The 56,753-nt window shown below is 60.1% G+C and carries 50 protein-coding genes, 3 pseudogenes and 1 riboswitch (2 of these 54 only partly in view); of the genes and pseudogenes, 19 read left to right on the plus strand and 34 right to left on the minus strand.

The features are described from left to right. The 3 genes from meaB to rpmB form a co-directional block, all read left to right on the plus strand. Positions 1-811, plus strand: the 3' portion of a protein-coding gene (gene meaB / locus JWJ88_RS09475; protein ID WP_205293850.1) for a methylmalonyl Co-A mutase-associated GTPase MeaB. Its footprint begins 191 nt before the window's first position; only the last 811 of its 1,002 coding nucleotides appear in the window; its start codon lies off the left edge, out of view; the stop codon is at positions 809-811. Then, positions 808-1,401, plus strand: a complete 594-nt coding sequence (locus JWJ88_RS09480; RefSeq protein WP_205293851.1) for a methylated-DNA--[protein]-cysteine S-methyltransferase — start codon at positions 808-810, stop codon at positions 1,399-1,401. Before meaB ends, JWJ88_RS09480 begins: the two co-directional genes overlap by 4 nt. Positions 1,402-1,556: 155 nt before the next feature. Next, positions 1,557-1,832: a 50S ribosomal protein L28 gene (gene rpmB, locus JWJ88_RS09485; RefSeq protein ID WP_205293852.1), complete on the plus strand. Its 276-nt coding sequence runs from the start codon at positions 1,557-1,559 to the stop codon at positions 1,830-1,832. A 664-nt stretch (positions 1,833-2,496) separates the two neighbouring features. On the opposite strand, the gene JWJ88_RS09490 is transcribed toward rpmB, so the two are convergent. Both JWJ88_RS09490 and JWJ88_RS22265 read right to left on the minus strand, forming a co-directional pair. After that, positions 2,497-4,290, minus strand: a complete 1,794-nt coding sequence (locus tag JWJ88_RS09490) for a helix-turn-helix domain-containing protein (protein ID WP_205293853.1) — start codon at positions 4,288-4,290, stop codon at positions 2,497-2,499. 160 nt (positions 4,291-4,450) lie between these two features. Next, positions 4,451-4,561 (minus strand): annotated as a pseudogene (locus JWJ88_RS22265) (ATP-binding protein); the annotation flags it as partial. 438 nt (positions 4,562-4,999) lie between these two features. On the opposite strand from JWJ88_RS22265, the gene JWJ88_RS09500 reads away from it, so the two are divergent. The 5 genes from JWJ88_RS09500 to JWJ88_RS09520 all read left to right on the plus strand — a co-directional run bounded on the left by JWJ88_RS09500 (position 5,000) and on the right by JWJ88_RS09520 (position 10,012). After that, positions 5,000-6,127 carry an ABC transporter ATP-binding protein gene (locus tag JWJ88_RS09500; RefSeq protein ID WP_035746430.1) on the plus strand — a complete coding sequence of 376 codons (1,128 nt, stop codon included), beginning with the start codon at positions 5,000-5,002 and terminating at the stop codon, positions 6,125-6,127. Further along, positions 6,124-7,026: a carbohydrate ABC transporter permease gene (locus tag JWJ88_RS09505; protein WP_035746485.1), complete on the plus strand. Its 903-nt coding sequence runs from the start codon at positions 6,124-6,126 to the stop codon at positions 7,024-7,026. Before JWJ88_RS09500 ends, JWJ88_RS09505 begins: the two co-directional genes overlap by 4 nt. Then, the gene (locus JWJ88_RS09510) at positions 7,026-7,838 is read left to right on the plus strand and encodes a carbohydrate ABC transporter permease (protein WP_035746429.1); all 813 of its coding nucleotides are present in this window, start codon (positions 7,026-7,028) and stop codon (positions 7,836-7,838) included. Before JWJ88_RS09505 ends, JWJ88_RS09510 begins: the two co-directional genes overlap by 1 nt. Positions 7,839-7,861: 23 nt before the next feature. Continuing rightward, positions 7,862-9,145: an ABC transporter substrate-binding protein gene (locus tag JWJ88_RS09515; protein ID WP_035746428.1), complete on the plus strand. Its 1,284-nt coding sequence runs from the start codon at positions 7,862-7,864 to the stop codon at positions 9,143-9,145. A gap of 66 nt (positions 9,146-9,211) precedes the next feature. Then, positions 9,212-10,012, plus strand: a complete 801-nt coding sequence (locus JWJ88_RS09520) for a phosphodiesterase (RefSeq protein ID WP_035746484.1) — start codon at positions 9,212-9,214, stop codon at positions 10,010-10,012. Between the two features lie 535 nt (positions 10,013-10,547). Here JWJ88_RS09520 and thiC read toward each other — a convergent pair. Beyond that, a complete protein-coding gene (gene thiC, locus JWJ88_RS09525) occupies positions 10,548-12,365 on the minus strand; it encodes a phosphomethylpyrimidine synthase ThiC (RefSeq protein WP_062561262.1) in 1,818 nt (605 codons plus the stop codon). Positions 12,366-12,453: 88 nt separating this feature from the next. After that, a riboswitch (TPP riboswitch) is annotated at positions 12,454-12,573 on the minus strand. A 402-nt stretch (positions 12,574-12,975) separates the two neighbouring features. Continuing rightward, the gene (locus JWJ88_RS09530; protein WP_062561263.1) at positions 12,976-13,839 is read right to left on the minus strand and encodes a LysR family transcriptional regulator; all 864 of its coding nucleotides are present in this window, start codon (positions 13,837-13,839) and stop codon (positions 12,976-12,978) included. Positions 13,840-13,929: 90 nt separating this feature from the next. On the opposite strand from JWJ88_RS09530, the gene ampC reads away from it, so the two are divergent. Then, on the plus strand, positions 13,930-15,078 hold the full coding sequence (ampC, locus tag JWJ88_RS09535; RefSeq protein WP_205293854.1) for a class C beta-lactamase: 1,149 nt from the start codon (positions 13,930-13,932) through the stop codon (positions 15,076-15,078). Between the two features lie 694 nt (positions 15,079-15,772). Here ampC and JWJ88_RS09540 read toward each other — a convergent pair. After that, the gene (locus JWJ88_RS09540; RefSeq protein WP_205293855.1) at positions 15,773-16,198 is read right to left on the minus strand and encodes a hypothetical protein; all 426 of its coding nucleotides are present in this window, start codon (positions 16,196-16,198) and stop codon (positions 15,773-15,775) included. A gap of 173 nt (positions 16,199-16,371) precedes the next feature. On the opposite strand from JWJ88_RS09540, the gene JWJ88_RS09545 reads away from it, so the two are divergent. The 3 genes from JWJ88_RS09545 to JWJ88_RS09555 are packed head-to-tail and all read left to right on the plus strand — an operon-like array spanning position 16,372 to position 19,690. After that, complete coding sequence (locus JWJ88_RS09545; protein WP_240200225.1) at positions 16,372-17,865, plus strand: recombinase family protein; 1,494 nt, start codon at positions 16,372-16,374, stop codon at positions 17,863-17,865. Next, on the plus strand, positions 17,865-18,773 hold the full coding sequence (locus JWJ88_RS09550) for a plasmid partitioning protein RepB C-terminal domain-containing protein (protein ID WP_205293856.1): 909 nt from the start codon (positions 17,865-17,867) through the stop codon (positions 18,771-18,773). Before JWJ88_RS09545 ends, JWJ88_RS09550 begins: the two co-directional genes overlap by 1 nt. Beyond that, positions 18,770-19,690, plus strand: a complete 921-nt coding sequence (locus JWJ88_RS09555; protein WP_205293857.1) for a plasmid partitioning protein RepB C-terminal domain-containing protein — start codon at positions 18,770-18,772, stop codon at positions 19,688-19,690. The genes JWJ88_RS09550 and JWJ88_RS09555 overlap by 4 nt, the downstream gene beginning before the upstream one ends. Before the next feature lie 304 nt (positions 19,691-19,994). Here JWJ88_RS09555 and JWJ88_RS09560 read toward each other — a convergent pair whose 3' ends face one another. Both JWJ88_RS09560 and JWJ88_RS09565 read right to left on the minus strand, forming a co-directional pair. Next, a complete protein-coding gene (locus tag JWJ88_RS09560) occupies positions 19,995-20,702 on the minus strand; it encodes a hypothetical protein (protein ID WP_205293858.1) in 708 nt (235 codons plus the stop codon). A gap of 94 nt (positions 20,703-20,796) precedes the next feature. Then, positions 20,797-21,729, minus strand: a complete 933-nt coding sequence (locus tag JWJ88_RS09565) for an IS5 family transposase (protein WP_205293859.1) — start codon at positions 21,727-21,729, stop codon at positions 20,797-20,799. Positions 21,730-22,034: 305 nt separating this feature from the next. Between JWJ88_RS09565 and JWJ88_RS09570 the strand changes: the two are divergent. Beyond that, positions 22,035-23,385: pseudogene (locus JWJ88_RS09570) on the plus strand (transposase). 473 nt (positions 23,386-23,858) lie between these two features. On the opposite strand, the gene JWJ88_RS09575 reads toward JWJ88_RS09570, so the two are convergent. From JWJ88_RS09575 to JWJ88_RS09635, 13 genes are all read right to left on the minus strand, one after another. Further along, complete coding sequence (locus JWJ88_RS09575; RefSeq protein ID WP_090613873.1) at positions 23,859-24,782, minus strand: MurR/RpiR family transcriptional regulator; 924 nt, start codon at positions 24,780-24,782, stop codon at positions 23,859-23,861. Beyond that, the gene (locus JWJ88_RS09580) at positions 24,730-25,758 is read right to left on the minus strand and encodes a C45 family autoproteolytic acyltransferase/hydolase (protein ID WP_205293860.1); all 1,029 of its coding nucleotides are present in this window, start codon (positions 25,756-25,758) and stop codon (positions 24,730-24,732) included. The genes JWJ88_RS09575 and JWJ88_RS09580 overlap by 53 nt, the downstream gene beginning before the upstream one ends. Beyond that, positions 25,748-26,476 (minus strand): glutamine ABC transporter ATP-binding protein GlnQ, encoded by a 729-nt coding sequence (gene glnQ, locus JWJ88_RS09585; RefSeq protein ID WP_090613879.1) that lies wholly within the window; start codon positions 26,474-26,476, stop codon positions 25,748-25,750. Before glnQ ends, JWJ88_RS09580 begins: the two co-directional genes overlap by 11 nt. Beyond that, complete coding sequence (gene glnP, locus JWJ88_RS09590; RefSeq protein ID WP_090613882.1) at positions 26,473-27,129, minus strand: glutamine ABC transporter permease GlnP; 657 nt, start codon at positions 27,127-27,129, stop codon at positions 26,473-26,475. The genes glnQ and glnP overlap by 4 nt, the downstream gene beginning before the upstream one ends. 75 nt (positions 27,130-27,204) lie before the next feature. Further along, a complete protein-coding gene (gene glnH, locus JWJ88_RS09595; protein ID WP_090613980.1) occupies positions 27,205-27,942 on the minus strand; it encodes a glutamine ABC transporter substrate-binding protein GlnH in 738 nt (245 codons plus the stop codon). A gap of 184 nt (positions 27,943-28,126) precedes the next feature. Next, on the minus strand, positions 28,127-28,660 hold the full coding sequence (locus JWJ88_RS09600) for a carboxymuconolactone decarboxylase family protein (RefSeq protein WP_090613885.1): 534 nt from the start codon (positions 28,658-28,660) through the stop codon (positions 28,127-28,129). Positions 28,661-28,672: 12 nt separating this feature from the next. Further along, on the minus strand, positions 28,673-29,530 hold the full coding sequence (locus tag JWJ88_RS09605; protein WP_090613888.1) for a carbon-nitrogen hydrolase family protein: 858 nt from the start codon (positions 29,528-29,530) through the stop codon (positions 28,673-28,675). After that, a complete protein-coding gene (locus JWJ88_RS09610; protein ID WP_090613891.1) occupies positions 29,527-31,182 on the minus strand; it encodes an ABC transporter ATP-binding protein in 1,656 nt (551 codons plus the stop codon). Before JWJ88_RS09610 ends, JWJ88_RS09605 begins: the two co-directional genes overlap by 4 nt. Continuing rightward, on the minus strand, positions 31,179-32,042 hold the full coding sequence (locus tag JWJ88_RS09615) for an ABC transporter permease (RefSeq protein WP_090613893.1): 864 nt from the start codon (positions 32,040-32,042) through the stop codon (positions 31,179-31,181). The genes JWJ88_RS09610 and JWJ88_RS09615 overlap by 4 nt, the downstream gene beginning before the upstream one ends. Further along, positions 32,039-32,983, minus strand: coding sequence for an ABC transporter permease (locus tag JWJ88_RS09620; protein WP_090613896.1), 945 nt, complete (start codon positions 32,981-32,983; stop codon positions 32,039-32,041). Before JWJ88_RS09620 ends, JWJ88_RS09615 begins: the two co-directional genes overlap by 4 nt. 53 nt (positions 32,984-33,036) lie before the next feature. Next, complete coding sequence (locus JWJ88_RS09625) at positions 33,037-34,626, minus strand: ABC transporter substrate-binding protein (RefSeq protein WP_205293861.1); 1,590 nt, start codon at positions 34,624-34,626, stop codon at positions 33,037-33,039. Beyond that, entirely contained in the window at positions 34,623-36,116 is a 1,494-nt protein-coding gene (locus JWJ88_RS09630; protein ID WP_090613900.1) for a M81 family metallopeptidase, read from the minus strand. The genes JWJ88_RS09625 and JWJ88_RS09630 overlap by 4 nt, the downstream gene beginning before the upstream one ends. A gap of 6 nt (positions 36,117-36,122) precedes the next feature. Continuing rightward, entirely contained in the window at positions 36,123-37,448 is a 1,326-nt protein-coding gene (locus JWJ88_RS09635; RefSeq protein WP_205293862.1) for an aspartate aminotransferase family protein, read from the minus strand. A 191-nt stretch (positions 37,449-37,639) separates the two neighbouring features. Between JWJ88_RS09635 and JWJ88_RS09640 the strand changes: the two genes are divergently transcribed. Further along, positions 37,640-38,527: a MurR/RpiR family transcriptional regulator gene (locus JWJ88_RS09640; RefSeq protein ID WP_090613905.1), complete on the plus strand. Its 888-nt coding sequence runs from the start codon at positions 37,640-37,642 to the stop codon at positions 38,525-38,527. 261 nt (positions 38,528-38,788) lie between these two features. Here JWJ88_RS09640 and JWJ88_RS09645 read toward each other — a convergent pair whose 3' ends face one another. The 9 genes from JWJ88_RS09645 to JWJ88_RS09685 form a co-directional block, all read right to left on the minus strand. Continuing rightward, positions 38,789-39,496: a hypothetical protein gene (locus tag JWJ88_RS09645; protein WP_090613908.1), complete on the minus strand. Its 708-nt coding sequence runs from the start codon at positions 39,494-39,496 to the stop codon at positions 38,789-38,791. Next, positions 39,480-41,003, minus strand: a complete 1,524-nt coding sequence (locus JWJ88_RS09650; RefSeq protein ID WP_205293863.1) for a TniQ family protein — start codon at positions 41,001-41,003, stop codon at positions 39,480-39,482. Before JWJ88_RS09650 ends, JWJ88_RS09645 begins: the two co-directional genes overlap by 17 nt. Before the next feature lies 1 nt (position 41,004). After that, the gene (locus JWJ88_RS09655) at positions 41,005-42,003 is read right to left on the minus strand and encodes an ATP-binding protein (protein ID WP_205293864.1); all 999 of its coding nucleotides are present in this window, start codon (positions 42,001-42,003) and stop codon (positions 41,005-41,007) included. Further along, the gene (locus tag JWJ88_RS09660; RefSeq protein WP_205293865.1) at positions 41,993-44,125 is read right to left on the minus strand and encodes a Mu transposase C-terminal domain-containing protein; all 2,133 of its coding nucleotides are present in this window, start codon (positions 44,123-44,125) and stop codon (positions 41,993-41,995) included. The genes JWJ88_RS09655 and JWJ88_RS09660 overlap by 11 nt, the downstream gene beginning before the upstream one ends. Before the next feature lie 10 nt (positions 44,126-44,135). After that, a complete protein-coding gene (locus JWJ88_RS09665; protein WP_205293866.1) occupies positions 44,136-44,663 on the minus strand; it encodes a hypothetical protein in 528 nt (175 codons plus the stop codon). A gap of 206 nt (positions 44,664-44,869) precedes the next feature. After that, on the minus strand, positions 44,870-45,097 hold the full coding sequence (locus JWJ88_RS22165) for a helix-turn-helix domain-containing protein (RefSeq protein ID WP_205293867.1): 228 nt from the start codon (positions 45,095-45,097) through the stop codon (positions 44,870-44,872). Positions 45,098-45,256: 159 nt separating this feature from the next. Then, positions 45,257-45,766 carry a hypothetical protein gene (locus JWJ88_RS09675; protein ID WP_205293868.1) on the minus strand — a complete coding sequence of 170 codons (510 nt, stop codon included), beginning with the start codon at positions 45,764-45,766 and terminating at the stop codon, positions 45,257-45,259. Then, positions 45,763-45,948, minus strand: a complete 186-nt coding sequence (locus JWJ88_RS09680) for a hypothetical protein (protein WP_205293869.1) — start codon at positions 45,946-45,948, stop codon at positions 45,763-45,765. Before JWJ88_RS09680 ends, JWJ88_RS09675 begins: the two co-directional genes overlap by 4 nt. After that, entirely contained in the window at positions 45,945-46,250 is a 306-nt protein-coding gene (locus JWJ88_RS09685) for a zinc ribbon domain-containing protein (protein ID WP_240200149.1), read from the minus strand. Before JWJ88_RS09685 ends, JWJ88_RS09680 begins: the two co-directional genes overlap by 4 nt. 145 nt (positions 46,251-46,395) lie before the next feature. On the opposite strand from JWJ88_RS09685, the gene JWJ88_RS09690 reads away from it, so the two are divergent. Then, positions 46,396-46,575: a helix-turn-helix domain-containing protein gene (locus tag JWJ88_RS09690; protein ID WP_240200150.1), complete on the plus strand. Its 180-nt coding sequence runs from the start codon at positions 46,396-46,398 to the stop codon at positions 46,573-46,575. A gap of 55 nt (positions 46,576-46,630) precedes the next feature. Continuing rightward, a complete protein-coding gene (locus JWJ88_RS09695; RefSeq protein ID WP_205293872.1) occupies positions 46,631-46,993 on the plus strand; it encodes a DUF4145 domain-containing protein in 363 nt (120 codons plus the stop codon). On the opposite strand, the gene JWJ88_RS09700 is transcribed toward JWJ88_RS09695, so the two are convergent. The 5 genes from JWJ88_RS09700 to JWJ88_RS09720 form a co-directional block, all read right to left on the minus strand. Continuing rightward, positions 46,978-47,765 (minus strand): IS5 family transposase gene (locus JWJ88_RS09700; RefSeq protein ID WP_143795259.1). Its coding sequence is split into 2 segments (ribosomal slippage): positions 46,978-47,426 and positions 47,426-47,765, totalling 789 coding nucleotides; the frame shifts between segments, so codons are not numbered across the junction. The genes JWJ88_RS09695 and JWJ88_RS09700 overlap by 16 nt on opposite strands. A gap of 114 nt (positions 47,766-47,879) precedes the next feature. Further along, positions 47,880-50,234: an arylsulfatase gene (locus JWJ88_RS09705; RefSeq protein ID WP_240200151.1), complete on the minus strand. Its 2,355-nt coding sequence runs from the start codon at positions 50,232-50,234 to the stop codon at positions 47,880-47,882. A 113-nt stretch (positions 50,235-50,347) separates the two neighbouring features. Beyond that, positions 50,348-51,331: a formylglycine-generating enzyme family protein gene (locus JWJ88_RS09710; protein ID WP_240200152.1), complete on the minus strand. Its 984-nt coding sequence runs from the start codon at positions 51,329-51,331 to the stop codon at positions 50,348-50,350. Positions 51,332-51,403: 72 nt separating this feature from the next. Further along, complete coding sequence (locus JWJ88_RS22170; RefSeq protein WP_407673847.1) at positions 51,404-51,634, minus strand: hypothetical protein; 231 nt, start codon at positions 51,632-51,634, stop codon at positions 51,404-51,406. Positions 51,635-51,737: 103 nt separating this feature from the next. Continuing rightward, positions 51,738-54,422, minus strand: a complete 2,685-nt coding sequence (locus JWJ88_RS09720; protein WP_205293873.1) for an autotransporter family protein — start codon at positions 54,420-54,422, stop codon at positions 51,738-51,740. 665 nt (positions 54,423-55,087) lie between these two features. Here JWJ88_RS09720 and JWJ88_RS21750 point away from each other — a divergent pair. The 3 genes and pseudogenes from JWJ88_RS21750 to JWJ88_RS09730 all read left to right on the plus strand — a co-directional run. Continuing rightward, a pseudogene (locus JWJ88_RS21750) lies at positions 55,088-55,395 on the plus strand (IS481 family transposase); the annotation flags it as partial. Positions 55,396-55,618: 223 nt separating this feature from the next. After that, positions 55,619-56,374, plus strand: coding sequence for a hypothetical protein (locus JWJ88_RS09725; RefSeq protein WP_205293874.1), 756 nt, complete (start codon positions 55,619-55,621; stop codon positions 56,372-56,374). Between the two features lie 54 nt (positions 56,375-56,428). Then, on the plus strand, positions 56,429-56,753 hold the 5' portion of the coding sequence (locus tag JWJ88_RS09730) for a DUF1254 domain-containing protein (protein ID WP_205293875.1). 695 nt of this gene lie beyond the right edge of the window; the window shows 325 of its 1,020 coding nt (coding positions 1-325); it begins with the start codon at positions 56,429-56,431; the stop codon falls past the right edge of the window.

Below are 56,753 nucleotides of genomic sequence, written 5' to 3' on the forward strand. Positions count from 1 at the left end.
GGCTTTCGGCAAGCTGCTGACCGCGCAGGGGCTCAAGGTCGCCGTCCTTGCGGTCGATCCCAGTTCGGCGCGCTCAGGCGGATCGATCCTCGGCGACAAGACCCGGATGGATACCCTGTCCCGCGATCCCAACGCCTTCATCCGCCCCTCGCCCTCGCGCGCCGAGCTGGGCGGCGTCGCACGACGCACCCGCGAAACGGTGCGGCTGTGCGAAGCGGCCGGCTTCGATGTGGTCCTGATCGAGACGGTGGGTGTCGGCCAATCCGAAACGCTGGTCGCCGATATGTCGGACCTGTTCATCCTGCTGCTCGCCCCGGCGGGCGGGGATGAGCTTCAGGGCGTCAAGCGCGGTATCATGGAAATCGCCGACATCATCTTGGTCAACAAGGCCGATGGCGAATTGCGCCAGACCGCCATGCGTACCGTTGCCGATTACGCCGGGGCGCTGCGGCTGTTGCGCAAGCGCCCCTATGATCCCGAGGGGTTTCCCAAGGCCCTGCCCGTCTCGGCCTATACTGGCGAGGGGCTGGAGAAAGCTTGGACCAACATGACCTGGCTGGCCGACTGGCGGCGGCAACACAGCCATTTCGACAGCCGCCGCGCCGAACAGGCCCGGCACTGGTTCCTGTCCGAACTGCGCGCCGGTCTGTTGGCGCAACTCGACCGACCCGAGGTGCGCACCCGGCTGACCGAGATCGGCGATATGGTGGCGCAGGGCAAAAGCGACCCCGATTCGGCGGCGGCGCAAGTGCTCGACTGGCTGGGTGGGGGCCAGGCCCAATCGCCCCCGAAATCGTTGCAAGGCACATGACTGCGGCAAGTTACAAAAACGAACGGGATTTCCGCGAAGCCCTTCCCGCGCTGCTCGGGGCTGTCCCGAAGGATGGGGCTCAGTTCGGGGCGGCATGGATCGACACACCGCTTGGCGGCATGGTCGCACTGGTCGACGCCACGCAACTGCACCTGCTGGAATTCGCCGATCGTTTCCGGCTCGAAACAGGACTGCGGCAAGCAGCCCGCCGCGCGCCAGGGCGGATCGGATTTGGCCGCACCGCTGTTACAGACCGGGTCGAGGCGCAGCTTTCCGCCTATTTTACAGGTGGTTGTTCCAAATTCGATCTGCCGCTCGCACTTAACGGAACGCCTTTCCAGCGTCAGGTTTGGCAAGAGTTGCAGCAGATCCCCTCTGGCCACACCCTCAGCTATGGGGAACTCGCACGGCGCATCGGCCACCCCCAGGCGGTTCGGGCGGCGGCACGGGCCAATGGCGCGAACCGCATCGCCGTGGTGATTCCCTGCCATCGGGTCCGGGGTGCGGATGGCGCGCTGACCGGTTATGGTGGTGGGCTGTGGCGCAAACAGGCGCTGCTGGACCACGAGCCCCGGCATTTTCCGGCATGATGGAACATGGCGGAACCGGGAAAACCGGCAAAAAGGCTTGACGCGCCGCCCGTCCCGCTTTATCCCGCGCAAACAGATTTCCGGGCGCTGCCACGCGGCGCCCTTACATATTGCGGGCAAACGCCCGCGCAGGATCGAATCGAAGGAACAAGATCATGTCGCGCGTTTGCGAACTGACCGGCAAGGGCCCGATGAGCGGCAACAACGTCTCCCACGCCAACAACAAGACCCGCCGCCGGTTTCTACCGAACCTGAACGACGTGTCGCTGCTGTCGGAAAAGCTGGGCCGCAGCTATCAGCTGCGCATCTCGGCCGCCGCGCTGCGCTCGGTCGATCACCGTGGCGGGCTGGATGCCTTTCTGGTGAAAGCCAAGGACGCGGAACTGTCCGACCGCGCGCTGAAGATCAAGCGCGAACTGGCAAAAGCCTGATTTCCTCTTCCCATCGGGCCTGTCGATTCCAAGCCCGGTGATATGTGATGCGCCCTGCCGTCAGCGGCGGGGCCTTTTTCGTTCTGACGCGCCATAGCCGGACCGCCCGTCCAGGCGCCTCGTATTGCGCCCACCCGTCAGGGAATCTGTTCAACGCCCGGCTTCTGTCCAACCGTGCGCAAAGCGCCACAGCGCGCACCCTGATCACGTCCAAATAACTGCGACTAGCTGGCAACTTGGGTAAAACTCATGATTGCGGCATATCCAGGTTATCTGATACCGGTTCGCGCAGTTCTGGTTATAGCGGAATATTGCATCTCGTGCGGTACTGCTTGAACGCATTTTTACGTTCTCTCATCTAGCGTCTGCTCTGGAAGAGCAATGGTACCAGAATCAACTATGGGCGCGAAATTATATGGGAGGAGCGCGAGTTCAGAAAGGCAGCCCCATGAAACAAAAGGCAAGACTTTCTGAAACGCCACACTCTTATCAACATCTGGCAATAATCACAAAAGTCTGCCACTGGCGCGGAAAATTCTCAAACAATATCAATGATATGCTGAGCAGACCGACAGTTCGTCCTGCCCTATTTCTCAGATAGCGTTGCCTCACCGTGCCCATGAAAAAGCCGGCGCGTGGCCGGCTGCTTTGTCAGATCATGGGTTTACGCGACGTCGGCGCGTCGAAAGATCATTGTGCTACGTAATCCCAACGGAAGTGGCAGCGCGCCATTGGATATCTGATGGTTGAACTCGTCGTCAGCGGATCGACCCGACCGTTCGACCAGCTCGTTCAGGGAGACATGTGCTGCCTGAAATTCCTCAAGCGATTTTCTGCAGCTGTACTTACCGCCTCTGATGCTGACACTTTTACGCTTCGTAGGGGCCGCAAGAAAGCCAGCCTGCCGCAGGCGATAAACTGTTGGCCTGCTGATCTTTAGAAGCCGAGCAACGCTCCATGAGGATGCAACGGGCTCTTGGGGTCGGCGGTAGATACCGTTCAGGGAGCCTGGATGAACCCGAAATGCTCGGAAATCGTCTGCGTAAGCACCTTCGAAATATAGCGGAATGCGACGGTCAAGGATGATCTCCGCAAGTGATGCGATAGTCACGCCACGCCGACGCGCGGCAGTGGAGATATCAATGAGGTCTTTGGTGGCTTCGGCTGGCTTCGCAAAAGCCCTGAACCGTTCAAGAAACTCGTCCAGATCCTCCGGCCGGTAGATGGTTGACCTTTTTCCATATTCCGATTGCTTTGGGATGAGCCCGTGGCTTGCCAGTCGCGCAAGCACCACCGTTTCAACGCCAAGCAACTCCGCGGCTTCCTTCGCGCTCAGACGCATGCCGACCTCGGCGACGATGTCGTTGAGCAGAGCTGTCGAGATATAGCGCGTCAGCGTGTAATACCTGTTCTGAGCATCCGCCTTGGCCATCCCCATAGTGGCGAGTTTCTGACCAAGCCTGTTGTGAGGAATGCCGAACACCTGCTTTGCCGTCGAGAAGGAGTGAACCTGCTGCTCCGGACAAGGCTTGCCGAGAACAATTGACCCCGTCGTGACGGGAAAGTGTTCGAAAATAAACTCCCGAACAATGTCGCGCACAACGTCAAAGTCCGGGTCATCATCACGAGAGCGCAACCAGTCGAAGAATACGCCGTAGTGTGACCGGTAGAGTTTTTCTCCCACCGGATGGGAGTCCTGGATTTCTTTGAGCTTTTGGCGCAATGCCTCCGGACCTCCGCGAAGGATGCTCAAGCCAGCGGTGCCGGCCGCTGCCCATTGCGCATCCGTAAGTTCCGCTCGCTTTACTCTTGGTCCCAAAGTCAGAAGCGCGCCAAGCATCTCGCAAGTCTGCACTGCAATATGAAACGGCAAGCAGTCCAGCCAGCTTTGTCCGGGTCCGTTCTGGATTCGATCGGTCAAATACCGCTCCAGCTCCAGATCCTGGGACACAGCCAAATCACCGGCTGTTGGTTTAAAGCCGTCGAGCATGGGGATGTGATCAAAGCAATCATTGCCGTTTTTTGGCTTGGGAACGGCAACGAGGTGGCACCCATGTTTCACACAGGTGCGGATCGCTGCAAGTTGCCAGATCCCATGATGGATGATTTCTGTCGTGTTGCGCACCTCGCTGCTACACATCGGGCAAATCCGAAGCGTTGTCCGGATAAATCCGGTGAACTTTATGCGTTCGTTCCCGAGCCGAAACCAACCCGGCTCAATCAGGGAAGGTGTTGCCGCTTGCAGCGGGACGGGATCGATATCGCCCAGAACTGCCAACCTCTGGATTTCGACCGGATCGCCGTTCACAAGCGAGAAGTAGTCGATCCCAACGTCCGAGCAGAAGGTGATCATCCGGGGCACGCCGTTCCGCCGAGCCCGCCGCGAGGCGAAGGATGTCGCGGATTCTCCCACAATCGCGGGGACCGTCAATGGTAGCGGTTTTGTCGCCGTGAACATCAGCGTTTCTCCCGTGAAAAGACCTGCCGCGCATCGACCCGGTAAAAATCGGGAATGATGAAGGGGTTGTGCGCCATGGCGCGTGCGCTTTCCACATAGCCGGCGCGTGCCATGGCGCACTTGCCGTGAGGCCAACCGCCGGCAAATGCGTGGATGGTGATCAGCGCTGTTTGCGGGCTGTGCTATTGGCGAGGCGGTAGCTTTCGCCGTCCATCTCGAGGATGCCGACATGGTGGAACAGTCGGCCGAGCAGCGCGCCGGAGTGTTTGTCTGGCTGGGCGATCCTCTGTTGGGGCCAACCTCGGCTCTATGGGCCGTTCTATGCATGGAGTAGCGCAAAGGTGCGCTCGGCGCTATTGTAACTCTAATCGGGGTGGGGCAAGTTCTCTTCCGCCTTCGCCGCTCCCACAGCAAAAGCCGGTGCAGCAATTGCTGCCAGATGTTCCTCTGCTCACAGATAACAGGTCCTCTCGTTTTGCGCGTGGAAGGCTGGTTACTCAAGATTGTCACATAGGAAAATCACCTCGCTTTGGCCGGCTGGCAGCGGACACAACGACTAACAGAGCTTGGGTGCCTTGCTGAAACACTTGTGATCCTGCGCCACCGACTGTGGGAGTAGACCCAGGAGCACTTGTCAAAAAACTTTAACCGACTTGTAGCCGATCTGACATCTCTACGTGGAACACGCTCCTTCGAAAAAGGAGCGCGCATGTCGCAACAATCCATCGACCTCCGAGGCATACGCAAAAGCTTCGGAGCCACGCAGGTTCTGACGGATATCGACCTTTCGGTGAAGGAGGGTGAGTTCCTCTCTCTGGTCGGAATGTCCGGCTGCGGGAAATCGACGCTGCTGCGCGTCATTGCCGGTCTTGAAGCGCCCGACCATGGCTTGGTCTTCATTGGCGCCGAGGATGTGACCTCACGCGATCCGTCCGACCGAAACCTTGCGATGGTGTTCCAGTCCTACGCGCTCTATCCGCATATGAGCGTCCGTCAGAACATTGCGACGCCCTTGCGGATGCGGCTTCTGACATTGCCCGCCCGGCTGCCGCTGTTGGGCCGGCTGCTGGCGCCGAAGGCGGTGATGGCCCAGATCGACGCGGCCGTCGCAAAGGCTGCCGAGACGCTTCAGATCACCCATCTTCTGGACCGCAAACCGGGGCAGCTGTCGGGCGGGCAGCGGCAACGGGTCGCGCTGGCGCGGGCGCTGGTCCGCCAGCCGGCGGCATTTCTGATGGACGAGCCGCTGTCGAACCTCGACGCGAAGCTGCGGGCGCATATGCGGGATGAGCTGGCGGCCCTGCATCGCCGCCTTGGGGCGACCTTCGTCTATGTCACCCACGACCAGACCGAGGCCATGACGATGTCGGACCGCATCGCGCTGATGATCGACGGAAGGATCGAGCAGCTAGGCACTCCCGACGATCTTTACCAGCGACCGGCGACCCTGGCGGTGGCGCGGTTCATCGGCTCGCCCGGCATCAACCTGCTGCCGGCCGAGGCAGATGCCGAGGGCCGCGTTAACATCGCGGGACAGGCGACGGGCATCCGAGCGCGGCCGGGCCCCCTGACCGTCGGCATCCGCCCCGAGGACCTGCAGGCCGGGGACGAGGGACTGGCCGCCGAGGTCCTCCGCGTCGAGACGCACGGCCCCGACCGTTTCCTGACCTGTGCGCTGCAGTTTGATCACGCAACCCTCGTGTTGCGACAGGGCGCCAGCGCCCGGCCGGCGCGGGGCGACATGCTGCGGCTGAGCATCCCGCCCGAGCGGGCGCATCTGTTCGCGGCGGACGGGCAGCGGCTGTCCGCATGGGCTGCCGGCCAGGTGGCCGCATGACCGACGCCGTCCTGCCCGCCGCCGCACCCGCCCACCGTGCCATCGCCCTGCCGCGGGGTCTGTTCTTTGTCGCGCCCGCGGTGCTTCTGATGCTGGCGATCTATATCCTGCCGGTCCTCGTGCTGACCGGATTTTCCATCACCGATTACCGGCTTGGCGCACTGGAGTGGCGGTTCGTGGGTCTCGGTAATTTCCGGGCCGCCTTTCAGGACCCGGTGTTTACCCGCGCGCTGGCGAACACCGCCCTTTATGCCGTCTTGGTGATCCCCGCCGGAGTCTTCCTCGCCTTGGGCATCGCGCTGCTGGTGCATGGGCGCCGGCGGTCCCGCGCGCTGTGGGAGACGGCATATTTCCTGCCCGTCACCGCGACGCTGGTCGCGATGGCCACGGTCTGGCAGTTCCTGCTGCACCCGACCCTGGGGCCCGTCAACGCGGCGATCACCTGGGCGGGTTTCGATCCGGTGTCTTTCCTCGGCAATCCGGCGCTGCTGATCCCGACGCTGGCGCTGATCGGCATCTGGCAAGTGCTTGGCTTCAACATGGTGCTGTTCCTCGCGGGGCTGACCGCTATCCCGAACGACCTGATCGACGCTGCGCGCATGGACGGGGCCCGCAGCCCCATCGACCGATTTCTGACAGTCACCTGGCCGATGCTGGGCCCGACGACGATGTTCGTGATCGTCACAACATCGATCTCGGCCTTCAAAGTTTTCGAGACCGTGGCCGTGTTGACCAAGGGCCGCTCGGGGTCTGAAACGCTGCTCTATGCGCTTTATCTTGAGGGGTTTGAGTATTCGAACACGGGCTACGCTGCCGCGCTGACGCTGATCTTTCTGGCAATCGTGCTGGTCCTGTCGATCGGCCAGACCATGCGCATGGACCGGAAGGTGCATTACTGATGCGGCGGTTTTTTCCCCACCTGGTCTTGGGACTTGGCGCGGCGCTGATGCTGCTGCCCTTCTACTGGATGATCCTGACTTCGATCCGCGCGCCGGCCGAAATCTTTGATGTCTCTCTCTGGCCAATCCCGCGCGAGTTCAGCGCAGTGCAGAACTACAGTCAGGCCGCCAGCACGGTGCCAATGGCGCGGTTCATGCTGAATGGCTTGATCGTCTGCGGTGGCATTTTGATCGTGCAGGTCCTGACGGCGGTGCCGGCTGCCTATGCCCTGGCCAAGCTGCGCTTTCCTGGCCGGCGTCTTCTGATGGCGCTGGTCATCGGCGCGCTGTGCATCCCGATGCAGGCCCTAGCGCTGCCACTGTTCGTCGGCCTCGCCCGCACCAATCTTCTGAACACCTACTTCGCGCAGATGATGCCGTTCTTCCTGTCGGTCTTTGCGATCTTCCTGTTCCGCCAATCGTTCCGTTCCTACCCCGACGAGATCATCGAGGCTGCCCGCATGGACGGCTTTTCCGAGATGGAGATCTGCTGGTGCCTTGTGCTGCGTGGCTCGCTGCCCTCGTTGGCGGCCTTCTCGGTCTTCTCGGTCGTGGCGCATTGGAACGACCTCTACTGGCCGCTGATCGTCGTCTCGGACATGGCGATCGCCCCGCCGCCCCTGGGAATGCTGTTCTTCTCGGATGTCGAATCCGGCGCGAATTACGGCGCCTTGATGGCGGGCGCGGCCATGATCACCGCCCCGATGATCGTCTGCTTCCTGCTGGCTAGGCGCAGCTTCATCGCGGGCATCACCATGACCGGGGTCAAATAGGGCCCCCGACCCGGAGAGCAAAGATGACTTTATCCCGCCGTTTCACCCTGGGCGCCGCCGTCTGCGCGCTGGCGCTGCCAAGCCTCGCCCAGGCCCAGCAGGTCACGCTGGACGTGCTTTACAACCTGCCCGGCTTCACGCGCTTCCACCAGCCGCTGGCCGATGCGTTCATGGAAAACAACCCTGACGTGACCATCAACTTCCTGGCCCCCGCCGTCGGCTATAACGAGGGCCAGCAGCAGATCCTGCGCTCGGCCGTGACCGGCAACCTGCCGGATGTCTACTTCTCGGGTTACAACCTGACGGCGGAGCTGGTCGAGGCGCTGGCCCCGCGCGATCAGATCGTCGATCTGGCCCCCTTCATCGAGGCCGAGGGCGGGCAGACCTTCCTCGACGAGAACTTCGCACCCAGTATGCTGGCGCTTGGCGTGGTGGACGGCAAGCAATACGGGCTGCCGGTCAACGCCTCTTCGCCCATCATGTATGTGAACGCCGATCTGGTGCGCGCCGCGGGCGGCGATCCCGAAAACATGCCGACCACCTTCCCCGAGCTGATCGAGTTGGCCAAGACCATCCACGAGGCCGATCCCCGCGTCGCCGGCATGTCCTATGACATTGCGGGCTGGCCCGATGACTGGCTGTGGCAGGCGATGGTCTACCAGCAGGGCGGCAAGCTGATCGACACCGAGACGAATCAGGTCGCCTTTGACAACGAGATCGGCCTGAACGGGCTGACGATGATCCGCCAGATGGCGGCCGAGGCCGGCGCGCCGACCTTTGACTGGGATCAGGCCCGCCAGCAGTTCGGCGCCGGCATGACGGGCTTCCTGTTCTCGACCCCCGCCCATGTCCAGACCATCGAGGGTCTGGTCGGCGACCGCTTCGAGCTGATCACGACCACCTTCCCGCTGGACGATCCCGAAAACGGCGGCGTGCCGACCGGCGGCAACTCGGCCGTGATGCTGACGCAGGACGAGGCCAAGCAGCAGGCGGCGTGGGACTACATCAAATGGGTGACCGGCCCCGAGGCGCAGGACATCATCGTGCGCATCACCGGCTATCTGCCCACCAACAAACGCGCCACGGGCGAGGATTACCTCGCGCCCTATTACGCCGAGCATCCGAATGTCGCGACAGCCGCGCGCCAGGCCGACCGCTCGCTGCCCTGGGCTGGCTATCCGGGCGGCGACTCGGTCCGCGTCTGGCGCACGCAGCGAGACATCATCGGCACCGTCATGCGCGGCGAGGTCTCGCCCGAGGACGGGCTGGCCCAGATGGTCGAGCAGACGAATGCGCTGATGCAGTAAGGCGCGTTCGCGCCGTCACGGATGCGGGGCGCGCTGCCCCGCATCTTTTCTTTCGCAGGGACCACCATGAAGATCATCCAGCTGACTGACACGCATCTGATGCCGCCGGGCATCCCCGCCAATGGCGTCGATCCCGAGGCGCGGCTGCGCGCGGCGATGGCCGACATCCTGGGGCGGCACGCCGACGCGGACCTTCTGGTGATCACCGGAGATCTCTGCAATCACGGCGATGCCGAAGCCTATGCGCTTCTGCGCGAGATCCTTGCGCCTGCGCCCTTTCCGGTGCGGCTTCTGCTGGGCAATCACGACCGCCGCCCCGAATTCGTCGCCGCCTTCCCCGATCACCCGCGCGACGCGAACGGTTACATCCAGTCCGTCCTTGATACCGATTCCGGCCGGCTCCTGTTCCTGGACACGCACGAGGCCGGGGTGATCGGCGGCATCTACGGCGCCGATCGCCTTGCCTGGCTGGACGCGGCGCTGGCCGAAGCGGGTCCGGCGCCCGTGACGGTCTTCGTCCACCATCCCCCCGTCGCGGACGGCATCCGCCATTTCCGCGACATCAGCCTGCATGACGACGGCGCCCTTCTGGCGCGCCTTGTCGCCCATTCGGCTGGGGTGCGCCACATCGTCTTCGGCCATATCCACATGCCCCTGTCGGGCACCAGCCCCGAGGGAATCCCCTACAGTTCCGGCCAGTCCTGCACGCATCGCTTCATCACCGACCTCACCCTGCCAGACCCTTGGTGGACCGACGGCAACCCCACCTATCGCATCCTGTTGATCGACGAACTCGGCTTCCGGGCGTTCACGGTCGAGGTCGGACAAGTCCCGACAGTCCGCGCTCCTATCTGCGAGGGACCGTGAGACATGGTCAACGGGGATAGAATCAGGCGCCTGTGGGCGATCACGATCTACGCGTCGGGGTTAAGCTGTCGATTGCCGTGGTGGCCTTCACGCCGGTGTCGCTACGGGCGGTCGTAGTCTGGACGCGGCAAGCGAGAACATTCGGCAGTTGCTCCAGACAAGCGGTGGTTTCAGGTCTTTAATCTAACGATCGCAGCATGCGGTCGCATGTGATATTCGCAGCTGGCATGACCTTGATGCTCCGTGCCGAGGTAACCGGACATGGCCCGATGGTCCACGCTGCGACCTGCACCAATGTCTGGTCTGGGAAAGCCGCACCGCGGCGTTGCTGCTCTCCCGACCGACCGCAAAGGGCCGAGGACGCGGGTCGGAGCCTGCCGCGCCTCCGTGCCGTCGCCGTGAGCGGTTGATCGACGTGGGGAGCCAAAGCTGACGTTTATCAATCAATCGTATTAGCGCATAGCTCGACCGTTCGAGACATGCGCTCCATTGGCAAGGCGCCGCCCTGTAAGCCGGCGCCTCAATCCGTTCGCGCCTATGAACCCACGGCATCCTCTTCCACGGGAATGTAAAGATCGCCTCCGTCGCGATACCGTTTCGCCATCTCGACCATCCCCGCCTGCGCCCGCGCCTCTTCTCGGATGTCGTGGCTGATCTTCATGGAGCAGAACTTCGGCCCACACATCGAACAGAAATGCGCGACTTTGTGCGCCTCCTTCGGCAGGGTCTGGTCATGGAAAGACCGTGCGGTATCCGGGTCCAGCGAAAGGTTGAACTGGTCCTCCCACCGGAACTCAAAGCGGGCCCGTGACAACGCGTCGTCGCGGATCTTCGCCGCGGGATGCCCTTTGGCAAGGTCGGCGGCGTGCGCCGCGATTTTGTAGGTGATGACCCCGGTTTTCACGTCGTCACGGTCCGGCAGACCCAGATGTTCCTTTGGGGTCACGTAGCAAAGCATCGCGGTGCCGAACCAGCCGATCATAGCGGCCCCAATGCCGGAGGTGATGTGATCGTAACCCGGCGCGATGTCGGTTGTCAGCGGCCCAAGCGTATAGAAAGGCGCTTCGCCGCACACCTCCAGTTGCTTGTCCATGTTCTCCTTGATCTTATGCATGGGCACGTGGCCCGGGCCTTCGATCATGACTTGGCAATCGTGCTTCCAGGCGATCTGGGTCAACTCGCCCAGCGTCTCCAGCTCCGCGAATTGCGCCGCATCGTTGGCATCGGCGATGCAGCCTGGCCGCAGCCCGTCCCCGAGGCTGAACGTTACGTCATACGCCCGCGCAATCTCGCAGATTTCCTCGAAGTGCTCGTAAAGAAAGCTCTCGCGGTGATGGTGCAGGCACCATTTGGCCATGATTGAGCCGCCACGACTGACGATCCCCGTCACGCGGTTCACCGTCAGCGGAATGTGCCGGAGCAGCACCCCCGCATGGATGGTGAAGTAGTCCACTCCTTGCTCGGACTGCTCGATCAGCGTGTCGCGAAAGATTTCCCATGTCAGGTCCTCAACCACGCCGCTGACCTTTTCAAGAGCCTGATAGATCGGCACGGTTCCGATCGGAACTGGCGCGTTGCGGACGATCCATTCGCGAATATTGTGGATGTTACGGCCCGTCGAGAGGTCCATCACGGTGTCGGCCCCCCAGCGGATGGCCCAGACCATCTTCTCCACCTCTTCCGCCATCGAGGAGGTGACGGCCGAGTTGCCGATGTTGGCGTTGATCTTTACGAGAAAGTTCCGGCCGATGATCATCGGCTCCAGTTCCGAGTGGTTAATGTTGGCAGGAATGACCGCACGGCCGCGGGCCACTTCGTCACGGACGAACTCCGGGGTCACGTAATCGGGCACCGAGGCACCATACATCTCGCCGTCACGGGCCATCTTCTCTCGGATAGCCTTGCGGCCGAGGTTCTCGCGGATCGCGACAAACTCCATCTCCGGCGTCACGATACCCGCCCGGGCGTAGGCGATCTGTGTGACGGCCTTGCCCTCCTTCGCACGCATCGGTCGATGCGGCGCCGGGAACACGGGAGTCAGCCCATCTGGTGAAACGAACCCGTTATCCGCAGGTTGAACCGGGCGGCCTTCATAGGCCTCGGTATCCCTGCGCGACGCAACCCAGCCTTCCCGAAGACGTGACAAGCCGCGCTCGATGGCAATCTCCGCCCCCGGATCAGTGTAAGGGCCGGAGCAGTCGTAGACGGTCACCGGCGGCTCGGCTGCACTCGGATGCAATGCGATCTCGCGCATTGGCACCCGCATGTCGGGATAAAGAACACCCGGCCTGAACGCCTTGGTCGAAGCGGGCAGCGGTCCAGTGGTAACGGTGAGGGTGGGGTGGGATGTCATGTCAGGCTCCTGGCTTTGTAAAGCATCGGAGACCCAGCACGAACTGGAAGGGGGAATGAGTGCTGCCAACGCGTGACCGAAGCCGGCCACCAGAGCACCCGCACCGTCCCTACGCCAGTGTGAACTGGATCAGGTTCATAGGGTCCCTGCGCTGCCTCGCGGCCTAGCAGTATCTCAGCTCCTTGTCGGAACACCCCTGGTGGAGACGCGAAATTGCCGGCTGCGCGGATCAATGTCAACGGCCGACCAAAAGGTTGCGGCGCTTGCAGACGCAGCCCCGGCCTGCCAATGGCTAACCTTGTGTGCGCCACATCGCGACTGCAAGCCTTCACGACCGAATTGATCAGGGCAGTGTAACGCAACGCTGAATGTCCGGATTGTCCCGTAATAGCAGCCTGTAATTCGTCAATCTCGCTGCACCGAGCGCGAATGTCCGGTCTGGGGATGCCGCAAGGCAGCGCCCGACAGGGGCCGTCTGGCAGCTAAGGGCCGGGCGTGCCATGTCGCTCTGCCAGGATGGTCACACGGCCTGCCGCACCGCCGCATGACCGCATCGAGCCCGTAGCGGACAGTCATCGACCAGTCGCTGGACTTCGCCCTGACACTGCGGTCAAGCGACCTGAGCGCGTATCCAGCTCAGCAGCAGGTCGGTCGCGGGGGTCATGCGGCGATCCTCGGGGATGGTCAGCCAGTAGCCGCCCAACGTGACTGAAGCAGGAAAGGGCCTTACAAGCCGTCCTGCAGCCTGGTCGCGTTCGAACATCGGCAGCGGCAAGAGCGCGATGCCCAGACCTTCGGCCGCGATATCCGCCATTGCCACCGAACTGTCGAGCACCGGGCCGGTCAGCGGCGGACAGGTCTCGCCAGCTTCTGCAAACCACTTCGGCCACTCATCGGCGCGATAGCTGCGCAGCAGGGTGTGTCGCCGCAGGTCTGATGGCGAGCGCAGATCCAGATGCGGGGCGCAGAGCGGCCCCATTGGAGCATCAAGGATGTGATGCGCCTCGAGCCCCGGCCAGCGACCGGAGCCGAAACGGATCGCGGCATCCAATCCCTCCCGCACAATCTCGACACGGTTGTTGTTGGTGGACAAACGCAAGGTGATTTCAGGATGGTCGCGGCGCAAATTTTTGAGTCGGGGGATCAGCCAGCCAGTCGCAAAAGTTGTCACTACGCCGAGGCTCAGCACCTCGGCCCGTTGCCCGCCCGTCACACGGTCCAGCATGCGGGCAATATCGTTCAGACCGCGCTCCATCACCGGAAACAGCTCTTTTCCGGCATCGGTCATCACCAGCCCGTTCGGCGTGCGGCGAAACAACGTGGCGCCTAAAGTATCTTCCAGCCGCGCGATCTGGTGACTGACGGCAGCCTGCGTCACGCGCAACTCTATCGCGGCGCGTGTAAAGCTGCCCTGACGGGCGGCGACCTCAAAGGTGCGAAGGGCGTTTAAGGGGATGTCGGGACGGTCAGGCATGAGTTGATCTTATGTGCAGTCCAATGCTTTGTCGTCTCCCTTATGCGAAAAGATCTGAATATCCGGGATGCAGATCATTTCGGAGCTGACATGAAACATGTTCCCACCTGCCTCGTTCTCCTGACGACAACCTTCTCTGCGCCTGCGCCTGCGCTTGCACAGGACAGTCAGCAGCACTTCGAAGACATCGCGAGTGCGGCATTTGAAAGCGCGATCAGGGAATACGATATTCCTGGTCTGATCGTGGGCGTGACCCGCGACGGCAAGCACAGCTTCTATCAGACCGGGCTGGCATCGAGAGAAGATCAGCGGCCTGTAACGCCCGACACCCTTTTCGAACTCGGTTCCATCAGCAAAATCTTCAATGTGACCTTGGCCGCCATCGTCGAAGGGCGCGGCAGGCTGTCACTCGATTCCCCGCTCGCGACCTATCTGCCAACCCTGAAGGGGACCTCGGCCGGAGGGCTGCGTCTAATGGATCTTGCGACACATCATTCCGGCGGATTGCCTGTGCAGGTGCCGGATGAGGTGGAGAATGTCGATCAACTGATCGACTGGCTCGCGGGCTGGCAACCACCGGAGCCGGGCGCGCGCAGCTACTCCAATATCAGCATTGGCCTCTTGGGGCATATTACCGCAGACGCGATGGGTATGAGCTATGCTGATGCCCTGCAAACGGAGATCTTTCCCGCGCTCGGGCTGTCCAACACATGGATCGATGTTCCGGCCAGTGCGGCGGGAGACTATGCCTTCGGTTATGACCGCAAGACGAACGCACCGATCCGCGTCACAGCCGGTGTGCTTGATGACGAGGCCTATGGTGTGAAATCGTCAGCGCGCGACATGCTGAAGCTGCTCGATGTCGCGCTTGGGAATGGCGAAGCCAGTGCAGAAATCCGCGAGGCAGTGTCCCGCACGCAGCAGGGGCAGTTCCAAACCCGGCTGTTCACCCAAGCCATGATCTGGGAGGCTTATCCCTGGCCAGCCGACGCAGAACATCTGGTCGAAGGGAACGGCTATGGCTTCATCTTCAACCCGCAGCAGATGACTGGAGTTAAAGGGCTGGCCCCCGAGGATGTCATCCTGAACAAGACCGGCGCCACAAACGGCTTTGGTGGTTACATCGTCATGCTGCCTGCTGAGGATCTGGGCGTCGTGGTTCTTGCGAACCGCAACTATCCCAATGAGGCCCGGGTGCGCGCGACCTACGATCTGATCACGCACATTCTGGCCGATTGAGACAATGGCTGGAGCGACTTCGGCGCGGCAGAAAGGGCTCGCCGAAGGTCTGCTTCGTCCGCAGTGCGGACCTCAGACACTAAAGAAATCGAGCACCCGCAGCGAATGGCCGGTCTGGAGAAGCTGCAACGCGGCGCTCGGCGTCGGGATGAAGGTCCGCTTTGGGCCGAACTGTCCGGCGACTCGAGGGATTGCTTGCTGCCGTAGCGACCAGCCCTATCCTGCGAAGCTGCAATGAACTCTGCTCGATCTGCTTTCGCATTCGAGAGCCTCTGATTGCTTCTTCCCATGCCGCTGACTCGAAAATCAAAGCTGGGAGGATAGTAGACTGCTGTCTCAGGTAATTGCTGTAGTGCAGGGTGCCGACTGCAACCCTTCCAAACTACGTCAGCCTTGCTGCCGCAAAGGAAGAATTGTGGCCACTTGAGGAAGACTTCAGTGGCAATCAACATCAACATTATGAAATTTCACCAAGTCTTGCTTTGTTCTCCTGAGAATCTTGAACGAATCCAGTAGCTTTGGCCAGTACGTTTTTTGCCGAATGCCTTTTGTTTCACTTTAAGTGCATCGCACGCGTCTGGCTGGCTTACCTTTCAGACCATTTTCAGTTGGGCGTTCACAGCGCCCTCACTGCGTTGTCATCCGTGTGGGATCGCCTCAAGTCCACCTCATCAGCATCCCGAGGTCCTGGGTATCATTTGCGAACGGTAAGGTCCGTCGCGACATGCGATGGATCGGTATAGTCTCCGGCCGACAACCGGCGGACTGCCGCGAGGAGTTCCTCGATTGCCTGTTCCGCAGCCGCGAGCTTCATACCTACCATCAGCCCCTCCCGTCCAGCCATCGCCAGGAAAATTCCCAACACCTCATCAGAATGCCGCGCCAAGGCGACCAGATGCTCTCCGCTCGGACCGTATCTGCCGGCGAACCAGTTTTTCACCGTCTTTTCGTTAGCACCGGTCCAAGAGGCAACGACCTTTGCCCCCGCCCGAGCGTTTCCGAGGGATCGCTTCAGGGCTGATGCGATTTCATCTGCGAACCAATTGTCCGCCAAATGCTGACCGCCCCCAGCATACCTGCTTTCGCTTGGAAAGAAATTGCCCTTTTTCGGAAACGACATTCCGACCTCCCTCGCTTTACATGGATGAGGGAATCCAACCGAATCTTCGCGCGAATTGGATGAATTTGCTTTGAATAGTAAGGAAAAGGCGCTTGAGCAGTCGATCATCGATCAATTCCGCGAAGAGCGAGGTGCCGCCCGAGATGGATGTGCCCGCGGTCGCCTATGTCCGGATGTCGACCGACCACCAGAAATACTCGACCGAGAACCAGCTCGACGTCATCCGCAAATATGCATCGGATCGTGGGCTCCAGATCCTGCGCGTCTTCGAGGATTCCGGTCGGAGCGGGCTTCGTCTTGACGGTCGCGAGGCGCTGCAAAATCTCATGGCCGAGGTTCAAACGGGTTATGCTGATTTCAAGGCGATCCTCGTCTATGACGTCAGCCGTTGGGGCCGGTTTCAGGATGCCGACGAAGGCGCGTATCACGAGCATGTCTGCTCGCGCGCCGGGATCCGCGTCCATTACTGCGGCGAGCAGTTCGAGAATGACGGCAGCATCGGCTCGAATCTGCTGAAAACCGTCAAACGGGTCATGGCGGGCGAATACAGTCGCGAGCTGTCGGTAAAGGTCTTCGCGGGCCAGTGCCGCCTTGTCGAACTTGGCTTTCGCCAAGGCGGCGCGCCCGGATACGGATTGCGCCGGGTGCTGATCGATGAGCACGGCAATCCCAAGGGCGAGCTGTCGCGCGGTGAGCAGAAGAGCCTTCAGACCGACAGGATCATTCTCGTCCCCGGCCCCGAGCACGAACAGGACGTCGTCCGACGCATGTATCGCATGTTCGTCGAGGACGGCCGATCCGAGCGAGAGATCGCGGATGCCCTGAACACCGACGGACTGCGAACCGATCTCGACCGGCCATGGACGCGGGCGACGGTCCATCAGGTGCTGACCAACGAGAAATACATCGGCAACAACGTCTTCAACAAGATCTCCTTCAAGCTGAAGCAGCGCCGGGTGGTGAATCCGCGCGAGATGTGGATCCGCGCCGAGGGCGCCTATCCGGCCATCGTCGATGAAGCGCTGTTCCTGCGCGCCCGGGAAATCGTCGATGCACGCAGTCGCCACCTCTCCGACCAGGACCTGCTGGACGCACTCCGGGCCCTGCTTGCCAGCAAGGGCTTCCTTTCCGGGCTGGTCATCGACGAGCACGAGGACACGCCGTCATCGAGCGCGTTCCGGTCCCGGTTCGGCAGCTTACTGCGCGCCTATGAAATGGTCGGCTATCAGCCCGACCGGGACTACCGATACATCGAGATCAACCGCAAGCTCCGCGAGGCTCATCCACAGATCGTTGCCGACGTGATTGCTGGAATCGAAAACGCTGGTGGCAGCGCCGTTCAGGATCCCCGGACCGAGCTTCTGACCGTCAACGGCGAATTCACGGTATCGGTCGTGCTGTCGCGATGCTTCGAGACCGCGGCAGGCTCGCTGCGCTGGCGCATCCGCCTCGACACGGGGCTCTTGCCAGACATCACCATCGCCATACGCATGGACGAACTGAACGCGGCGCCACGCGACTATTACGTCCTCCCGAGCATCGACATGACCGCGGATCGGCTGCGGCTCGCCGAGCAAAACGGCCTGTCTCTCGATGCCTATCGCTTCGACACGCTCGATTTCTTCTTCTCAATGGCCGGCAGGGCCAGATTCTCGGAGGTGGCCTGATGCCCGACGACATCCCGACCGATGACCACAAGCATGTGACCCTCATCCCGACCGACAGGATCCGGATCCTCAATCCGCGTGTGCGCAACCGGCGAACATTCGAGGAAATGGTCGAGAGCATCGCGCGCATCGGCCTCAAGCGCCCGATCACCGTGACCCGGCGCGCGGACACGGAGCCAGCAGAATACGACCTCGTCTGCGGCCAGGGGCGGCTCGAAGCCTTCATCGAACTGAAGCAGGACGCCATCCCTGCCATCGTGATCGACGCCGATGAGAGCGATTGCCTCGTCATGAGCCTCGTCGAGAACTGCGCCAGGCGCCAGCATCGCGCGATCGATCTGATGCAGGAAATCGGCACCCTTCGGAAGCGCGGCTACAACGATCGCGAGATCGCCGACAAAATCGGGGTCAGTTCCGAATACGTCAACATGATCGCCGGACTGCTGGAGCGCGGCGAGCAGCGCCTCGTATCAGCAGTCGAAACCGGAATCATGCCATTAAATCTCGCGATCGAAATTTCCAAAACCGATGACGAAGGGGCTCAGCGTGCACTCATGGATGCCTATACCGAGAAGAAGCTGCGTGGGAAAAAGCTGACGGCTGTGCGGCGCCTGCTTGAGCGACGCCAGCGGCAGGGTCGGCGCGTCGATGAAACGCCTTTCGGCCGCAAGGTTAACCGTAGCGAGCGTCCTTTGACCAGCGATGCCCTCGTGCGGGCCTACCGTCAGGAAGCGGACCGCCAAAAGGTGATGATCAAGAAGGCCGAACTGGCCCAGAGCAGGATTCTATTCGTTGCGGAAGCGTTCCGTGCGCTGCGGAGCGACGAGAACTTCCTGACGCTGCTGCGCGCGGAAAATCTCGAAGCTATGCCCACATATCTGGTAGAGCAATCGAGGACGAACCCATGACGCGAAAGGATCGCCACCATATCGACGCTGTCCTCCACAGTTTTGAGGACGCCTGCGCGACACTGCCCGTCAACGCGCTTTTGCCGGTCCGGACGCTTAGGAACGCAACAAAATCCAGCAGGAAATACCAGCAGATCGCCGCCTCGATCCGCGAGGTCGGTCTTGTGGAACCGCCTGTGGTCGCCCGCGACCCATCAAATCCGGGCACCTTCCTTCTGCTGGATGGGCATGTTCGTATAGAAGTGCTGAAGGATCTCGGTATTGAATCGGTTGAGTGCCTGATTTCCACCGATGACGAAGCCTTCACCTATAATAAGCGCATCAGCCGGTTGTCATCGATTCAGGAACACAGGATGATCCGGCGCGCCATCGAACGAGGCGTTCCTGAAGAAAAAATCGCCAGAGCGCTGGACGTCAATCCCCAGACCGTCCGCCGCAAGTTCCGCATGCTGAACGGAATCTGTGACGAGGCGGTTGCCATCCTCAAGGACAAGCCCTGTCCGATGGTGGTGTTCGAAACCCTCAGGAAGATGAAGCCGCTACGTCAGGTCGAAGCTGCCGAACTGCTTGTTAATGCCAATAATTACTCGGTCGCTTATGCCTCTGCGATCCTGGCCGGCACCCCCCAATCCCAGCTGATGGAAGGCGCGAAACCCAAGCGTCTCAAGGGCATTTCGCCCGAGGCAATGGCCCGGATGGAAAACGAGCTGGCGCGCCTTCAGGAGGCGATCTCCTCCATCCAGGAGACTTATGGTCAGGATCACCTGCATCTGACCATCATCAAGGGTTACCTTGCAAAGTTGCTCGGAAACGCACGGGTGGTGCGCTATCTGATGCAAAATCGTCCCGAATTCCTGACTGAATTTCAGGTGATCGCGGACATGACATCCACTCTGCCGCCCGAGGCGGCCGCCTGATCTCCGCACGACGACCAATGGGGACCCGGACCCATATCAAGCGCGGGGACCGCAGGAGACGCCGCACTGTGGGGCGGATCGAGCGCGGTGGTGGGAATGGCGGCGAACCCGCTCGGAGCCCACCAGGCTGGTTCGAATTTTCGCCGGCCGCGTGACTGGCCTGACGTCAGTCATGATATGAGGCGGGCGTGCCGGGAAAGCACTGATGGATCCCGGCACGCCCAAGCGCTTGGCCTGATGCGATTGCAATGCTTCGTTCTTGCATACATACCACCGGTCCAACCAGCTGACAGGGCAAGATGCTTCAGTCCCGGTATGGAGCCATTGCCTTAGCTTCGGTCTGCATCGGCAGATGGTTGCGCGGAATCGGGACCGTACTGACCCATTCGCCCTCGCCACGATCTCGGAATGTATGGACAGCACGCTCAATGATACCTTGGTCGATGACCGGCGCATCCACCACCATATGCAGTCCTACCCCGTAGCTGTACGAACGATCAATTTCAAAGGACTCATAGATATCTGGCGGGGAATCTTTCAGAATCTGCGATGCTGTGCGTTCCTGGTGCTCTCGTACCGTCAGGCCGTCGAGGGAGACATAGCGACGCGGTTCGGGAAAAATAACCCGATGCATTTTCTGACCACGCACCGACGGCACCTGTACGGTTTTCCAACGAAACTCTGCCTCAAACTCGGCCTCGGTCAGCAGAGACTGGGTTTGCTCCCAAGCCAGTTCGCTGACTTGGTCCCAGAATGCCATCTGGCCTGTGATGATCTCAGCATTCCAAATCGTGTGGCCATCCATGCCAAGAAACAGGAAATCGAACCACTGATTATAGATATCCGGTCGTCCGGGCTCATCCAGCAGCTGATGGCTGGTGAACATACCGCCATAGCGCGGCGTATCGCGCACGATCCGCCAACGCAGCTGCACGAAGGCATCGCGCTGCCGGCGGCGGGAAAGCTCGCCAAAGGGAAGCTGGGACCTGCGACCTTTACTGAATCTTGCCATGGTTTTTCAGTCCTGTTGAGGCTGTTGACGCCAGCGCAGCGACGTTGTTGCAGAAGTCAGGCAGCAGTCGGATGTGCCCCTTTCCCCGTTGACGTTATGCCACGCGTTCGATCTCGGCGGTGCCGAGCGCATTGAAACGGTTGATGAGTGCAACGCGGATCTGGACCTCGGCTGTTTGACGGTCCGGGTCGCGTGATGCGATGCGTTCGCCGAAGGCCTTGAGGCATCTCATCTTTGCTTCGATCCGACTTCGGGCGTGATATCCAGACCACCGTTTCCAGGCCGCTCGTCCCAGACGTTGTGTGGCTTTGAGGGTCTCGTTGCGGGCTCGCGCGGCAGGGCAGTCCTCCCGCCATCGTCGCCCATTCCTGCGGATCGGTATGACCGCCGTGCCACCGCGCTCCAGGATTGCGGTGTGGCAGCGTCGTGTATCATAGGCGCCGTCGCCGGTCACGGTGCCGATCTGTTCGGCGGGTTGGATCTGCTCCAGCAGATGGGGCAGAATTGGGCTGTCGCCCTTGTCGCTCGAGGTGAATTCTACGGCGCGGATGTCGCCGGTGGCCGTGTCCATCGCCAGATGAACCTTGCGATATTGGCGTCGGCGCTGTGTGCCATGCTTGCGCGCCAGCCATTCACCGTCACCCAGGAACTTGATCCCGGTGCTATCGACCAGCAGGTTCAGTGGCCCTGGCGCACGGCGGCTCGATATCTGCACCGTGATGCGTTTCTGGCGGCGACTCAGGGTGGAGAAGTCCGGCACCGGCCAGTCGAGACCGGCCATCGATAGGATGCTCGCCACCATCCCAGTCGTTTGTCTCAGCGGCAACCCGAACAGCACTTTCACCATCAAACAGAATTGGATTGCAGCATCGCTGAATACCGGCGGTCGGCCATTACGCCCGGCTTTCGCAGCTCGCCAGACCATATCCTTGTCCAGCCAGATCAACAGGGAGCCTCGTCGCTTCAGCGCTTCGTTATAGCTCTTCCAGTTCGTCGTGTGGTAGCGGGCAGGCTCAGGCTTACTCATGGCTAAAGCCTAGCCGCATGGATTCGTAAACGGAATCCTGCAGGAGCGTGACTTCTGCAACAACGCCGTTTGGCGTCGACGTTGCGTCTTGTTCTGCCGCATCTGAAAGCGGCAGCTTGGTCCCGCGTCGTTACCATATTCGCCGGAGCTTCGCTGCGGCACCAGTCGAGCGGCAGCATCGGGGAATGCGGCCGCGCAGCACAGAGCGAGGCCGACCGGCAGCAAAGGGCCGATTCTGTTGAAAAACCCTGTTGCCGGGCGGCCTTCGAGCTGATTCACTTTTGAAAAGCATGGAGGTAGCGGCAATGATGGGGCCTCGTCAGATCGCTCAAGGTCAGCTTTTCTACGACTTCTCGCTGGAAGCCATGGTGCCAGCTGATCACCTGCTGCGCTCTTTGGACCACTTCGTTGACCTGTCATCGGTTCGGCCATTGCTTGCCCCTTCCTATAGCTCGACCGGCAGGCCTTCCGTCGATCCCGAACTGATGATCCGCATGCTGTTGGTCGGCTATTGCTACGGAATACGTTCCGAGCGGCGGCTGTGCGAAGAGGTGGGACTGAACCTGGCCTATCGCTGGTTCTGCCGCCTCGACCTGACGGATCCGGTTCCGGACCATTCGACCTTTTCGAAGAACCGCCATGGCCGGTTCCGCGATTACGATCTGCTGCGGCAGGTCTTCGAGACCGTTCTGGCTCGTTGCATCGCGGAGGGGCTTGTTGGTGGCCGCCTGTTCGGGGCGGATGCTTCGCGATGCAAGCCGCTACAACAAGATGCAGACCGAGCACTGGTCGGCGAGCGAAAGTGCCAGCCGTGCGGTGCAGGAATATCTCGACACCCTTGATGATGCGGCATTCGGCGGCGCGACAACGGTGCAGCCCAAGACCCTGTCCCCCAGTGATCCTGCCGCCCGCTTCACCGGGGCGAACGGTGATCGCCCCTTTTTTGCCTACAGCACCAACTATCTGGTCGATCTGGAGCATGCGATCATCGTGGATGTCGAGGCGACCGCGCCGGTGCGACAGGCCGAGGTCGGATCCGTGCGCAATATGATCCTGCGCACAGAGGACACGTTCGGCCTTCATCCTGAAACACTGGTCGCCGATACCGCCTATGGGGCGGGCGAGATGCTGGGCTGGCTGGTCGATGAACAGGGCATCGACCCTCACATCCCGGTCTTTGACAAAACCGAGCGCAGCGATGGCGCCTTTCCGGCCACGGCCTTCTCCTTCGATCCAGAGGCCAATGAATATACCTGCCCGGGAGGAAAGAAGCTGAAGAAATACTGGCGCCAGCAGCGAACCGGGGTCTGCAAGGACGGCGCGACCAGATACTATGCCAGCAAGCACGATTGCTCGGCCTGCGTCCTGAAAGCTAAATGCACACCGAATGTCGAGGCCCGCAGGATCGCCCGGCACAAGCATGAGGACGCCCGGGATTATGCGCGGCAACTGGCAAAGACCGATGCCTATGCGGCTTCAGGCTATGCCAGAAAGAAGGTCGAGATGCTCTTCGCTCACCTCAAGCGCATCATGCGGCTCGACCGCTTGCGCCTGCGCGGGCCGAATGGAGCGAAAGACGAATTCCTCCTGGCCGCCACCGTCCAGAACCTGAGGAAGCTGGCGAAACTGCTGCCGATGACGCCAGAGGGCGCCTGAAATGACAATAGCTGACGTGCATCGCGGTTACAGCGTCAAAAAGAAGGCCGACTTTTTCAACAGAATCGGCCGTTGACCGACGATCGCCTCTGGGGTTACACGGCAAAGTTGCATGCAAGCGGGCCGGGCAGGCGAACTCAGCCGCGAAGCTCTTGACCTCACCAGAGGGTCGCCTTTTGACACAAAAGGCAAGACTCTCTGAAACGCCACAACATTTTGAAATTTCATCAAGTCTCGCTTTGTTCTTCTGAGAATCTTGAACGAATCCAGTGGTTTTGACCAGCGCGTTTTTTATCGATTGCCTTTTGTTTCACGACACGTAGATGGACGGACCTCTATCCTCGAGGAATCTTGCCGCATTGCATCCAGCGCCAAGGCAGACCGCCTCGCAGGAGCAGGCGAGGATTTTGATGGGGTCTGAGGCATTCCAAATAGCGTTGCTTCAAAGACAGAGCCGGAAGGGATTACGCCATCTACCCTGTCCGTTCGATCCCTAGCCTCTCGATCATGTCGTCTCGGTCTTTCAGCGCCTTGCGGGCCGCCTCGGGGCGGGCGGTGGCGCAACTGTTGATGAGGCACTCGATCGCGACCATGAAGGCGCCCATGCTGTTGGACAGAAAGCTTGATTTGTGTTCGACCAGAATGGCGGCGCGTGACGGCCCGACCAGAGGCGAGGCCGCGCGATCCGTTAGGGCGATGACGTCCAGACCGATGTCGGCGGCAATGGCCGCGACATCGACCACCTGTGAAGAATAGGGCGCGCAACTGACCGAAATCAGCACATCGCCCGCCCCCAGCAGGGCCAGCCCCTCGGCCGTGCCAAGATTGTTGGCATCCAGCAACTGCACGTCGGAACGGATCATGCGCAGGCCATAGACCAGAAAACTTGCCACCGAATGGAACTGCCGGATCCCGTGAACCGTGACGCGGGGCGCATTCAGAATCAGTCTGGTGGCCAGACTGAAAGCCGTCTCATCAAAGTTTTCGATGAAGCGGGCGATATTGGCCTGATTTTCATGGCAGAGCTGTTCCGCGCGGGCGCGCGCCGGGGCGCGGCCCTGCAACGCGGCCTGCGCCTGCCGCGAATAGAATGCCCCGGGCGCTGCCATGGAAGCCGAAAGCAGCACCTGCTGCAAGGCCGGAAAGCCCGAATAGCCGAGTGACCGCGCCAGCCGGGTGAGGGTCGAGGGATTGACACCAAGTTCACCGGCAAGGGTCGTGATCGACAGCAGCGCCGGGCTGCCCACCATCTCAATCAGGCGCGACAATGCTGCCGCAGCTTTCGAGCCAAGTGTTATCGGCGCGGCGCCGCGCCCGATTTCCAGAGCGAGCGCCCGCAGACCATCAAGCGTGTCGGGTGCTGCCGTGATAGGCGGGCTTTCCAGTGGCACAGTCATAAATGCTCCAGCTAAGCGCCCCCCGCGCAAGCGTCAGAACCGCCGTGCCCAAGGTATTTTCTTCGTCCGGATCATCCGATGCGTCCCGGCGAATGGGAAGCCCCGAAAGATCGCCGTCGCGCAGGATCGCAAGAACTTCGGCCCCGTCAGCGATCATGACTTTGCCGCGCCGCTGCCGGTCCGCCGAGGACCGGGTGATGATCTGCCCCCTCAGCCCGCCTTGCAGATGAAGCGCGTGGTTGGCGTGCAGGGCCGGCTTTGTGATTTCCACAACAGAGGTATCGCCGCCGCCGAACTCGACCGACAGGATACGGCGGTCGTCAGTATGGCTCAGCGCGAAATGGAACCCGCCCGACGGCGCATCGGCAAGGGTTGCTATGGCCTGATCCAGTGTCGTGCAGCCCAACACCGCGCGGCCAAGAACCATGCGCGGGATGTCCGCCTCGACGCCCGTCAGCCGCAGATTGTTGACGGTCTGCGCCAGCCCGGCGCTGTTGAAGGCGAAGGTATGGCCGGGAATCGAGCCGGGATAGCAGAAGGCGTGAAAGCCGGGCCCGTCCTGCGGGGCGGCTTCGGCGATGAAGCAGGACCCGCGAAAAAACGGCAGGCCGTCCTCATTATGGGCCAGCACCGGAGTTTCGCCGGGCAGCATCACGGTGGTGCAGCCATCGGGGACCGAGGCCAGCAGATCGCCCCGGCAGTTCCACGCAAAGACCTGCATCAGCGGTATGTCCAGCCCCGCCGCCAACCCTTTGATTTCGGCCCAGATCGCGGGAAAGCGCGCCTGAGTCGCCTGTGCCATCCGGGCGACACGGGACGTGTGGTGATGCGAGGTGACCTCTGCCCACAGCGGATGGCGGGTCAGGTGGCGGCTCACGGCATCGCGGGCGGCCTGACCCAATGCAAGGCCCAGATCATGCGGCGCGCCAGACACGCGCCGCCAGCCCAGATCACGGGCCAGGATGTCATTCGACATGTTGCAGAAAGTCCTTCAGCCGGTCGTTCGGAGGATTGGCGATCATCTCGCGCGGGTCGCCATCAACCGAAATCTTTCCGTGTTCCATAAAGATCAGCCGCGTGCCGACCTGACGAGCAAAGCCCATTTCGTGCGTCACGACAACCATGGTCATGCCTTCCTGCGCCACAGCACGCATGACGGACAGAACCTCTTGCTTCAGTTCGGGATCAAGGGCCGAGGTCGGCTCGTCAAAGAGCATGACCTTGGGCCGGATCGCCAGCGCCCGGGCAATCGCCACGCGCTGCTGCTGTCCGCCCGACAGCGCCGAAGGCAGGTGATGCGCCCGCGCCTTCAATCCGACCTTGTCCAGCAGGTCCATCGCCTGCGCCTCGGCTTCGGCCTTGCTAAGGCCGCGCACCTTGCGGGGTCCGAAAGCGACGTTCTGCAAGGCTGTCATCTGCGGAAACAGGTTAAACTGCTGAAACACCATGCCGGCTTCTTGCCGGATACGGCGCAACTGCCGCCCCCCGGCCTTAACCGAAATGCCGTCCACGATCAGATCGCCGCCCGAGATTTCCTCAAGCCCGTTGATGCAGCGCAGCAGGGTGGACTTGCCCGAGCCCGAAGGGCCGATCAGGACGACCACCTCGCCTTCGTTGATGGACAGGTCGACCTGATCCAGCACCTTCAGATCGCCGAAATGCTTCGAGGTCTTCTGGAATTCGATGATGCTCACAGGATCCTCATGCGTTTTTCAAGCAGGCGCAGGGCCAGTGACAGGGTTCCGGTCATCAGCAGATACAGCACCGCGACGGCGGTCCAGATCTCGACCGCGCGAAAGTTCGAGGCCATGATTTCCTGCCCCGTCCGCGTCAACTCGCCCACGCCGATGACGATGAACAGCGATGTGTCCTTCAACGAGACGATGAACTGGTTGCCCAATGGCGGGATAAGACGGCGGAACGCCAGCGGGCCGACGATATGGGTCAGCACCTTCCAATGCGGCAGGCCCATCGCCAGCCCGGCCTCGGTCAGGCCGCGCGGGATCGACAGGAATGCGCCGCGCACGATTTCCGCGATATAGGCACCGGCATTGACGACGATGGCAAGGCAGGCCGCGCTCATCGGGTCCATGCGGATGCCCAGCAGTACCGGCATGGCGAAATACAGAAACATCACCTGCACGACGATGGGCGTGCCGCGGATCAGTTCGACATAGATCAGCGCAATGCCGTTCAGGACGGGGCCGCCATAGGCCCGCATCAGCCCGGCGATCAGGCCAAGGATGGTGCCGCCGATCAAACCGATCAAAGCGATGAAGATGGTGATTTTGGCGCCCGCAAGCAGTTGCGGCATGATGCCCGGAACGACGGACCAGTCAATTTCCACGGATAATCCTCCGTTGTCTCGGGAAAAACGGGCGCGGGCCAGTCGCACGCGCCCTGTCAGAACGTCACGCGCGGATCATTTCGCCGGCGGCTTGGTCCCGAACCATTTTTCGTAGATGGCGTCGTAACGACCGTCTTCCTTCATCTTGGCAAGCGCGCTGTTGACCTTTTCGGTCAGTTCGCTGCCTTTCGGGAAACCGATACCGTATTCGTGGCCCATCATCTGATCGCCGACGGCTTTGACCTGCCCGTTGCCGGCTTCCTTGATGTAATAAAGCACGTTCGGCGTGTCATGCATCGCCGCATCGACGCCGTCGGTGCGCAGTTCAAGATAGGCGTTATCGATGTTGGGGAACTTGCGCAGCGTGGTTTCCTTGAAATTCTCTTCGGCATAATCCGATGACGAGGTGCCGGTCTTGACCGCCAGCGTCTTGCCCGCCAGATCGGCCGGACCGGTGATCTGGCTGTCGGCGGGCACCATCAGCATCAGGCCGCTGTCATAATAGCCGTCCGAAAAGTCGATGGCTTCCTGACGTTCGGGCTTGATGGTGATGCCGGCCAGCGCCAAATCGACCTGCCCGGTCTGCAAGGCCGGAATGATGCCGGCGAAATCCATCGGGCGCAGTTCATAGCTCACGCCAAGTTCCTTGGCGATGGCGTCCCACATGTCGATGTCGAAGCCGACATAGGTGTCGCCGTCCTTGAACTCGAACGGGACGAAAGCGGTGTCCGTTGCGACGACAAGGTCATCTGCAACGGCGGCACCAGCCGTCATCGTGAATGCCGTAAGAGCGGCGGCAATCAATCTTTTCATTCTGATCTCCCTGATCTGGTTCGCTTGCATCGAACTTTATTGATGCAATCATTTTTGCATGAAAATAGAATTCGCGCAAATAAACTTGCGTACTCAGATGGGGTGAGATGCTCCGTGGTGCGGAATTTGTGCAGATCGGGCCCGTCCTGCCCAGCCTCTGGACAGCCCGGAGGCTTTGCACCTGTTACAGCGGGTGATCCGCCATTTCCGCCGCGACATCCGAATCTATCGGTGTCCTGTAAGTCATCAGCAGATAGCCCAGCACCGAATAGAAGCCGACCGTTGCGATCAGGTCGTAAACCGCTTCCCGCCCAAAGGTTTCGGCCAGCGCCTGTTCAAGCCCCCCGCTGAGCCGGCGCTGGTCGAACAGTTGATCGACCGCCTGCGCAATCAGCCCGTCATTGCCTGAAGGGTTGCCGCGCATCGCCCGGATGCGGCTGTCGTCCATGCCCAGTATCCGGGCGCGATGAACGTGATGCGCCCATTCATAGGCCGAACCCATCCGATGCGCTGCCCGAAGGATGACCAACTCGGAATTGATCGCGCCAAGGGCCGTGTCCTTGACCACATGCTGCCGCAGCGGAGCCCAGGCCCGCAGCAGTGCAGGATGATGCGCCATGGTGCGATAGACGTTCAGCGCGCCGGCAAACCCATCGCGCAGATCGGCAATGTCGGCGGGCCAGTCGGCGTCGGAAATAGGGGGACAGGGCGAGGTCATGTCAGGCTCCGTTTACAGGTATTTCGCATAGATCTCGGACGCGCGATCGGCCCAGATTCCGGTGAAGCCGCGATAGCGGGCGATCAGCGACAGGTCGATCCCGACCCGCAGGACATCCTCGCCGTCGTGATCCAGCGCGCCCAGCACCGTGCCATCCGGGGCAAGCGCGCAGGAGCGGCCAAAGAAACGCTGCCCGCCATGACTGCCGCTGCGGTTGCAACTGAGAAAGAACACCCCGTTTTCGGTCGCGCGGGTATAGGCGCGGTGAATGAACAGGCCCTCGTCGGCAACCGGCACGTCCTGCCCGCCGAACGACGCCCAGACCGAGGTCACGATCCCTGCCCCCTGCATGGCCATGATGCGGGTGATCTCGGGGAAGCGGATATCGTAGCAGATCTGCATCCCCAGCCGGGTGTCGCCAAAGGGGAAACAGTCGATCCGGTCGCCCCGGGTGAAATACAACTTTTCGTTTTGCCATTGATGCAGCTTTACATAGCTGCCCAGCACGCCCCCCGGCTCGATCAGCAGTGAGGTGTTGCGCATGACCCCGTCGCGCAGCGGATCGCGCATCCCCAGTCCAATGACGATATGGACGCCATGGTGCTGTGCCGCCTCGGACAATGCGGCGATTTCGGGGCCGTCCGGCGCCGCGCAGGCCTGCCACAGCGCAAGCGCGTAGTCCGCCGCTGGCCGCGTCATCGGGCCACCGGGCACCAGTGGCTCGACATAGCCGGTATTCGCCAGTTCGGGGAACAGGATCAGCTGCGCCCCCGACGCCGCTTCGGTAGCGATATGCTGATGGATGCGCCGCAGATTCCCCACCGGATCAAGCGGCGCCACATCCATCTGGACCAGACTTGCGGCGATCATGCCGGCGCCGCCAGTCGCCGACCATGCGCGAAGTCCCATTCGCGGCCGGGCGCTGCGGCAAGCAACGCACGGGTATAGTCGTCGCCGGGATGGGCCAGCACCTCGGCGGCAGGGCCATATTCGACCACGGACCCGCGCCGCATCACCATCACATCGTCGCAGATCTGGGCGGCGACACGCAGATCATGCGTGATGAACAGGATCGCCAGATCGCGCTTGGCCTGCAACTCGGCCAGAAGCTCCAGCACCTGAGCCTGAACCGACACGTCCAGAGCCGACACCGCCTCGTCCGCCACGATGACCTCGGGATCCATCATCAACGCCCGCGCGATGGCGATGCGCTGTCGTTGCCCGCCCGAGAACTGATGCGGAAAGCGTCGCAGGCTGGCACGCGGCAGACCGACGACCTCGATCAACTCCCCTGCCCGCTCAAGAGCCGAGGCGCGGCTTTCGCCCAGGTTCAGCGGTCCCTCGATCATGCTGTCGGCGATACGCAGGCGCGGGTTCAGCGAACGGTTCGGATCCTGGAACACCATCTGCACCCGTCGCCGCGCCGGGGCCAGCGCGCGCGGACCGTGCAGCCGGGCGATGTCCTGCCCGTCGATCAGGATTTCGCCCGCAGTCGGATCCTCCAGCCGCAGCACACAGCGCGCCACGGTGGACTTGCCGGACCCGCTTTCGCCGACGATCCCCAATGTGCGGCCACGCGACAGCGTGAAGTTCACGGTATCGACGGCCTGCACGCGATGCGGTACGCGACCAAGAAGCCGCGCGGGCAACGAGCCGATCTCAAAAACCTTTTCCAGCGACCTGACCTCGATCACGGCGGGGCCTTCCGTGCCGGGGCGCGGCGCGCGCGGGGTCAGCGAGGGCACAGCGCGCAACAGCGCCTGCGTATAGGGCTGGCTCGGGTGGGCCAGCACCTGATCGACCGTTCCGGTCTCGACCATCTCGCCGTGGCGCATGACACAGACCCGGTCGGCGATATCGGCAACCACGCCCATGTCATGCGTGATGAACAGAACGGCCGTGTCCTGCTGTTCCTGCAATTCGCTGATCAACGTCAGGATCTGCTTCTGCGTCGTCACGTCCAGTGCCGTTGTCGGCTCGTCCGCGATCAGCAGTTTCGGTCTCAGCGCCAGCGCCATCGCGATCATCACCCGCTGGCGCTGACCACCCGAAAGCTGGTGCGGATAGCTGTCGTAAATGCGCGGTGGATCGGGCAGATGAACCGAGGCAAACATCTCGAGCGCAGCCTGCCGCCGTTCCGAGGGCCGCATCTTGCGATGGGTCTGATACACCTCATCCATCTGCAGCCCGATCTTCAGCACCGGGTTCAGTGCCGTCATCGGCTCTTGAAAGATCATTGCCATTTCCGCACCGCGCAGCGTCTTGGTGCGGGCGGGGGTGGCGGTCATGATGTCCTCGCCGTTCAGCAGAACCGACCCGCCCGTGACCTGCAACTCGCCCTGCGGCAACAGGTCCATCGTCACCAGCGATGTGACCGACTTGCCCGAGCCGGATTCGCCCACCAGACAGACGGTCTCGCCCGGCGCGATGTCAAAGCCGATGCCCTTGAGGATCTCGGCCGGGGCGCGGCCGGTGGTGGAAACGCGCAGGTCACGGATGGACAGCACAGGTGCGGCGGTCATTCGCCTCTTCCCTTCATCTTCGGGTCAAGGCGGTCGCGCAGCGCGTCGCCCAGCAGATTGATCGACAGGATACACAGCGACAGCACGATGGCAGGCCAATAGACCAGCCAGGGCTTCATGGCGAAGTAAAGCCGCCCTTCGGCCATGATGTTGCCCCAGGTGGGAGTTTCGGTGCCGATGCCGACGCCCAGAAAGGAGAGCGCGGCTTCCGTCAGGATGGCCGAGGCATAAATATAGGTCGCCTGCACGATCAGCGGCGCAACGGTCGCGGGCATGAGATGACGCATGATCAGCGTCGGCGCCGGGGTGCCCAGAAGCTGCGCGGCCTCGACATAGGATTCCGCTTTTGCAGCCAGGACGCGGGACCGGACCAGCCGCACGACCTGCGGGATCTCGGGCAGCATGATGGCGATGATCACCGTCACCAGCCCGGCCTTGGTCAGCGCGACGATGGCGATGGCCAGAAGGATGCCGGGAATCGCCATCATCCCGTCCATGACCCGCATGATGACGGCATCAAAGCCTCGGAACCAGCCCGCCAGCAGACCCAGCGGCAGGCCGATCAGGATCGACCCTGCCGCAACGCCTGCGCCGACCAGCAGCGACACCCGCGCCCCGTAGATGACGCGGGAATACAGGTCGCGCCCAAAGCTGTCGGTGCCCAGCCAATAGATGTCAGAGGCTGGTTGCAGTCGCGCAGCGGCGTTCAACTGCGTGGGTGAAAAATTGGCGAGCTGCGGCGCGAATACAGCCATGACGACCGTGGCGGTCAGGACAACCAGCGACAGGATGATGGTCCAGTGCGGCAGGTTCTCGGCCAATCGGCGGCGCGGCAGCGCGGGGGTGACGGGCGCGGTCATTGGTAGCGGATCCTTGGATCTGTCATGGCATAGGAAATGTCGATCAGCAGGTTGATGACAACGTAGGTGCCTGCGGTCAGCAGAATGATCGCCTGAATCAGCGGATAATCCCGCGCCAGCACCGCATCGACGACCAGCCGTCCCAGACCGGGAACGTTGAACACCGTTTCCGTCACGACCACGCCCGAGATCATCATTGCAAACCCCGTCCCCACAACCGTCAGGATCGGGATGGCGGCATTGCGCAGCGCGTGACGAAACAGGACCACGCGCTCGGACAGGCCCTTTGCACGGGCGGTCCGGACATAATCCTCGCGCAGGACCTCCAGCATTGCGGCCCGGGTCATGCGCGAAACCAGCGCGATATAGATCGAGGACAGTGCCAGCCCGGGCAGGAAGATACGGTGAAGGAAAGGCCACAGCCCGTCGGCCAGCGGCTTGTAGCCCTGCACCGGAAACCATTTCAGGTTAACGGCGAAGATGCCGATCAGCACATAGCCAATGACGAAGATCGGCACCGAAAAGCCGATGACGGAGAGCGACATGACAAAGCGGTCGAGAAGCTGGCCGTGCCGGCGTGCAGCCAGAATGCCCAGCGGAATCGAGATCACCACGGTCAGGATCATCGCCACCGTCGCCAGCGCCAGCGTCGGCCCGACCCGCTGGCCGATCATTTCCAGCACCGGTCGCTGCGAGATCAGCGAATAGCCGAAATCGCCGCGCAGCATGTTCCCGGTCCATGTCACGAATTGCGACATCAGCGGCGCATCCAGCCCCAGACTGTCGCGGATCGCGGCGATCTGTTCAGGGGTGGCCTGATCGCCCGCGATGGCCTGCGCCGGATCACCCGGCGTCAGCCGCAACAGCAGAAAGACGATCAGCGCGATAAGCCCCATGACGGGGATCGCCATCAGCAACCGGCGTATCAGATAATAGGCCATGGCATCCTCTGTTGAAAAGGGGATGGCGGCGGACCGTCGCCCGCCGCACGGTCTTATTCGGGCTTGGTCACGCCCCAGAACAGCATGATCGGGCCGGGCTGAAGATCGGCGATCCCTTTGGTCCAGGCCGCGACCGTCTGCGCCTCTCCGGCGTTGAAATAGAAGCCCTGGTCATAGGCGATGCTCTGGATCTCAGATGCGATACGCTTCTGATCTTCAAGATCACCGCTGACGAGGTATTCTTTGCGCAGCGCCTCGATTTCGGGGCTGACGGGCCAGCCGGCCCAGGCGGTGTCGCTGCCCGAACCATCCAGCAGCGCATGAACCAGCGGATTCCAGATGCCGGTCACGCCCCAATAGGTGAACAGCATGTTCCAGCCGCCTTCGGCCACGGGTTGCCAGCCGTTCTTGCGCGATTGCAGCGTGGCCCAGTCCATCGACGCGACCTCGACCGTGAAGCCTGCCTCGCGCAGGCGCTCGGCGGCAACGATAGGCTGGGTGGACAGGATGGTCAGGTCGGTCGGCTGCATCATCAGGACGGGCGTGCCGTCATAGCCGGATCCCGCCAGCAGCTCTTTTGCCTTGGCCATGCGCTCATCAGCGCTGCCCGTCAGATATTCCGCACCGGCATCCGAAGCCAGCGGCACCTCGCAGCCATAGGCCGAAACGCAGAGTGTGTAATATTCAGGGTCGCCGATGGCCGTCTGCATCAGTTGCTCCTGATCCAGCGCATACATGGCGGCGCGGCGCACATCGGCATTGTCGAAGGGCGGCAGGCGGTGATTGAAGCGGCCCGTGACCTGAATGCCCAGTGGGTTCAGCACGCCGTATTCGACCTCATCGTTCATCTGCAGCAGCGGCAGCAGATCGATGGCCACCTGCTCGATCAGGTCCACATCGCCCGATTGCAACGCATTGATCGAGGTCTGCATGTCCGGCATCGCCTTCCACACCACCTTGTCCACGTTGACGACCTTGCCGCCTGCGGTCCAGCTCATCGGCTCGCTGCGCGGGACATAGTCGTCGTTCTTCACATAGACGGCCTGATCGCCGGGGCGGTATTCCCCGGCCACGAATTTGAACGGTCCCGAGCCGATCATATCCGTCACCTGTTCACCCGAGGGCGTTTCCGCCAGCCGCTTCGGCATCATGAAGGGCGGAACGGGCGAGGGTTTGGCCAGCAGTTCCAGCACATGGCCAAAGGGTTGCGCCAGCGTCAGCACCAGAACCTTGTCCGAGGTGGCCTCGATCGAGGCTACATAGTCCATCATTGTCTTGCCTGCCGCATCATTCGCGGCCCAGCGTTTCAGCGAGGCCACGCAATCCTCGGCGGTGACATCGCTGCCGTCATGCCATTTCAGCCCGTCGCGCAGGGTGAAGGTATAGGTCAGCCCGTCGTCCGAGACAGCGTAATCCGCCATCTGCGGCTGCGGTTTGTAATCCGCATCCATGCCCAGCAGGGTGTCGAACACCATGAAGCCATGCGTCCGCACGATCTGCGCCGTGCTCAGATGCGGGTCCAGCGTGCGCAACGGCGCCTGCATCACCACGTTCAGCTCGGTCTCGGCCAGCGCAGGCACGGCCTGCATCCAACATGCCGCCATCGCGGCCATGCCAAGGGCGCGCAATCCCGTAATCGTCATTTTACCTCTCCTGTTTCTGGTTTTTTTGTGTTGTCCGGCGTTTTGCACCACGGCCACATGCGGGCCGTATCCAGCCGCCGATAGGGGATCAGCTGCACGTTCGCAGGCCCAAGATCAGGGGTATCGACCACAAGGATGCGCTCCGCCAAGGGTTCGTAGAAGTCGCGGAAATGCGTCTTGGAGCGCAGCAGGATGATCTCGTAGTCTTGGGGGCTTTCACCAAAGATGGTGAAAGCGTCGCCATCCACCGCAAAGGCGAAATGCGACACGACCGACACCCGGACGCGCCCGATCTGGATCAGCGCCGTCAGCCCCAGATCGACATGGCTGCCCTGCTGATAGCGACCTGACACGGTAAAGGACTTCTGCCCGGTCCACAGAATATCGGCCTGAACCGCCACGGGACCGCCGGTTTCGGGCGCGCTTTTACCCGCAAGCGACAGCGCGATGCGATTGCCCGCGCCCGCCGCATGCGCCTGGACCGCCGATTCCGGGTCCAGAAGGAACGGCACCATTACCGGGCCAGGATCATGCTCCAGCAGCGCCCGCAGAAAATGGGTGGAATCGTTCATCCGGTCGGCATGTTCCAGCAGCACGACCGGACGTCCCGTGGCCGGATGCGCCGCCAGATCGGCCAGTGCTTCGTCCACCGTCAGCACCGGCACCGCCGCCGAAAGTTCGGCCCGCAGATCATACAGCTTGCCAGAGAATTCCAGTGCCCGCGCCTCGGCCGAGGTCTGGCCTGCCCAATCCATGCAGATGACCGACATGCCGGTATTCCCGGCATCGGCATAGGAAAAGCCCGCCATGACCGAGATGTCGCAGTCAGGTGCCTTACGCGCCTCGGCCATGATCCGAGACAGTGGCATCAATGAGGTCGCCGACATGATCGAGGGGATCACGATTCCCGGCCGCGCCACCGCGAGGCCGGGCCGCCGCCCCTCGCGGATCATGCGCAGCAGGGCGCGGGTGGCACGCTCTCCGGTCTCGCCCATATCGATATGCGGCGAATGGCGATAGGCGACGGCGATATCCGCACCGCGCAGCATCCGCGCATCGACATTGCCGTGATAGTCCAGCGCCACCGCGATAGGCAGATCGGGCTTTGCAGCACGCAGGCTGTCGATGACGTGACGTTCGACATCCGCATAGCCCTCGGCCCAGCAGGCCCCGTGCAGGAACAGGACGATCCCGTCCAGCGGCGCTGCCTGTGCCACGCCATCCAGCAATTCGCGGGTGTAGAACTGGACCGCTTCGTCGCTGGCCGGACCAAGCGCGCCCAGAAGCGTATGAAACAGCGGCACGAACTCGGCACCCTCGGCTTCGCAAATCGCCATGCAGCCGCCGGGAACTGTGTTCGTGCCGCGAAACCGGGCGGGGATCTCATCGCCGCGTGTGCAGACGCGCTGGAATTCATCCAGTTCGACACGCTGCGGAACCGAACTGACCGATTCCAGATTGAACCCGGCAAAGGCGATACGCGGTGTCATGGCGCTTTAGCCCGCCGTCGCGGCGGTAATCGCCCCGGCAAGACGCTCGACGATCTGATCAATCTCTTCGGGCTGGATGATATAGGGCGGCGCCAGCAGGACGTGATCGCCGCGCACGCCGTCGATCGTGCCCCCCATCGGATAGCACATCAGCCCGCGATCCATCGCCTCGCGCTTGATTCTGGCATGCAGGCGCATCTTGGGGTCAAAGGGGGTCTTGCTGTCGCGGTCGACAACCAGTTCGATGCCGCGAAACAGGCCCCGCCCCCGGATGTCCCCGACGAAAGGCGACTGGCCCAAAGCGGCCTCCAATCCAGCCTGAAGGCGGTCGCCCATTGCCACGACCTGTTCCATCATGCCGGGGCGGGCAAGGATCTCGACCACCTTGCCGGCGGCGGCGGCGGCGACCGGGTGACAGATATAGGTGTGACCGTGCTGGAACAGACCCGAGCCCTGTGCGAAAGCCTGATAGATGGCATCCGACAGCATCACCGCGCCGATGGGCTGATAGCCGCCCCCCAGACCCTTGGCGATGGTGACCAGATCAGGACGCACACCCTCGGCAGCGCAGGCAAACAGACTTCCGGTGCGGCCCATCCCGCACATCACCTCGTCAAGGATCAGCAGAACGCCGTGGCGGTCACAGACCTCGCGGATGCGACGGAAGTAGCCCGGCACGGCCGGCACAGCGCCCATCGTGGCCCCGACCACCGGCTCGGCCACGAAGGCGATGACCTCATCCGCACCTAGTTCGCGGATCTTTGCATCCAGTTCATCCGCCAGCCGCTGGGCATAATCGTCGGCGGATTCGTCAGGCCGTTGATCCCGATAGGCATAGCAGGGCGAGACGTGATGCGTCTCGGGCAGGATCGGCTGAAACTGCGCGCGCCGCCAGGCATTGCCGCCCGTGGCCAGCGCGCCGATCGTGTTGCCGTGATAGCTTTGCCGTCGCGCGATGATGTGGCGTCGCTGTGGCTGGCCGATTTCGACGAGATACTGGCGCGCCATTTTCAGTGCTGCTTCGACCGCCTCTGATCCGCCAGACACGAGATAGACATAGTCCAATCCCTCGGGGGCCAGATCAACAAGCTTCCCGGCCAGATCTTCGGCCGCATCGGTGGTGAAGAACGAGGTATGGGCATAGGCAATGCGATCCATCTGCGCGCGCATCGCGTCCAGCACCTCGACGTTGCCGTGACCCAGACAGCTGACCGCCGCACCGCCGGAGCCGTCGATATAGCTGCGCCCTGCGGCGTCCTGAATATAGACCCCTTGTCCGGCGACGGCATGCGGCAGTGATGCCGCAATCGAGCGGTGAAGAATTCTGGTCATTGACTTGTCCCGTTGATGAAGGGGAATCACCTGCCCCCTGCCCCTGATCCATTTGTGCCAAAATAGACTCAGTTTGGCAACAAATGTCTCACGTAAGCACAAACAGGACGTTTGTTTCACCTTCATCTGACCAAATCTGTTGCACTTTGGCGCAGTTCTATCCATTCTCCTTTCCAAAAGGCTTTGAACGAATGTCTCACAAGGACGCCCTGCGGGCCCGCCTGATCTCCATCTTTGACGACATGCCCTCGCAGTTGCAGCGGGCCGCCCGCTACATTCTGGAACATCCCGATGAGGTGGCGCTGGTCTCGATGCGGCATCTGGCGCGCAACGCCGGGGTGCAGCCCTCGACCATGACGAGGTTGGCAAAGTTCCTGGGAATGAACGGGTATGACGACATCCGCACCCATCATGCCCAGGCTATCCGCCAACGCAGCGACGGCTTCGCTGCCCAGCAAGAGCGCGCCAGCACAAGCGGCGAAGGACTGACCGGACAGATGCTGCAGAGCCTATCGATGCAGATCGCCCGCCTGACAGAGTCCGCTACCATCGCCCAGATGGAAGCTGCCGCCGCACGCCTTGCAGAAGCACACAAGATTTATGTTCTCGGACTGCGCTCATGCCATCTGGTTGCGTGGCATTTCCATTATGTGATGACCTTGCTGGGCGAGAGCAGCGTGCATCTGGACGGCCCGGCAGGCACGGTCGGCGACGGGCTGATGAGTGCCGGCCCCGAGGATGTGCTGCTGGTGATGTCGATCAACCCTTATGCGCGGCATTCGTTGGAGCTGGCGAACATGGCGCATGACAAGGGACTGGCCGTGGTGGCCATTACCGACAGCGAGGTGTCACCCTTGGTTGCCATAGCTGACGAGGTGATCCTGTGCCCTACCGAAAGCCCGACCTTCTTTCATACGCTGGCCCCGGCTTTGGCGGTCTCCGAGGTGCTGTGCGGCCTGCTGGCCAACCGCAACCGCGACGGCGCGCTGACCGCGTTGCAGAACGCCGACCGCCATCTGCTTGAGTTGAACACATATTACACAGGTCCGAAGCGGCGTTCAGTTCCTGTTGAAAGGTAGTGGGGCCGCGCCAAGATTCACCATGCCCGCTGCCTTTGCCCGTAAGCGAGCTTCATCCGCGCTCATTGGCCATAAGCAAGTGGCGGGATATTCGCGCTGAGTGTGAACGATACTTCATCGGGCGGCCCAGTCGCCGGTAATTAGCCTTCGTTGCCACCATCTTGACAAGCGTCTTGGACCGAGAGTACCGACATAGCTGAACTCACTCACCATATCTTCTTTTCACGTGTCGCCGGTTCAACCTGCTGACAGGGCAAGGTGTTACTCTCGGTATGGAGCCATTGCCTTAGCTTCGGTCTGCATCGGCAGATGGTTGCGCGGAATCGGGACCGTACTGACCCATTCGCCCTCGCCACGCTCTCGGAATGTATGGACAGCACGCTCAATGATACCTTGGTCGATGACCGGCGCATCCACCACCATATGCAGTCCTACGCCGTAGCTGTACGAACGATCAATTTCAAAGGACTCATAGATATCTGGCGGGGAATCTTTCAGAATCTGCGATGCTGTGCGTTCCTGGTGCTCTCGTACCGTCAGGCCGTCGAGGGAGACATAGCGACGCGGTTCGGGGAAAATAACCCGATGCATTTTCTGACCACGCACCGACGGCACCTGTACGGTTTTCCAACGAAACTCTGCCTCAAATTCGGCCTCGGTCAGCAGAGACTGGGTTTGCTCCCAAGCCAGTTCGCTGACTTGGTCCCAGAATGCCATCTGGCCTGTGATGATCTCAGCATTCCAAATCGTATGGCCATCCATGCTAAGAAACATGAAATCGAACCACTGATTATAGACATCGGGTCGTCCGGGCTCATCCAGCGTTTGATGACTGGTGAATATACCGCCATAGCGCGGCGTATCGCACAGGATCCGCCACCGCAATTGAACGAAGGCGTCGCGCTGCCGGCGGCGGGAAAGCTCCCCAAAGGGAATCTGGGACCTGCGACCTTTACTGAATCTTGCCATGGTTTTTCAGTCCTGTTGAGTCTGTTGACGCCAGCGCAGCCCTATTTCCGGAGAAAATGCGCAACCTTTCCAATACCGCAGCTGAGTCCTTCTCCGCGATGCCCAATGCGCCGAGTCCCTGTTTCCTGCAATCGTAGGTGAAGTTAACCTCAGCGGCATCAGCCGCCAGCAGGACATGCGATGTTCGCGTCCGGTGTGCGCGAGCGAAGATTGTCAACGGTTTGCAAGCTACTTTCCGCCGTGTCTTTCGAATTTTTGTTGGAGCCATCCAGGTGCCCAGGAATGCATCTAAAGTCTCTGGCCTGAACCCAATCATTCTATTGTTGAACCGGAAATCTGGCAGCAAAAGCTGGTCCGCAATGAGTGTCCGCAAGACCTCGACACATATGCCCAAGTGACGTCCGGCATCTTGAGCGTTGAGGAGGTCTCTGAGCTTTGGTGCAAGCTCTGCGATCAGCGCTGGATCGACAACGTGGCTTTCCCCGGCCCGAATGTCGTATTGTGCTTTCAGCACAAGTGACGTGATCTTCGTTCCAATGCCGTGCTGCTTGCAGAGAGAGCGCAGCGTTGTCGGCTGAATACCACGCGTCGGAATGCCGAAAACCTTCTCTTGCCCGGTGAAGCGAAAATTCTCGCCAACGTATTTGGCCATGACTTCGCATATCGGCCGGTAAGCCGGCTGGTCCTTTCGAAAGTAGAATTGATCAAATGCCTTGCCGAAGGCCTTGCGATAATCGTTGCCATGCCGGCCTCGACCAATCTGATCGTGCAGAAAATCCTTCACGGCCGCTGGCCCCTCGGTCAGAACGGCCGCTCCGATACATCCATGTCGCCGGCGCTCGTCAGCGGAAATATCTTGCCAGCTTGCGTTGGCGCCACGCGAAGCCATCGCGCCAAACACCTCCGCCGTGTGGATGATGACATCGAGCTGAAGATCGTCGATCCATCGGCCTGCATGCATCCCGCCCAACCGCTCTGATATATAGCACTCCATCGAGGTTGGGCGATCAGGTTGCCACATTGCCTTCTGTGCTGCCGTCAGCTGCAAGACCAAGGACGACAGATCCGGCTGGATGCGCGAAGCTTTGCGGGGGGTTATCGTCATCAGACGGATCTCGTGCTCGGCGCAAACGTGGTTGGCATTGATCAGCCAATCCGTGCGAGCAAGGCAAGCTGATCTTAGATTTCCATCTGCTAAGTTACCCAGACAAGCCGGGCAAAATCGGAAGCGATCCTTGGCGCACATGACCTTGTTCCGGGGATCGGCGCCGAGTTGCAGCCGTCGGGGATTGCTGGCGTCGAGCGCACCATTGCTGAGAGCGGCGGGGTCACAGCCCGTGTATCTGGCCAGACGCTCGACGCTGTGCCTGTCCCCCATCAGCAAGGCGCGGAGGTCCAGATCGAACAAGTAGGCCATCTCGGGAAGCGATGAAAGGCCTGACAGGCGGGCGATGCGGTATCCATAGGAAGCGACGGTTTCTCGGGTGTGCGGGGCAGGAAAGATCATCTCACCGCTTCCCCTTTGGCTTTCGTGAACGCCCTTGCAAGCCTGCTAAAAGAACGGGTTCAAGCGGTGCGCGTCCGGTGTTTACACTCCGGAAGTCCGACACAAGAAAGGGGTTTCGGAGAGCACCTTCACCGCTGCGCTCGGCGTAGAACCGTGCGAAATCCTGAATGCCGACCGCTGGATGTCCGTCCGTCAGGGCGCAAGTAATTGCACCGATAATCAGTTCGACCACGATGCCGAACTGTTCGCGCCCGGCATGGATCAAACGGGGTACGAACTCCACGTCCGCGAGATCTGACGCCATTGGCAGGTCTGCAAGTCCTGCATACCCGGCTACCAACTCGGCAACATCATCGCGGGCGTCGAATTCGGTCACCGGAAGAAAGCGGGTGATGAAAAAGCGGCGTGATAGCTGGGGATCCTGGGTCAGCAGCTCATGGAGCTCTGGCGTTCCGCTGACAACCAGATTGGTCGGCCAAGAAGGAATCTGCATGAGGCTTTTCAGGGAGTTGATCACGCCTGCTTTCTCTGCGTCCGAGCCCCGACCTCCAAGCTCCTGACCTTCATCAAGGTGGATCAGCCAGCATCTCCTCAGTTGCAGGTGAAAATTGACCAATTCCCACATACGCGACGCTGTGGTGTCGCGAAGCAGCTGGAAATCAAGCGCATGCAGGATCGCGCGAGCCAGGTCCTTCTGGGTGGCGGGCGTTGGAACCCGGATTGAGATCCAGCGAAATTCGCCGGGCTCGGTGCCCGAGGTGTCAATTCGACGCAAAATCCTTTGGATGGCAGTAGTTTTGCCGCTGCCGGATTCCCCGATGACTGCGATTCCACGGCCCTCAGCGGTCAGGCCAAGGTCCAGTTCGGCCTGCCGCTTGTCCATGATCTCACCAAAAATCCGTCTGACGGTTTCGTAGCCCGGATGGGCCACGAAGTGTTTGCGCAGGGATACGGCGACGCGCGCGATCTGGTCCGGAGATGTGCGTAGGTCACTCGTCATCTTCGAACCTCCAGCTCTTACGCGACGGTGGGGTGCCGCCGGCAGGAGGATCTTCCGGTGCAGGGGGTGCATCGGCACTGTCGGCATCGGCACTTCCAACCTCAAACCCACCTTGCAACCACCCCGAGCCGCTTGGCGGTTGATCCGTGGAGACTGCGGGTAACAGGTGCAGTCCAAGGCCGAGTTTTTCCTCTGCCTTGTCGATTTCCTCAGCGGAGTACTTCATCCGTCCAAGCTGCGCGGCGTTGGCGGCATCGGTCGAGAGCTGATCGAGACGGCGCAACCCGTCGTGTAAAATTTCCGCCGAAACCTCCGCGCGTTCGCGATTATGCTCCATGACGGTTTGGGCAAAAGCCGACCATTGGTAGAATGATATTCCCGACAGCGCCCCGGACAGATCATGAGCCGGATACCAAGTCCCGTCGATCTCCACGGCGATCCATCCGAGGTCCATCTGATCGAACCGGAGGCGCACTTTCCGTCGGTGGCGATGCTTATAAGCGTCGCGCAATTCGTCACAGGCAAAATCCGCGCCGAACACCCGCACGCCTCGACCAGAAATTGTGCGATCAAGCTCCACACCAAAGATTGCCCGGCGGTCCATTGCATCTACCGGTGTAGGCAGGCCATATTTGTCGACAAGTCGGTCCCAACAATCTGCCGGCGTTTCGCCCTGAAGACCGGCGTGAGGGCGTTGGTGATAGACGTCGACGATATAGGTCACGAGTGCCGCCAGCAGGTCCTGGTCGGTGAGCGAGGCTTCGGCTTCCGCATTGTAATCGCCCCGCTGTACGGGGTTTGAGAATGTCCTCCCACGGAAACGGCTCACGAAATGCGATGAAAACGTGCCGAACAGGCGCTCAATGCGAGACCGGAGTTTGGCGACGCCGCCAGCCGGATTCATCAGGCGCGCATGCAATCCCGCGCAGGCGATCTTTAAATCTTCGCTGACGAAAGCAGAGCCCATGTCGGCGGCGATGAATTCTGGGCGCCCGCCCTGATGCCAGCCAGCCCGACAGTCTAAACTGAGCGCGATGGCAGTTTTGTCGGTGGTCACCATGTCCAGCGTCCGGATAGCCGCTTGCGAACTGGTCGATCTGGATAGGGTGAGCCCGACAACGCAGCGCGTGGCGCAGTCGATGGCAACACAGACGACAAGGCGCGTCACTTCGAGGGCGGAGGCCTGCTGCGCCGTCAGCTGGTCAAGCAGGCCTGCATCGGAGATCAAAGTCATGAGATCGACCTCCCACTCATCGATCTCGACCCGCTCCATCGGCCGAAGCACTTGAACGCCGTATTCGATGATGGCGAATTTCTTGTTGGCGGCATCCACGCCGTGGCGTTGAAGGTAGCTCTCGTAGGGATCCATCTGCCTGATCGCACGGTAGACCGAGGAGCGGGACGGCGGTTTTAGTTTAGGCAGATCCTGTTCAGCACGCCCTCGATTGAAATCCGCATAAAGGTTTATCGCCCTCTCGTGGATGCCGTCGATGCTCGGGCGAAGCGGAGAAGCATATTCAGCGATCAGCGCATCGAAGGCGGCGCGTTCTCCGGGCAGCATGTGACGTTTGTTCCCGCAGCGATGCGTTTGAGGAACCAATGCCATGATGTTAAAACCGCTGTTCAAATAGTCTCGTGTCCAAGTGAGCAACGTTTTCGCGCAGGGCGGTGTGTTCAGGGCCTCTTTGCGCCCCGCGCGCTTTACGAGTCCACGCTGGCGTTTGCGGATCGCCATCTCCACGGCCCCGATTATGGCGGGCAGAATGGCATTTACGGATGGTTCGTTGCGCTTGCTCAGACCGGCGTCGATGTATCGCAGCAGTTCCTCCACATACAGTTGCTTCCACAGCGCTGTCTCTCGCTTGGCTTCTGGGAGGTCACGGAAATGTTCTGGCAACCCGGCCAGCCCCCGCTCAGCGACGGCGCGTGACGCTCCTTCCGCGACATAACGGAAGCGGGGACTGCGAAGCAGCTCTTCTAATTCACCGTGTGTGATGCTGCGGGTAATGTGCGGTGCTGCTATGCCGACCACGACGATGCCGTCAGTATCATGTGAAGAAAGCCGATATTCGGCACCATCGAGAATGACGAGATCGAGGCGTTTGAAATCGCTGTGTTTCATAGCGGCCCTCTCAAGCGAGCATCATGTGGGAGAAAGGTGGGACAAAGGGCGCGCCTAGCTCTTTGGCGCGCTCAATCAGACGCGTCGTCGGGGCGTGCGGAACGATCGTCTGCCGGGGCACGTCCGCATCGGTGAACAGCAGGACCCGTGTCGCGAATGATCTGGGCAGTTGCGCGGCGATGAGCCTCAGAGTGTCTTCGAAGCGGTACTTGCGCACACGCGCCAGAGGACGAACGGCCACTGCACTCGCTGTGCCATCGACATATTTCGCCAAAAAATCGAAATGATGAGTGACGCGCTTGCCCCGCGTGTCGACGTAGCTGATGGCAGGGGGTTGCGCCTGCACCTCACGAATGTCGGGGTTCGCAACCAGTTGATCCCAGCAATGGGACTCCAGTCCAGATTCAAGCCTGCTGATGACGGGTCGGGGCAAAAAAGATCGCACATCAACAACCTGAACGCGCGCACTCGCCTTTGAGCGCGCCGGAACGATACGGCTGGCCTCGGCCAGCACGGGAAAACGGAAGAAGGGGTTCATGTCACATCCCTGGCAAAGTTTTGACAGGTGGCCGCCCATGTGTTCAGGCGACCACGGTAGATGAGGCAATACGAAGGCTGTGGTCGACGCAGGCTGCGCCGATCCTTGACTTCGCATGCGAGGTTTGGGATGCTCAGGGTGTCGGGATTCCAAATCGACAAACCTAAGCAAGGTCCCGGGGCTCGGCCTCTGGGGCCTTTTGCTTTCTAGGGAGTCACTTTTCTCTCCTTCGTATAGCGGGCAGGCCAAATGATTTCGGGCTTTGTTTGAAGCTTAATAGCTATGGCCCTTTCTACGTTCTCAGACCGCCTATGGCCTTGCGAAACAAGGCTGACCGATGAAGGCGTGATACCCAACTCACGAGCGATTGCGCTGAAGCTTGAGCCTGCGAGTCTCAGGCGAGCCCGTAACATCTCATGGCAGCAATCGTTCATAGCGAGGCCTTTTTGCAGATGATTCGCGAATCACCATTGCACACAACGAATCACTAGGCGAGCAGTAATTATTGCTATGTCATTGAAAACGAATTGTATTTAGATAGAGTGGCGCGCCGAAATCCGGTGATTTTTGCAATTCCCGCTCGGGCCCGACCGCTATTGCGCGTTCCCCGTCGGATACGGCTTGATCGCGTCCAGTGCCGCCGCCGATCCCGCCAGATCGAAGCGATGCTGCATGCCGCCAAACCCGATCTTGACCCATGCTGCCCGGCGCAGATTGTGGACGAGCAGGTTGGTCGCCCCCATTCCGGCGGTGCTGTAATTACTCATCAGCGCCTGACTGCCGCTGGCCGCGAAATCCAGCCGCTCGCCGTTCGAAAACAGGATGCTGACCCGCTCCCCGGCCGCAGGCCCGCGCCCAGCCAGCGTGACAGTCACCGTGCAGTTGTTGAAATCGCAGGTGCCATTCGCGTCCAGGCCGTTCGCCTCATCGGTACGGGTGATCCAGATTTCGTTGCCGCGCTGGCGGCGCGGGCTGACATCGCCGGTCTCGTTGGTGAAAGTCCAGAACTCGGCCCCACCCTCCAGCGAGGCCTCGAAATACCAGCCATCGGCCAGAGCCGGGCCGGCGAGCCCCAACATCAGGGCGGCGAGATGTGCCTTCATTCTTCCAGATCCTCGGCCGGGATATCGACGCCTACATCGGCCAGCGCCTGCGCGATCAGCTGGCTCATGGTCATGTCGCGCCGCAAGGCCTTGATACGCAAAGACTTATGCGCCTCAGGGCTAAGGCTGATCGAGGTGCGTTTGGGGCCGCCCATCTGCCGTTTGCGTCGCAGGCTGCTCATCGGAACCAGCTTTCCTGCATCCGGGGAATGAAGCGGTGCATCACCAGCCCTGCAATGCCGAAAAGCAGCATGAACGGGCTGAGCAGCATGAACATGAAAAAGCCCACGCCCCAGTTTACCTGCCACGAGCTCGTGGCCGCTGAATAGCCCAGAGCGAGGCCGATCAGCGCGGCGAGGCCTGCGCCGATGAACATGATCTGCGCCGCACCTCGCCATCTTTCAGCCGACCAGCCCGGCTTCAGGATGCCGCGTTGTGCGCCGCAGCTCGGGCAGGTTGTCGCTTCAGCGTGAATCTCACTCATGCAATGCGGACATTGTTGGGGCATATCAGGCTCCTGAATGTCGAATGAAAGTTAAAACAGGTAGAGTTAAAAGCGTCGGCGCACAATAGCATTGTGCATGAAAACGACCCCCAGAAGCCCCCTGCGAGACATCGTAGCGCGCAACATGCGCAGGCTTCGTGCCGAACGCGGCTGGTCGCAAGAGTATCTGGCGAATGAGTGCGGGTTGAACCGGACCTATCTGAGTGCGGTCGAACGGTCGGAGCAGAACATCTCTATCGACAATCTGTATAGAGTCGCTCAGGGGTTTGGGGTGGAAAGCTGGACGCTACTGAAGGCCGAGTAAACCGCAGTTCGTCGGGAAGAGTTGCTGATATGGCCTGCTTCGGGCTCTTACCGTCATGGCTTCATCAATCGGACTGGATGGATATTCCGTTGCTTTTGCAAGACGATGCCACCAAAACATGGTCATGGGACAGCCGATAAGCAATTTTGATTTTCTGGAGCGCGTGGACGGTGAGCTGGCCAATCTGGGGCGATTGGCCGAGAGCTATTTTCAGGACGACCCAAGCACCAGCCTGATAAAGCTGAGGCAGTTTGCCGAGCGCCTGACGCGTCGTCACGCTGCGCTCGTTGGCGTGGAATTTCAACCGGACGACACGCAATCCGACATTTTGCGGCGCCTGAAGTATGAGCGTGCAGTGCCGGAGCGCGTACTCGATGTCCTCCACCATATCCGCAAGCTAGGTCATGTTGACAAATGACGGAGCCAGAGGCGGATCGACGTGATGTCAATGAAGCCGAGAAAGCTTTCCGCCGTCTTGTCGTAGCGGGTCGCGACACGCCTGGCGTTCTTGAGCTTGTTGAAGCAGCGTTCGACCAGATTGCGCAGGCGATACAGCGAACGATCGACACCAATCCGTTTTTTGCGGGACTTGCGCATCGGTATCACGGGCAGGACGTTGCGCGCCTCCATGCCGTCTCTGATCTTGTCTGCATCGTAGCCGCGATCTGCGAGCAGCACGCTCGGGCGGGGCAGATTATCCACCATCACCAGATCGAAGCCGAGATAGTCCGACGTCTGGCCCGGCGTGATCTCTGTTCTCATAGGTAGCCCGTGCGCGTTGACCAGAAGGTGGATCTTGGTCGTAAAGCCACCTCGAGAACGGCCGAAACCTTGTCGCGGAGTCCCCCTTTAGCGCCCGCTGCCTGATGGTGGGCACGGATCACGGTGCTGTCGATCATTTGCAGGGCGCTTGGCACGGCTCCGCTCTGGTTCAGGGCATCCATGATTTCCTCCCACAGGCCTGCCAGCGTCCAGCGCCGGAACTGCCGATAGACGCTTGACCATTTGCCGAACTCGGCAGGTAGGTCCCGCCATGGCGCACCGGTGCGTGCGATCCAGAATATGCCATCAAGAACGAGGCGGTGGTTGGTGGGCTTGCGCCCGTTCGGGGCGCGGACGGCGAAGATGAAGCGCTCAAAGAACGCCCACTCCTCGTCCGACATAAGGTCTCGTGCCAAGCTGGTCTCCATCGCAGATGCCAGCTTGAATCATGCCCCAAGCCCAAGGGGAATCCCTTTTGTCAACACGACCTAAGCAAACGAAAGCGAGAATTATTCTTCATGATTTTTCTCCGTTTGCTCTGCCTACTGCAGGTACTCGACTGTAAAGTTGTCGATTTTACCAGTAAATGCAAAGGGAGCGCGGTCGTAATAGGCCGAGGACACGGGAGATTGCGTGTCGCGCCCTACATCAAAGCTATCATTCGGGGTGAATCCAACAGAGGCCGTTTCTGGAATGCGGCCCGAGGCGACCTCTTGGCCATTCACGCGGATCACGACGGTCATACCCGTGGTTCCAGGCGCGTCTTTGATGCTTTCTACCTCGAGATCAATATTGCCTTCGGGCAGTGTGTCCGAGGACAGACGGGTGCGTTCTATCATGAACTTATTATACTCATAGATCAACTTACCGTCTTCAAGCCACAGACTGAGGCCACCAGAATAGGCACCCATCGCATAAACAACTCCCTCGAGTCCCGGAGCATTCTCAAAACTGATCTTGATTAGATTCGAACGTGTTCCAATCTGCGCAGCGGCCGCTTCGGGTAGGCCGTAGGTATCTTGACTGTATGTGAATTTGGTCGCGTTACTATGCGGCGCATCTTCTGGGTGAAGCACCATCGACCACAGCCCGCCACCGACAGGATAGGCGTTGTTAGCTTGCGCCGCCGCGTCAAAGCCGGCGATCATCTCGGCAAGTTTTTCCGGATTTTCAGCAGCAACATCTGCGGATTGCGAAAAATCGACGTTCAGATTGTAGAGTTCCCACGTGTCATCGTCTGGGTTCCATTCCCGGATTTTCGGATCAATTCCGGGCACCCAAGGAATGCGCGGCCCCAGGACTGAAGCAATCCAGCCATCTTTGTAATACGAACGGCTGCCCATCACCTCGAAAAACTGATCGGGTTTGTTTTCCGGTGCACCCGCGTCTTCAAGTGATGCCAGCATTGAAACACCATCGATTGGTGACTGTTCGATCCCATCAACGACCTCAGGTGGCGTGATGTCGAGGATATCGTAAACCGTCGGGACGATATCATTCACATGATAGAACTGACTGCGCACCTTACCATCATGTTGCAGGTTTTTCGGCCACGACACCGCCAACGGGGTGCGCGTGCCCCCAAAATGTGCCGCGACCAGCTTTAGGGATTGATAGGGGGATGAGCCCGCCCATGCCCAGCCAGCATGATACATATTATCGGTCTTGCGCCCACCGAGTGCGTCGAGCCCCCCAAGTTCGTCATTCAAGACACGAATATGGTCCTTGATTTCGGTCTTGATCCCGTTTTGGGCAAGCAGTTCTGAAATCGTGCCATTTTGCCCCTCTGCCGACGAGCCATTGTCCCCCCAGACATAGAAGATCAGCGTGTTGTCCAGCTTGCCGGTCTTTTCCAGCTCATCAATAAGCAGGCCCGCTTGCGTGTCTGCATGTTCGGTAAAACCTGCATAAACCTCCATCAAGCGGGCTTGGAAGGCGCGTTCATCCTGCGGAATGCTTTCCCATCCTGCCAGATTGTCGGGGCGTGGGGTCAGCGTTGCATTTTCGGGCAGCCAGCCAGCAGCTTTTTGGCCTTCAAACAAGGTTTCGCGCAACTCGTCCCAACCCTTGTCGAAGCGTCCTTTATATTTGTCGGACCATTCCTTGAAAATCTGGTGCGGACCATGCGACGCGCCGGGCGCCCAATACATCAGGAACGGCTGGTCGGGTGAAACCGCGTTATGATTGCGCAGCCAAGCCAAAGCTTTTCCGGTCATATCTTCGGTGAAATGATAGTTTTCGCCGTGTTCCAGGTCCAGCCGTGTCGTGTTTTCTACAACAGCGGTTTCCCATTGAGACGCCTCTCCGGCAAGAAAGCCATAGAAATAGTCGAAACCGACCATGCGCCCTGTCGGCCAACGGTCATACGGCCCCATCCGCGAAATTTCGGACGAGGGTGTGTTATGCCATTTACCAAAGGCCGAGGTCGCATAGCCGTAATATCCTAACACCTTGGCGATTGATGCCGTATCGGCGGGCCAGGAGCCGCTATAACCATCCCAGTTATTTGCAAACTCAGCGATCTGACCGAACCCGATCCGGTGGGGGTTACGACCAGTTAAAAGCGAAGCGCGCGTAGGCGAGCACATGGCCGAATTGTGGAATCGGTTATATGAGACACCGCTTTCCGCCACGCGCGCAAGCGTAGGCGTATTGATGACACCACCATAGGCCGAGGGCAGTGCAGGCCCCACATCATCCAGCATGATGATCAGAATGTTTGGCGCATCGGCAGGCAAACGATTAATCGGCGCGGGACGCTCATAGGTCGACAGTTGCATGGTCCGCTCGGCCTTGATGCCGGGCGCATCAGGAAAGGGCAGGACGTTCTGGGACAGCGTGGGGGAAGCCAGCATCATGGCAAGAACCGACCCGCCTGCAAAAAGCTTATGTCGCATGGTAACCTCGTATCTTGAATTGAGATGGCGGCACGTCTGTATCAGCGCCTGTGGTCGGGTAATTGTGCCAACCAGTCAAAATCTCTGCTGAGACTGCAGTCAGTTCGTTAAATTCAGAATCGCAAGACACAGCGAAATCCTACATGGTTGGTCGATGTATCTATCGGTTCAGGATGGCGGGCAGCGGGACGGTATCGCTGACAGTAATTGGGTGCGCAAAGGTAAGACCCTCCCTTTAGAACTTTTCGGGGGATAGGGATCTCTGGATGGCAGGGATCGTGGCTGCCGTTGGATTCGACAACGCGCGGATTTCTAGGAATGCAACAGGGCTTTGCGGCATCGGTGGGGTGTTTTTCAGTCCAGAAATCAGAGGTCCACTCCCAGACATTTCCGATCATATCGTAAATGCCGTAACCGTTGGCGGGGTAATGCTTGACCCGCGACGTTGAACGCCAACCGTCATCATTCGTATTCTGCCAGGGGAACTGACCTTGCCAGGTATTCGCCAGATGACGTCCTTGAGGTGTCAGCTCTTCGCCCCAAGCATAATCTGCGCCATCCAATCCTCCGCGCGCGGCAAATTCCCATTCTGCTTCGGTAGGCAGATCCTTGCCAGCCCAATGGGCATAAGCAAGCGCATCTGTAAATGACACATGCACGACCGGATGGTCATCTAGTCCGTTAATTGAGCTGTCTTTCCCTTCAGGGGCTCGCCAGTTTGACCCAAAGCAAAACTCCCACCACGCGCCCCAATCGTGCAGCGGCACAGGACGATTTGGTTGCCGAAAGACCAATGACCCAGGCTGCAACATCCCGGGTAGCGCACCCGGATAATCTCTCGGGTCTGGTGCGATTTCAGCAGTGGTCACATGGCCTGTTTTCGCAACAAACAGGGCGAATTCCGCATTGGTTACGGGATGCGCATCGATCAGAAAGGGGTCGACCCGAACCTTATGAGCAGGTGCCTCTTCCGGATAATGCCTGTCGGACCCCATCAGGAACACGCCTCCCGGGACGAACACCATACCTTCCTGCAGATAATGCTGAATTTTCGTAGCCATTTTCAGTGTGTACGGAGCATGTGATTCAGGTGCCAATCTCTAATGCGTTATGTGTGTTTTCCGTGATGATAACGGAGCCTGACTATAGCTTACAATAAGTATATCCACCTATATATTCACACAATAAACGCTGGCAGCTTCTGAAAATTGCCGCTCATGCAAACCTGACTGAAGACCGCCCCGATCACCTACCCCAAGAGAAGAGGCCGTAAAATGGGCAGAAGCCACAGAAGTTGCTGGAAGATGGTTGGATTCCTTGCGCCCGTTCGGATGCCAGACCGACCGAATAAAACCCTTGAAAAACGCCTGCTCATCGACAGATATCAGGTTGCGCGCCAAGCCCATCTCCAGCTTGGAAGTGAGGTCGAATCGAATGAGGCTGATCAGTGGGATCCCTTTCTGATCACGGCCTGGATTCGCTATTCACCTGCAGGTCACCAATTTAGAAACGAACGTTAATCCCCAAGTTGCCACCAAATGTTTCAGAGCCTTGGCCACCAGTTTCTTTCATATAATCGACCGACACAAAGAAGCTCGACCTTTCGTCAAATGCACGTTCCACACCGATGCCGATTTCCAGGGCCGTTCCACCGAAAACCGTTGTTATGCCTGTGCCGTTGAACAGGACACGCTGATCAGCATCAAAACTGTGCCAGATGTTCGCCATTCCATAAACCCGGGTTATATTCAGCTCTGTCGACGTGCCGTCATAGATGCGAATGCCCAAGCGCGCGGTTAGCAAGTCGTCAGAATCAAATCGGATATTTGCAAAACCGTCCGAAGTGTCATCGAGCGAAAGGTGTTGATAAATCAGTTGAGCCTGAGGCTCGACGCGCCAGTCGCTATTAGTTTTAAGCGTATAGCCGCCCTCGACCGAAGCTGTCAGGGCGTTTCCTTTTAAATCAATAACCTCTGCCAGAGATGACCGCGCTGTGCCGGAAAGCCACGAATAGGACAGCACGGAATCCGTGTACCATGCGTCTTCACGAATTTCTGTGAAGTAGATGCCGATTTCCTTACGCTCGATCTCCATGCTTCCAACGCTCATACGATCGCTGAGAAGCGCGGTTCCATGCACTTCGCCTGACGTCCGTCCAAATCCCAGCAGGACACCCCAAACGTTGTAGTCGCCATCATCGTCCAGCCACGACCTAACGTCCTGTCCCAGCTGCACGCCTGCAAATGAACCATGAAACTCTGGTGAAACGGCGCCTTGAAATCCAAGATCGCCCTTCGTCCCATAGACCCGCGCCCATGCCATCGGAAGATTGCCCTGGGCCAGCAATTGGCGTTGATCGCCGCGGCGAGCATGGAATGTGCCCAACGCGACAATGCCAAAGCGGCCTGCAGTTGGCTGCACCGTTGAGGTTAGCGCGACTTCGGGGCGGTAGATCGGTGTCGGTTCGGGAAGTGTCACTGGCGGCTCTGGATTGACCGGCGGTTCGGGATCAACCAGTGGTTCTGGGTCCACTGGCGGCTCGGGATCAACCGGTGGTTCCGGGTCGACCGGCGGTTCGGGATCAACCGGTGGTTCTGGGTCCACTGGCGGCTCTGGATCGACCGGGGGTTCGGGATCGACCGGCGGCTCGGGATCAACCGGTGGTTCCGGGTCGACCGGCGGCTCTGGATCGACTGGAGGTTGGGGCGGGATCACTACGGAAGAACGCAAATACCAATTGTGCGCAGTGGTATCAGCCCCATCTGCGCCTCCGCGAAACAGCAGATACTCATACGGACCAGCCGCCACTCGGTTACTTAGAACAAATGAGCCCAAGGCAGATGTGCCGCCGTCGGTGACATCGACGACGCGAATGCCATCGTCCTGTGTCAGCGCGCCGTCACCCGCAACTGGATTGATGAAAAGGTTGGTCACCCCAGAGGCGTGCCCGCCGGATATCACCAACTGATCCGTGTCAGAACCATCGGCTTCCAGGACAGTATCCAATCGCAGCCTGCCGTTAATTCCGACATAGTTCCCGCCAATGGTAAAGACGCTGCTTGCGGCGCCATCATCGGTTAGATCTATCAGCCCACCGTTTGTGACGGTTACCAGGGTTGTTGCATCAATGGCTCGGATTGCGCCAATGCCGCCCGCAAGTATTCTGCTGGTTCCTTCAATGCTTAACAACCCTGTGTGGGTTTCTTCATCGCCCAGAAGCAAGGTTCCGTCAAAGCCAAGCGTACTTCCACTGGACAGTGCGATATTTTCCCATCCCGTCAAAAATTCGACGCGGTCCGATATTGTGCCGCGGAAAGTCAAAGCGTCATTGCCAAGACCTCCGCCAATACTGTCCACTTCTGCCAGTGTTGAGGCATCTAGTCCTGTAATCGTCAGAATATCGTCATCGGCCCCCATGTCGACGTAACCTTCGATGACGCCACCGTTGGTCCATTCAAAGATATCTCTGCCGCTGCTCAGCATGACATTTCCGACCAAGCGACCGCCCGTCACCGTCAATCGATCCTGACCACCGCTGGTGCTGATATTGCCACCTATCAGCCCCCCTGACAGCGTCACTGTGTCATCGTCAAAACCCGTGACAAGATTGCCGTCAATGCGTCCGCCGGACATATCAAAGACGTTCTTGTCCAGTTTCATGTTGACGCGACCGATTCGTCCGCCGGACATTTCAGCAATGTCGCCATCCTCGAAGGCACCGATAATGTGCCCGCCAGTCATGACAAAATAGTCGACGTTGTCACCTTGGTACAGGGCACCAATAGTGTCTGCCGACATTTCGAACCTGTCAATGCCGTCACCTTGATGGACGGTGCCTTCAACAACACCGCCGTCCACAATCAGGATATCCGCGCCACCGCCTTGGGAAACATCGCCAGTAATAAGCCCCGACGACATTGAAATCGTGTCAACCCCATCACCGAAGTTGACACTGCCGTCAATTGTCCCTGTGCCAAGCTGGGGGAATGCTAACCGATTGCTACCTGCAAGGTCGACAAGATCACCCGTATATGACCCACTGTCACACACATGGCGGTCATCTCCGTCAGTGGGCGTGAAATCACAGACTGCGAACGCCGCTACCGGCGCAAACAACAACGTTGCCGACACCAGTGCAGTGCAGGAAAACAGATGCGTGCGAAGATGCAGCCGGAAAGAAGATGCCATTGATAAGGTCCCTGATTCTTTTTGGAGGATATCGGAATTGAAAGACCATGGAGACCATTTCAGCGCGGTATTTGCCCAGGAAATCAGCCAGGATTGGAGGGACAAATACCGCGTAACATTTTACTTATTTCGCAAGTGTCTGATAGTGCACAGCGGTGATTTTGGTTTTTTTATCTGCCGCCTGCCCCCCGCATGTGGCTTCAGGGGTGCCATTATGGGCCGCACGGCACGCCGAAGCTAAACACGACTTCAGCAACGCACGCCCCGATGGTATTTAATGATTAGATCGGCCACTAATGAAGCATCTAGTCAAGCGAATCCCCTGTGGTTGAGTGCCAATTCTGATTGATGAAGTTAAGATGCAGCATGGCACAGGAACGAGGAATGTCCATTGAGATAATAAATCGGGGTTGGATAGAGTATTCTACCTATTCTATGTGTATGATTCATGTCTTAATGGTGCGATGACAATCTTCGCCAAGACCACACACGTCAGCTGGCAGGTCAAACGAATGAATCCGCACGATCAAGGGGGGGCCTTGAAGAGATTGCGCCAAGAGCGCCACGATGAGTTTCTCTTGCACACTACGGATTTCATTGCATCCTAGGTGTTTGATCCCACGGTTTGATGGTGCGATCCTTTCTCTGGAATGGAAGGACGCCCTATGGGACAAATTCGTCATGGCAGCGCCACGACCACGCACGCCGTCAGAGCAGCAATACAGCGATCGCAAGCTTCGCTCGCGCAACTGAGTTGAGAGTTTGGCATCAACCCCAAGACCGTTGCGAAGTGGCGTAAGCGGGCGACCGTCGAGGTTATGAAGACGGGGCCTTCGGAGCCGCGATCCACTGTCCTAACTGAGGCGGAAGAAGCATGGTCGTAGCATTCCGGCGCCATACGCTGCTTCCATAGGATGACTGTCTTTACGCCCTGCAGCCATCCATTCCCAATCTGACCCGATCCGCGCTGCACACCTAGACTCTGCTCGCGGGTTTAAGGCGCCTAGCGTACTAAAATCAGACATATGATATATATCGACGCGACCAATCTGCCTAGCGGGAGGGAGCATAGGTAGAAATATCACTCCCTTTTAAGGGATACCCCCGATATGCCGAAGTCGTGCGCAACCCTAAGATGTCTTCAGCGCGCGAGGACCGACGAGGGTCAGCCGCACCACATAATCGAGAGACGGCACATGGAATTTGTTTGGACGGCCAAAGCAGCGGCGCTGTTGGCTTTGATGCTTGCCGCGCCCGCCATCGCGCAATCTCAGGAAAGCGATAACGGGACCGACCCGACAAAGCTGCGGCGGACATTCTGGACTTCCTACGAGCACATGGACCTCAGTTCCGATGCCAGCCGGGGCACGTTCAAGCTGATGTATGAGGCACCAATCTCCCCGAAGACATCGCTTCGCCTGACCCTCCCTGTCGTAGGGTTCGACGCACCGGGCATCGAATCCGGCAGCGATGTCGGTGATATCGCCTTGCGTGCCACCCATTTGCTGAGCGTGACGCGAGAGCGTGGTATCGTGCTTCAGGGTGAACTTATTGGGGACACGGCTGGTCGGGCAGAGCTGGGATATGGCGCGACTGTGGTCAAGGCGACGGCCATCTATGCCAAGTTTCTGGAAGGGGGGCGGATATTCGCGCCCGCCATCAGCCATACCCAATCAATTGGCGGCGATCGTCAGACACGTGAGACGACCATCGATTTCTACTATGTGCCAAAACTGCCAGACCCCGCCTGGTATATGACCGTCGATCCGGCCATCATCAGCGATTGGGAAAATGACCGCGTCTATTCCAGCGTTGCGGTCACGGCTGGTCGTGCCGTCGGCAAAGTCGGCGGCGGTGTGGCTCAGGTCTACCTGAAGCCCGGCATTTTTATCGGCAACGACCGACCTGCGGATTGGTCTTTCGAAGTCGGTTTCCGCGTGATCGGATTTTGACGGATGGCCGCGCTCGGCTGAGCAATTGAACTTTCCTCATCTCAGGAGCTGATGATGCAGAACATGATTTTCCGGACACTGGCGTTCGGTATGATGACAGTCGCGACTTCGGCTTTCGCTGAGCCGGTTGCGGTCAATACCGACAATTTCATCCGTGCCGAAAGTGACCTTTACTTTTCGGGCGTCGTTGCAAATGGCGGCTTTGGCAAGTTGGATCACACGCGTGAAATTGCGCCGCTCGACAAGCAAACTGTCATCCGTTTGAACCGGGACACTCTTTATTCGTCGGGCGTATTCGACCTTGACGCGGGGCCAGTGACGGTCACTCTGCCAGAGCTTGGCGGGCGTTTCGTCTCGATGCAGGTCATCGACGAAGACC

Source organism: Paracoccus methylovorus, from assembly GCF_016919705.1.
Taxonomy (GTDB): domain Bacteria; phylum Pseudomonadota; class Alphaproteobacteria; order Rhodobacterales; family Rhodobacteraceae; genus Paracoccus; species Paracoccus methylovorus.

What these genes read in the sequence shown, in the direction of transcription:
- JWJ88_RS09480 (WP_205293851.1), top strand. Translation starts at nt 808, where the DNA reads ATGACTGCGGCAAGTTACAAAAACGAACGGGATTTCCGCGAAGCCCTT.
- rpmB (WP_205293852.1), top strand. Translation starts at nt 1,557, where the DNA reads ATGTCGCGCGTTTGCGAACTGACCGGCAAGGGCCCGATGAGCGGCAAC.
- JWJ88_RS09490 (WP_205293853.1), bottom strand. Translation starts at nt 4,290, where the DNA reads ATGTTCACGGCGACAAAACCGCTACCATTGACGGTCCCCGCGATTGTG.
- JWJ88_RS09500 (WP_035746430.1), top strand. Translation starts at nt 5,000, where the DNA reads ATGTCGCAACAATCCATCGACCTCCGAGGCATACGCAAAAGCTTCGGA.
- JWJ88_RS09505 (WP_035746485.1), top strand. Translation starts at nt 6,124, where the DNA reads ATGACCGACGCCGTCCTGCCCGCCGCCGCACCCGCCCACCGTGCCATC.
- JWJ88_RS09510 (WP_035746429.1), top strand. Translation starts at nt 7,026, where the DNA reads ATGCGGCGGTTTTTTCCCCACCTGGTCTTGGGACTTGGCGCGGCGCTG.
- JWJ88_RS09515 (WP_035746428.1), top strand. Translation starts at nt 7,862, where the DNA reads ATGACTTTATCCCGCCGTTTCACCCTGGGCGCCGCCGTCTGCGCGCTG.
- JWJ88_RS09520 (WP_035746484.1), top strand. Translation starts at nt 9,212, where the DNA reads ATGAAGATCATCCAGCTGACTGACACGCATCTGATGCCGCCGGGCATC.
- thiC (WP_062561262.1), bottom strand. Translation starts at nt 12,365, where the DNA reads ATGACATCCCACCCCACCCTCACCGTTACCACTGGACCGCTGCCCGCT.
- JWJ88_RS09530 (WP_062561263.1), bottom strand. Translation starts at nt 13,839, where the DNA reads ATGCCTGACCGTCCCGACATCCCCTTAAACGCCCTTCGCACCTTTGAG.
- ampC (WP_205293854.1), top strand. Translation starts at nt 13,930, where the DNA reads ATGAAACATGTTCCCACCTGCCTCGTTCTCCTGACGACAACCTTCTCT.
- JWJ88_RS09540 (WP_205293855.1), bottom strand. Translation starts at nt 16,198, where the DNA reads ATGTCGTTTCCGAAAAAGGGCAATTTCTTTCCAAGCGAAAGCAGGTAT.
- JWJ88_RS09545 (WP_240200225.1), top strand. Translation starts at nt 16,372, where the DNA reads ATGTCGACCGACCACCAGAAATACTCGACCGAGAACCAGCTCGACGTC.
- JWJ88_RS09550 (WP_205293856.1), top strand. Translation starts at nt 17,865, where the DNA reads ATGCCCGACGACATCCCGACCGATGACCACAAGCATGTGACCCTCATC.
- JWJ88_RS09555 (WP_205293857.1), top strand. Translation starts at nt 18,770, where the DNA reads ATGACGCGAAAGGATCGCCACCATATCGACGCTGTCCTCCACAGTTTT.
- JWJ88_RS09560 (WP_205293858.1), bottom strand. Translation starts at nt 20,702, where the DNA reads ATGGCAAGATTCAGTAAAGGTCGCAGGTCCCAGCTTCCCTTTGGCGAG.
- JWJ88_RS09565 (WP_205293859.1), bottom strand. Translation starts at nt 21,729, where the DNA reads ATGAGTAAGCCTGAGCCTGCCCGCTACCACACGACGAACTGGAAGAGC.
- JWJ88_RS09575 (WP_090613873.1), bottom strand. Translation starts at nt 24,782, where the DNA reads ATGACTGTGCCACTGGAAAGCCCGCCTATCACGGCAGCACCCGACACG.
- JWJ88_RS09580 (WP_205293860.1), bottom strand. Translation starts at nt 25,758, where the DNA reads ATGTCGAATGACATCCTGGCCCGTGATCTGGGCTGGCGGCGCGTGTCT.
- glnH (WP_090613980.1), bottom strand. Translation starts at nt 27,942, where the DNA reads ATGAAAAGATTGATTGCCGCCGCTCTTACGGCATTCACGATGACGGCT.
- JWJ88_RS09600 (WP_090613885.1), bottom strand. Translation starts at nt 28,660, where the DNA reads ATGACCTCGCCCTGTCCCCCTATTTCCGACGCCGACTGGCCCGCCGAC.
- JWJ88_RS09605 (WP_090613888.1), bottom strand. Translation starts at nt 29,530, where the DNA reads ATGATCGCCGCAAGTCTGGTCCAGATGGATGTGGCGCCGCTTGATCCG.
- JWJ88_RS09610 (WP_090613891.1), bottom strand. Translation starts at nt 31,182, where the DNA reads ATGACCGCCGCACCTGTGCTGTCCATCCGTGACCTGCGCGTTTCCACC.
- JWJ88_RS09615 (WP_090613893.1), bottom strand. Translation starts at nt 32,042, where the DNA reads ATGACCGCGCCCGTCACCCCCGCGCTGCCGCGCCGCCGATTGGCCGAG.
- JWJ88_RS09620 (WP_090613896.1), bottom strand. Translation starts at nt 32,983, where the DNA reads ATGGCCTATTATCTGATACGCCGGTTGCTGATGGCGATCCCCGTCATG.
- JWJ88_RS09625 (WP_205293861.1), bottom strand. Translation starts at nt 34,626, where the DNA reads ATGACGATTACGGGATTGCGCGCCCTTGGCATGGCCGCGATGGCGGCA.
- JWJ88_RS09630 (WP_090613900.1), bottom strand. Translation starts at nt 36,116, where the DNA reads ATGACACCGCGTATCGCCTTTGCCGGGTTCAATCTGGAATCGGTCAGT.
- JWJ88_RS09635 (WP_205293862.1), bottom strand. Translation starts at nt 37,448, where the DNA reads ATGACCAGAATTCTTCACCGCTCGATTGCGGCATCACTGCCGCATGCC.
- JWJ88_RS09640 (WP_090613905.1), top strand. Translation starts at nt 37,640, where the DNA reads ATGTCTCACAAGGACGCCCTGCGGGCCCGCCTGATCTCCATCTTTGAC.
- JWJ88_RS09645 (WP_090613908.1), bottom strand. Translation starts at nt 39,496, where the DNA reads ATGGCAAGATTCAGTAAAGGTCGCAGGTCCCAGATTCCCTTTGGGGAG.
- JWJ88_RS09650 (WP_205293863.1), bottom strand. Translation starts at nt 41,003, where the DNA reads ATGATCTTTCCTGCCCCGCACACCCGAGAAACCGTCGCTTCCTATGGA.
- JWJ88_RS09655 (WP_205293864.1), bottom strand. Translation starts at nt 42,003, where the DNA reads ATGACGAGTGACCTACGCACATCTCCGGACCAGATCGCGCGCGTCGCC.
- JWJ88_RS09660 (WP_205293865.1), bottom strand. Translation starts at nt 44,125, where the DNA reads ATGAAACACAGCGATTTCAAACGCCTCGATCTCGTCATTCTCGATGGT.
- JWJ88_RS09665 (WP_205293866.1), bottom strand. Translation starts at nt 44,663, where the DNA reads ATGAACCCCTTCTTCCGTTTTCCCGTGCTGGCCGAGGCCAGCCGTATC.
- JWJ88_RS22165 (WP_205293867.1), bottom strand. Translation starts at nt 45,097, where the DNA reads ATGAACGATTGCTGCCATGAGATGTTACGGGCTCGCCTGAGACTCGCA.
- JWJ88_RS09675 (WP_205293868.1), bottom strand. Translation starts at nt 45,766, where the DNA reads ATGAAGGCACATCTCGCCGCCCTGATGTTGGGGCTCGCCGGCCCGGCT.
- JWJ88_RS09680 (WP_205293869.1), bottom strand. Translation starts at nt 45,948, where the DNA reads ATGAGCAGCCTGCGACGCAAACGGCAGATGGGCGGCCCCAAACGCACC.
- JWJ88_RS09685 (WP_240200149.1), bottom strand. Translation starts at nt 46,250, where the DNA reads ATGAGTGAGATTCACGCTGAAGCGACAACCTGCCCGAGCTGCGGCGCA.
- JWJ88_RS09690 (WP_240200150.1), top strand. Translation starts at nt 46,396, where the DNA reads ATGCGCAGGCTTCGTGCCGAACGCGGCTGGTCGCAAGAGTATCTGGCG.
- JWJ88_RS09695 (WP_205293872.1), top strand. Translation starts at nt 46,631, where the DNA reads ATGGCTTCATCAATCGGACTGGATGGATATTCCGTTGCTTTTGCAAGA.
- JWJ88_RS09705 (WP_240200151.1), bottom strand. Translation starts at nt 50,234, where the DNA reads ATGCGACATAAGCTTTTTGCAGGCGGGTCGGTTCTTGCCATGATGCTG.
- JWJ88_RS09720 (WP_205293873.1), bottom strand. Translation starts at nt 54,422, where the DNA reads ATGGCATCTTCTTTCCGGCTGCATCTTCGCACGCATCTGTTTTCCTGC.
- JWJ88_RS09725 (WP_205293874.1), top strand. Translation starts at nt 55,619, where the DNA reads ATGGAATTTGTTTGGACGGCCAAAGCAGCGGCGCTGTTGGCTTTGATG.